We start from the raw sequence: 57,671 nt of genomic DNA, 5'->3' as shown, positions 1-57,671 counted from the left end.
TTGAGTTTTTAGTAAATCTACTAAACTATGAGTCATGGATCCCTCCGCTTTATTTTTATCTATTGAGAACAGCTCAGCTTAACCCTTAGTATTTCTAACGGCTTTAAATAGAAAAGGATCTCCTCTCTTTCTACTTAAGTTTCTCAAATATTGCCGCAAAATTATCTGTAATAGCTTCAAAGGTTACCAAGGTCTCTTCTCGTGTTTTATTATTTTTGACAGCAGCTTGTCCAGTTTCGATTTCATTGTCCCCGAGAGTGATGACAAGTTTGGCTTTAAAAGTATCAGCCGACTTAAATTGAGCTTTAATCTTGCGGTCAAGATAATCTCGTTCAGCTGAGAACCCCTGAGCGCGGATAGCCTGAACAAGTTCTAAGGCTTTGCTATTGGCACCAACACCAAGTACTGCAATGTAAACATCCAGACCTTCTTCGACAGGAAGTTCGACACCTTGTTTATCAAGAACTAGAAGCAAGCGCTCCAGCCCAAGACCAAAACCAAAGCCCGGTGTTTCTGGCCCGCCAAAATAGTCAACCAAGCCATCGTAGCGCCCACCTGCACAGATTGTCAGCTCTGACTTATTGACTTTAGTAATAAATTCAAAAATCGTGTGATTATAATAATCCAGACCACGTACCATATTAGTGTCAATCACATAAGGGATTTTGAGTTCCTCAAGCATACTGCGTACGGTATCAAAATGCACTTGAGATTCTTCATCTAGATAATCCAGAATGGATGGTGCATTTTCAACCGCAATTTTATCCTCTTTTTCTTTGGAGTCAAGAACGCGTAAAGGATTTTCTTCTAAGCGGCGCTGACTGTCCTTGGACAAGCTGTCACGCAAGGGCGTCAGATAATCAATCAAAGCCTGACGATAAGCCGCACGGCTCGCCGTATTGCCGAGGCTATTAAGATGCAAAGTCACATCTTTAATGCCTAATTCAGCGAAAAGCTGATAAGCCATAGCAATCGTTTCAACATCTGTTGCTGGGTTTTTAGAACCAAAACACTCCACACCAATCTGATGAAACTCACGCAGACGCCCCGCTTGAGGACGCTCATAACGGAACATAGAACCCATGTAATACATCTTGACAGGCTTTTGTACTTCTGGTGCAAAAAGCTTGTTTTCCACATAGGAACGTACGACAGGAGCTGTTCCTTCTGGCCGCAATGTAATATGCCGATCTCCCTTGTCATGGAAATCGTACATTTCCTTGGTCACAATATCTGTCGTATCTCCAACTGAGCGACTAATTACCTCATAGTGTTCAAACATCGGCGTACGTATCTCACCGTAGTTGTATTTTTTAAAGGTCTCACGCGCTAAACCTTCTACATACTGCCATTTGCTGCTATCTATTGGCAGAATATCCTGCGTTCCTTTTGGCTTTTGTAACCTCATGTCAAAATCTCTTTCTAAGCTGGTTTTCGCTATCTATTCTACCATAAAATAGGGCACAAATCAGTCATTATTTAAAAAAGAAACAAAGGAAAACACCGTTGTCCATGACGAATATCGGATTGTTTCTGTGTGACATCCAAATAAGCTATAAGCATTCTAAAAGTGGCTCAAAGCCTTTTAGAGCTTCCAACCGCTTCTTTTATCTCAAAATTTAAAGTTTTTTGTCAAGTAACTTTACTTTACAAAAAAGATGTGGTATTCTATTAAAGTTGATTTAAAATCAAGTATATCATTAACTTATCGGAGGAAAGAAAAAATGGCAGTACCTGCACGTCATACGTCAAAAGCGAAAAAAAATAAACGCCGTACACATTACAAATTGACAGCTCCAACTGTGAAATTTGACGAAACTACTGGAGATTACTCACGTTCTCACCGTGTATCCCTTAAGGGCTACTACAAAGGACGTAAAATCGCCAAAGCTAATGCTGCGGAATAATAGAAGGGAGATACCATGCGCGTAAATATTACACTTGAACACAAAGAATCTGGTGAACGCTTGTACCTTACTTCAAAAAACAAACGCAACACTCCAGATCGTCTTCAACTCAAAAAATACTCACCAAAATTGCGTAAACACGTGATTTTCACTGAAGTGAAATAATTGAACATAAGAAAAGCCTATGAAATCAATATTTCAAAGGCTTTTTTCTTTTGATTTTAGCAAAATAACTGGATTTTTACTGCTTAAAATCAAACTAGTCCCATTTAATATTTAAAACCCTTAACATCAGAACTTATAGATATTGTTATGTTTTTCGAAAATTATATCTTCTTCACTGAAATTAAAGTAATTGCGATAAAAAAACCACCTGAACAATGAATTTCGGGTGGTTTTAATAACTAAAGAGAGCGCGGGATAATAAGGACAAGAGCTGTATCAGCACGGATCACATCATGGTATATGGTAAAACGGCCAGGGATTTTAATCCAGAAAGTTGTGTATTTTTCAACTTTATTTTCATTTTGAAATCATTCACACTTATTGAGTTTATGTTTTTGAGTAGTATAAATTAATTTCATTGCTCCCCCTTTATGTACCTTGATTTAGATTAGTGAGTAAAATTTCTATATAACAATAACAAATCGTTATTGTTAATATTTTTGATTTACCATCAATTCATGTAAAATTGAAATAATCAATACATTTTTTCCCACTGCGTAATGGACGCTGGCAGAACCGCTTTATAATGATTATAGAACTCAAGTAATTCACTTGACTTGATGATAGTGATATTATTCAAATCCTCTGAATTTACTATAGTTGGTGCGTATAGAAACACTTCGTATCCATCCTGTATAAATTCAAGAAATTGTATCGCATCTAGTGGAGCAGCTTTCTTCCCCTTGACTTGAACAATTGCTTTCCTAAGTTTGTTTGAGCCTCGAGAAAGGAACTCGCATTCTACCTTTATGGTTGTAGATTTACGAGCAATGGAATTTGATAGAACATAGTAATTATATTTGATTTGGATATAAGCTATCACTAATTCCTCTAAATCAAAATCAGGTAGATTATCCAGTAAATTCCCCTGTAATTGTGAAATTTCATAATAATTTACCTTGGATAGCTCATTATAGATAGCCTTAGAATACTCGACAATCACTGACCATCGAATTCTTTGTGCAGTACCCGCATTAGCTCTATTGAAAGCCGCTTTAATCTGTCCAGGAACTTGTGTCCCTACCTTAAAAGCCTCTACCGGTAGTAGCGCTCCGTAGTCTAAACGACGATTACATCTCATAAGCACAGAGCCTTTTACCCTACAAATCCAATAACTCCCATCTAAATCCCGTGTCAAAAATAAATCGTCAACAGCAGTATCTTTGAAAATATTCAGAACAGGATTCACCCTTTTAGACTCTTGGCGAATACGGTCATAATATTCGGAAAAAGTCAGCAATTCTTTTTCTCCATAAATACGGCTCCAACCAATCGCAAGATATTGCCTATCTGATTTCAAACAGAAGTCAATCAATTCATTACGAAATTCTGTTGCGGTTTTCAAATTAATTCTTGATACATATTCCATATTCTCTCTCACTGGCTCCATTTCTATAATTTCAGTTTATTTATTCTTCAAGACAGCTGTCGAATTCGGAATCGTTTCCGCAAGCATTTCAGCAGCTGTTTTTATCATAAAACGCTCCTAAAAGTATTTTTAAACTCCTCTGCGCTTCATTTTTGGACATTTCTTTCTGTTCCAGAAAAATCCTATTTAGCACTAGAAAAATGGTATTACTATAGTGTTGACTAATCATATCCAGAGGCAACTGTTCTTCCTGAAAGTGCAGAGAGGTTATAAACAGCCGTTGGACTCGCCGTTCTTAAGGTAAAGGCGGTTCTCTAAGGGCTGAGACTTACCAGTGTCAACAATCTGACGAGCCTTAAGCTCAGATTCCTCTCTTATGGTTAGTAGGCCAAACTATCTTTTACCCAATTTTGGTCTTTTAAATCCAAGGCAAAATGAAATCGGCTTCTTCCGTAGGAATCATAATTTTCTCTATCAATTGCCTCACAAGCAACTCTCAAGTTTTCATTATCTATTTTAGTCATATAAATCATTGTATAGCCTTTAGGAGAGTCAATCTGATAAACTTGTTTACTTTCGAAATTATAAATTTCTAATTTTGAAACACTACCACGATCTTTAGACTGACGATAGATGCTAAAAATTAATTTATTTCTAGGGCTAGATACTATATATTTACAAATTGAAACTCAAGTTTATGCAATCTATCATAGTCCCATACCTGCCTCCAAGTCTTGTCTTCCTAGCAATTTCCCATCTACACTGTAAAGAAAAAATTTTTTGAAATAAAATTTTCTCCACAGCTGACTATTACAATATTTCCGTTTTCTTCATATTTCGCATGAAGAATTTTTGATAACTTTATCTCTACAGTTTGATTTTTATATTCCCAACTAATTATATTATCATTATAAGTCATTTGTATATTATCTTCACTCCCTCCTTAACACGTTATTATACTACACGTTCTAATTCAGGTTTCCAGTTAGTTTTAACTGCTAAATCATTATATACATACTCTTTATCCGTGATTGTCCCAATATCTGTACCAAATCCTCCTGACTAATCATTCGGCTGAAAATCCTCTGGTGACATTGCCATTTCAAATGTATCACCTAGTTTTAAGGTAACCTTTTTAGGTGTACAAGCTTTCGGCCACGAACTTTGGTCTCTGACTAATTCAATATAATCATCCACGTTTTGAGTTGGATTAGCCGCAGAAAGTTCCTCAAAGGTCTTAGGAGAGGTAATCCCCTTATTCATAATTCTAAGTCTAGCTTCTGGATTAATACCTGCCTCCGCAAACTTATTTTATCATTTCCCTTTTTTGTTGCAAAAAAAAGAGAACTGTTGAGTTCTCTTTCGCGTTTAAAATGCTTAGACAACAATGTCTCACCCAGACTTCTTAAACATCAGATTCTTCTAAAATTTGAGTGAAACGATGGGTAAAAAGAGCTGTCATTCCCCAAATATTTTCCTGTCCCAAATTATAAAAAGGAATATAACGCTTAGTATAGCCAAAGTTATAATTTCTGCCCTCTCTCACGCGTTCAAATGGAAAAGAGGCATTCTCTTCCAACAGACTTCTTAAAATATGATACTGAGGCGGATTAGACATAATATCCTTAAGCGGGATGGTAAAGAGTCTAGCTACTTCCTCATTAGGAGAAAGGCTGCGCCAATCATTCACAGTTAACTGACCCACAAAACAATGAATAGTTCTCTCAGGTCTAACAATATAATCAATCTCTCCTAACACTGTAATCTGATCAGAAGTCAGATTCAGTTCCTCACAAGCTTCCCTGACAGCTGCCTCTTGGAAGCTTTCTCCTTGTTCAAGACGTCCTCCAGGAAAAGAGACTTCCCCCGGCTGAGAAATATCTTCACTCCTTATTTGATAAAGGATCTCCCACTCTTTGCTATCTGCACTGCGAATTAAGGGTAGCAAAACTGCGTAACGATGCTTTTCTCCAAGTGGTTTTGGAGTATATGCTGCTAACCGTTTTTCCATATCCATGAATTCTCTCCTTTAGGAATTATCTTACCATATTCTTAAGGTTTTTCTAAGCTATTTGATTAATTATAAAACTTTTAAAAAGAGGAATGGAACAGCTACACTCATCGTATATCGATTAATAGAGGGAGCCTAAGATATGACAAAAAATGAGGACCTAAAAGCTCTGGAAAAAGAGCTGCGCCGACTGCTTAAAAAGATTATCAAGAAGCTATGGGTTATTTTATTGAGTGCTTTGACGAAGTCAATTCAGAAAAAGAAGAGGCTATTATGGACGAGCTGGGAAGTCCACTGGAAGCTGCTACCGATATTATCAAATATTTTTCAGGCAAAGACAGCTCACAAATCAATTAGGAATAGCCCAAAAGAAGGCTGTCCTTTAGATTGTTTTGGTTATCCTCCAATCTGGCCAAGAAAATCCCAAGCTTCACATCAAAACAAGGGCACACAAATCACGTAAGCCACAGTTCCCCAAAGTCCACTGCTAAAAAGAAAAGATGAGATTTTATTATTATAGTTGTCAATAAAACGGGAGCTCCTACCATATCCCACATCCAAACAATACCAAAAATAATAGATATAACTAAATTTTTAATATGCCCTGCCACTAAGTTAGCTAAAAAAGTAGAGCAATAAATGCCAGATACTGGATGCTATACCACCATTTCATTATTCTTTCCATTGTAAAACTTCTTTTCTAACAGAAAAACTTCTGTCTTATTTACAGCTTTAGTCTACTCAAAAAGAGGACAAAATAAAAACAGGACTCTCATTATATTGCTTTAAATCAGACTTTGTGAGCCCTCTCCTAAATTATTAAACAATCATTTGTAAATATATATTTACAACATTGTCAACATTGTTGACAATGTTATCCAAGCAGCCACAGGCTAAGTAAAGCTAAAATAGCTAGACCCCCTTGCGTTATAATGATTTTTTTATCTGCTGTTAGGGCACCATAGAGTGCTGCTAATATAACATTTAATAAAAACAGTGCCACAATCTCTGAATTATGAGATATAAAAAGTCCATACAAGAGAAAAACAGCAATCAAGCCATTGTAAATTCCTTGATTTTTAAAGAGTTTACTAACAGAAACACGCTGTAATTCTTCTTGGGACATCTTAAAAACACGCCCTGTAGCTACTGAATCCGTCCTGAAAGTTTCTAAATACATGATATAAATATGTTCAAAAGCAACTAAAGTTGACAAAATAATTGTCGTTATTGACATAAGATCCTCTTTTCTATATTTTTTGTTTCTCAAATCTATTATATTTTATCTGATTTTTTGAGAAGATTTGAAAGTTAGTGTATTTCTATTACCTTGACAAGACTTGACAGATATTGCTGCTAAAGACTGTTATAAGCACAGATAAATAGTGACAAAGTGCAATTCAACTTATCTTTGACCAGCTTTTTTAGACTGTCAACTTTCTGTAAAGTAATCATGATAGCTTTTCAGCTAACTGACAGAGACTAACTTAGTATAGACTGATTTAAGTATAAAATCAATTTTTCTGCTCCGTTATTTTCAAAGTAGCTAAACTAAAAATCCTGAAATGATAAAAGCTACACATAAATTTTTAACTCTTATTACTTCTATAAAATATCTGTATTGTTAGCACAGATAGAAACTTCTGAAAGAAAAAAATAAAAACCAGCTAAACAGCTGGCTAAATAAATACTGTAGATTAAAGCATTTTGTTGTAAAATTCAACGACGAGTGCTTCATTAATCTCTGGGTTGATTTCATCGCGTTCTGGGAAACGTGTCAATGAACCTTCAAGTTTTTCAGCATCAAAAGATACAAAAGCTGGACGACCAAGAGTTGCTTCCACAGCTTCAAGGATTGCAGGAACTTTGATTGATTTCTCACGAACTGAAATAACTTGACCAACCTCAACACGGTAAGACGGAATATCCACACGCTTGCCATCAACAAGAATATGACCATGGTTTACAAATTGGCGAGCTTGACGGCGAGTAGTTGCAAGTCCTAGGCGGTATACAACATTGTCAAGACGGCGTTCAAGAAGAAGCATGAAGTTGTAACCAACTGTTCCTTCTTTAATCTTAGTAGCCTGCACGAATAAATTACGGAATTGTTTTTCACCTAAACCGTATGAGAAACGCAATTTTTGTTTTTCAGCTAATTGCAAACCGTATTCAGATAATTTGCTGCGGTTATTTGGTCCGTGTTGACCTGGAACATAATTACGACGAGCTAACTCTTTACCTGTACCTGTAAGTGATAAGCCAAGACGGCGTGATTGTTTCCATGATGGTCCTGTATAACGTGACATAAAATGTCCTCCTATAAAAATAATTTTGTAGGAAATAACGTCTTAAAGAAACCTAATTCGTGCAGATGCCTTTCGCCTAAACAGCAAAGGTTACTTGTTTTTCGAGGTACCTGTTGACGAGCTTTATTTTCTTCTGCTGTTATTTCACACGAGGAACATTATAACAAAAAGAACCCGCAGATGCAAGTCCTTTTGCTGATTTTAATCCATCCGTACAGCTAACTCATTGCCAACTGGATTCTTAAACTGAAAACGCTGACCGACAGGAAGGCAAAAATCTCCTGAATAATAACTTCACTGGCTTCTTTTGCCTTTTCCAGCGCCTCGTCAATACATCCATATAAATTGACAACCAAAGGAACAGAGTAACAGAATTGGTCTCCAAACCGTTTGACAGCCCGCTGCCGTCCGTATTCAGATAGCTTTCACTCCAAGTCTGATAAGTCCGGCTAAATACTTCTCGTAAAAATCCTAATTAACCTTCAGCGCCTCACGGTTAGCTGCAGAAAATTCGATGTAATCGATATGAGTAGGACTTTTTTCATAAATGCACCTGCCTCAGCTTTTTATTTATTTTCAAGTTCAGCCTGTTCCTCCAAACTCAGGTAACGAATCAAAGTCTTCTCTGTCAAAATGTCTGAGTAAGTGTAAGATTCGACATAAGTGTTATTAATGGCACCTGCTTGATTTGAAAAATCACTGTATTCCACAATAAAAAGCGATGGGTAAACCTCAATCAAACGGCCGATTTTATTTTTTTCACGTTTCCGGCCATTTTCCAATGTCAGTTCAACCAATTGTCCTTCATGGTCCTTAATAGCTTCTTTAATGGTTTTCATTTTTGCAACATCTGCAAATGCGTCACTCATGTGAGCCTCCTTAATTATTATTTATTATAAAAATTTTTGTTAAGATTCTTCAAACTGTGCAATAGACGAAAATTTATTGTACTCTTTCTGGAATAGCAACTTGACTGTCCCACGTGCTCCCGCACGATTTTTTTCTAAGATAACTTCAATAGTATTATCTTCAATAACATTTTCCGACATCTCACCTTCCTTGCGATAATAATCATCACGATAAAGGAAAGCGACAATATCAGCATCTTGCTCAATTGACCCAGATTCTCTAATATCCGAAAGAACTGGCCGTTTATCCTGTCGCTGCTCAACACCGCGGGAAAGTTGGCTTAGGGCAATAACAGGCACCTTGAGCTCTTTAGCTAAAATTTTTAGCTGACGAGAAATATCCGAAACTTCTTGTTGACGATTTTCCGGACGAGTTCCAGTAATCAATTGTAAATAGTCAATAACAATTAATCCCAAACCTCCCTCAATTTCTTGAGAAAGTTTACGGGCTCGCGCTCGAATTTCTGTAATCTTGATACCAGGAGTATCATCAATATATATGGGTGCTTCTGCCAGAGCACCCTGAGCAATCATGACATTATTCCAGTCTTGTTCTGTCAATTGCCCTGTACGCAAAGCATGAGAATCAATCATTCCCTCGGCTGCCAACATACGGTCAACTAAACTTTCGGCTCCCATTTCTAGGGAGAAAACAGCGACCGCTTGATTCTGCTTGGTACCAACATTTTGAGCGATATTCAAAACAAAGGCTGTTTTACCAACAGCAGGCCGAGCCGCTAAAATAATCAGTTGATCTGGATGTAAACCTGTTGTAATTTTATCTAAATCACGAAAACCTGTTGGAAGTCCCGTAACATCAGATGTTTGCTGCGATCTGGCTTCTAAAGTTTCAAAATTAGCATCCAAAACTTCTGAAATTTTTCGAAAACCGCTGCGATTACTGTGCTCGGAGACATCAACCAGAGCTTTTTCAGCTCCAGCAATAATATCTTCAGAATCTGTCGCCCCTTCATACGCCTGGTTGACAGTCTCTGTCAACCTAGAAATAATACGGCGTAACATCGCTTTCTCAGCTACAATTTTAGCGTAATATTCCGCATTAGCAGATGTAGGGACACTATTGACCAATTCGGCAATATAGGAAATACCTCCTATGTTTTGCAAATCATTTTGAGCATCCAGAATTGTTCTAACTGTTGTTGCATCAATAGCATCGTTTCGATCAGCCAAAGTAATCATCGCCTTAAAGATAATACGGTGTGAATACTTATAGAAATCATCTGGATCAATGTATTCTCGAACCTCAATAAGTTTGTCAGGATTAATGAACACAGCTCCTAAAACTGATTGCTCAGCAACTAAGTCTTGTGGCTGTACACGTAATTCCTGGGCTTCTACCACCCTTGTCACCTCCTTTACAGGATTGTCAACTTGCTATTCTTCAGCATTCTTGATATTAAGTTTAATTTGCCCATCTATTTCTTTGTGAAGTTTAACGGAAACTTCAATTAAACCAATGGCACGGATGGGTTTATCCAAATGGATATAGCGTTTATCCACCTTGAGGCCATACTGCTTTTGAAGTTCCTCTGCAATTTTCTTTGCTGTAATAGAACCAAAGGTACGTCCATCAGGGCCAACTTTTTCCATAAAGACTACACGTGTCTCTTCCTTATCCAGTTGAACTTTAAGCGCTTTAGCTTCTCCTAAGAGTTCTTCAGCATGCTTTTCTTCAGATTTTTGTTTACCTCTCAATTCACCAACAGCTTGTTTCGTTGCCTCCTTGGCTAATTTCTTTTTAATTAAGAAATTTTGTGCATAACCTGAAGGGACTTCCTTAATTTCTCCTTTTTTACCTTTGCCTTTAACATCTTCTAAAAAAATAACTCTCATAATTTTTCCTCCTCAGGGGTGATTTCTTCTTTGATTTTAGCAATAAGTTCTTCTTGAGCTTGTAAAACATGGTAATCCTTGAATTGACAGGCAGCCAAATTAAAGTGTCCTCCACCGCCAAGATCCTCCATGATCCGTTGCACATTAATTTTGCTATGACTGCGCGCTGAGATACTAACACTATCTTCTGAAGTTCTAGCTACCACAAAGGCAGCTTCAATTCCCATCATATCCAGCATAGTATCTGCCGCCTTAGAGATGATAATGTTACTATAAATGTTAGTATCTTCACCAGCAGCTACAATAATATTATCAGTGACACGTTTACCATTAAGAATAATTTGGTTAATTTTTCGGTATTCCTCAAAATCAGTAGCTGAAATACTCTGAATTTCATTGCTATCACTTCCTAGACTTCGTAGATAGGACGCAACATCAAAGGTTCTGCTAGTCACCCGTGTTGAAAAATTCTTAGTGTCCAGCATGATACCAGCCATAATAACTGAGGCTTGAACTTTACTAAGACGTTCCTTAGCCCCTTGAAATTGGAGCAGTTCCGTGACCAATTCACAAGCAGAGCTGGCTCCGCTTTCAACAAAACTCAGCACTGCATTATCAGGAAAATCATCATCTCTGCGATGATGGTCTACAACAATGACCTCACTAAAGAGATTATAAAATTCTTTTGACAAGGTGAGTTCCGTCTTAGAATGATCCACCATAATCAATAACGAATCATTCGCAACTAAGTTTTTAGCCTCAGACAGAGTGAGAAGAGAGGTATTTTCATCTTCTTGAAGACGTCTCACTGCACGCGCAATGTCTGTATTCATATCAGTATCATCATAAACCGCGAAACTATCAGTAACTATTTGACGAGCAAAATGAGACATTCCAACCGTAGCACCAAGGGCATCCATATCCAAATTACGATGACCCACAACAAATACCTGTTCTACAGTTTTGAGTTTATCGGAAATTGCTGTCATCATTGCCCGTGTACGAGTTCGAGAACGTTTAACCGTCGAAACAGAACCTCCGCCAAAATAGAGAAGTTCTTTATGGTCATCATTTTCTTTAACAACCGCTTGATCCCCTCCGCGTACCAAAGCAATATTTAAATTCTGAAGAGCTACCTGACCAATTTGATTATGTTTTAAAGTTCCAAAAGATACACCTATACTAAGTGTTAAAGGAAGATTCTGCTCCTGAGCTTGACTGCGGAATTTGTCTAAAACTGGAAATTTCTGATCCATAAATTCAGTCAAAACGCCGTAATTTGTGAAAAAATAGAAGCGATCCATATCAACACGGCTATAAAAAATGTTTTTGCTTTTGGCAAAATCAGATACAAAGCTGGCAACAAAACTATTGATTTGCGATACATCTGCATCAGGAAGATTGCCAGTTACATCATCATAGTTGTCTATTGATATGACTCCAATGACAGGTCGTGTCTTATTCGGATCTGTAGCCTCATCATGATCATAAACATTATCAATAAAATACAGTAACTGGTTATCAAAATCGACAAAAATCGAATATTTGTTGTCTGAAATAGTAATGACATTAGAGGGCGATCCGTCACGCTTTTCTTTGATAAATGCTGTAACAAAATCAGCTTTAAATTTCCCCTCTTCATCAGACAAAATTAACTCAGCATAGGGATTAAACCATTCTACCTGATCTGTTTCATCGTCAAAAGTAACCACTCCCACAGGCATCTTATCTAAAAGAGTTTTAAGGGAACCCTCTACCTCTTGATTCAAAAGCCCTAGTTGTTCCATTTCAGACAGTTCATAGGTTGTTTTTTGATAATATAGCAAAGCAATGACCAGTAACATGATTAGGAATAACGCGCCTAGCAAGGTTGATTCACTTTTAAAAACACGAATAAAAATCGCTATCAAACCAAAGAGAATCAAACCTATCATAACCAAGTGACTGGTTGCAAATCGAAATCTTTTCATGATAAACCTCTTAATCAGACCATTATACCACAAAACACCTTTGTTTCCTAGACTTGTTTATACCTTTTAGTCCTTACGAACCGCTTTACTATGACCCTCTAGATAAACCATCAAAATGGAAATATCAGCTGGATTCACACCAGAAATACGACTAGCCTGACCAATTGTTTCAGGATTGATTTTCTTGAATTTCTGACGAGCTTCTGTCGCAATACTGTCAATAGCATCCCAATCAATGTTCTTAGGAATGCGTTTTTCTTCCATACGCTTCATCTTGTCAACCTGATCAAGAGCTTTGTTAATATAACCTTCATACTTAATTTCAGTTTCTAAAAGCTCAATTGTTTTGTCATCTAGATCTTCAGCAGCTGGACCGATAAAGCTTGTTGCAATAGCATAATTAATTTCTGGTCGACGCATAAATTCTTTTGCTGTCAAGGCATCTGTCAACGGCTTAAAACCGAGTTCTGTAATGCGTTTATTCGTTTTTTCGATGGGTTTTAATTTCACACTTGACAAACGTGTCAATTCATTGTCAAACTGATTTTTACGAATTTGAAAACGCTGATAGCGTTCATCATCAACCAAACCAACTTGACGCCCCATTTCTGTCAAGCGCATATCTGCATTATCATGACGTAAAATCAAGCGATACTCTGCACGAGATGTCAACAAACGGTACGGCTCAAGTGTTCCTTTGGTCACCAAATCATCAATCATAACGCCAATATAAGCATCACTGCGTTTTAAAATAAGTTCTGGTTTTCCTTGAACCTTGAGCGCTGCATTGATTCCAGCAACCAACCCTTGACCAGCTGCTTCTTCATATCCAGATGTCCCATTGGTCTGACCCGCTGTGAAAAGTCCTGAAATCTTTTTAGTTTCCAGCGTTGCACGCAATTGATGAGGTAGAACAATATCATATTCAATGGCATAACCTGTCCGCATCATCTCAGCTTTTTCAAGTCCTTTGATCGAATGAATTAAGTCTTTCTGAACATCTTCAGGTAAGCTTGTTGACAATCCTTGAATGTATACCTCTTCTGTTTCCCGTCCTTCTGGTTCCAGAAAAAGCTGATGACGTTCTTTATCGGCAAAACGGACAATCTTGTCTTCAATAGACGGACAGTATCTCGGTCCAACCCCCTTGACAATACCTGAAAACATCGGCGCACGGTAAAGATTTTGGTTGATAATATCATGGCTGGTTTGATTGGTATAAGTTAGCCAGCAAGGAATTTGATCTTTGAGATAGTCTTCATCCTTGGACATAAATGAGAAATGATTTGGTTTATCATCACCTGGTTGAATGTCCGTTTCATCATAATTGATTGACGCTGCCTTGACACGTGGAGGTGTTCCTGTTTTAAAACGACCGATTTCGAGACCCAATTTTTTCAAATTATCAGCTAACCCAATTGAAGCTAGACTATTATTTGGACCTGACGAATATTTGAGTTCGCCAAGGATAATCTCCCCGCGCAAAGCTGTACCAGTTGTCACAATAACAGCCTTGGCAAAAAATTTCTGGTTTGTTGCTGTTCTAACACCAACAACCTTACCATCTTCCACCAAGATTTCATCAACCATGGATTGACGAAGTGTCAGATTTTCCTGCTGTTCAACAGTATGCTTCATGGTACGCGCATAAAGCGCCTTATCAGCTTGAGCCCGAAGCGCCCGAACCGCAGGGCCTTTACCAGTATTCAGCATTTTCATTTGGATATAAGTCTTGTCAATGTTCTTGCCCATCTCGCCGCCAAGAGCATCAATCTCACGGACAACAATTCCTTTTGCAGATCCGCCAATTGATGGGTTACAAGGCATAAAAGCCAACATTTCGAGGTTAATAGTGGCCAATAAAGTCTTACAGCCCATGCGGCTGGCAGCCAGACTAGCTTCAACCCCAGCATGTCCAGCCCCAATGACAATAACGTCATAATTTTCAGTAAATTCGTGTGTCATGATTATCTCCATACATAAAAATAGCCAAAACTCTCGAAAATTGCAGACTAAAAAGACCTGCAATCCCATGAGCTTTGACCATCATGATTATTGTTACGATTATTTTATCAAATTGAGTTTCTTTGTCAATCAACTTTTTTGTGGTTAACGATGCAGTAAAGTTTGAACACTGTTGATAAGCATCTGAACACCAATGGTAAATAAAATTAGCCTCATCATCTTGGTAACAATTCCCATCAAATTTTTACCTAAAAATTTGGAAATAGGATCAGCACTTCGTAATAATAAATACGTAATCAAATACAGCAAAGTAAAAGTTGTCATCTGCTGTTTTTGAAAGCTACCATGTGCGAGACTTGAAGCCGTTGCTATTGTCCCAGAACCTGCAAGGAGAGGCATAGCTAATGGAGAAATAGCGACAGCCATTCCTTTAGAGCTAAGAGAATGATTGCCATTAATCATATGGTAACCAATGATAACAACCAATATATCTCCTGCTACCCTAAAAGATTCAATTGTAATTCTAAAAAGTTGAAAAATAAACTTTTTAAGGCAATCTTTCATGAAATTGTCTGACTGTCATCTGCTACCAAAGCCATGTAAGCCGGCAGATTGGAAATAGGTTTCATAATAGCAAAGAAAGCCATAAAAGCAAAAATAAAATATGGCAGGATCTTTCCCCCTTATCTTATTATTCCAACATCAAATATACTGACAAGGCTCACCGTTCCTATAAGCCATATCAATAATACCTCCGCCAAGACATTCGTCACCAACATAGAAAACAACAGCTTGACCTGGTGTGATCGCACGCTGCGGTTCCGCAAAAATAACCTCCGCTTTGTCACCTTTTACCTTGACAACAACTTGACTGTCTGCTTGACGATAACGAAACTTAGCTGTGCATTCCAATGTGAATTCTTCAGGCATATCACGAGTAAAGTGGATGACGGAAGCGTCAAGTGATGTTGACAACAATGCTTCATGATAAAAACCCTGACCAACGTAAAGGATGTTTTGGGATAAATCTTTCCCAACAACAAACCAAGGCTGGTTGTCTCCACCGTGTTGACCGCCGATACCAAGACCGCCGCGCTGACCAATCGTGTAGTACATGAGGCCAGCATGTTCTCCCATATCACGACCATCAACAGTCATCATACGACCTTTTTGAGCTGGTAAATAGTTACTTAAAAATTCTTTAAAGTTCTTTTCACCAATGAAGCAAATTCCTGTAGAATCCTTTTTCTTAGCTGTTGCTAATCCAGCTTTTTCTGCAATTTCACGAACTTGCGGTTTTTGTAAATGACCAAGCGGAAACAGTGTTTTTTGCAACTGTTCCTGTGATAATTGACTTAGAAAATAGGTCTGATCTTTATTATTATCTGCACCGCGTAACATATGAACAATGCCCTCTGCATCACGAGAGACCTGTGCATAGTGACCAGTAGCTACATAGTCAGCCCCTAAAGTCAGAGCATAGTCAAGAAAAGCTTTAAATTTAATTTCCTTGTTGCACATGACATCTGGATTTGGTGTGCGTCCTGCACGGTATTCTGCTAAGAAATACTCAAAGACACGATCCCAGTACTCTTTTTCAAAGTTGACAGAGTAGTAAGGAATGCCAATCTGATCTGCTACCGCAGCAACATCTTTATAATCCTCAGTCGCGGTACAAACGCCGAATTCATCTGTATCATCCCAGTTTTTCATGAAAACACCAATCACATCATAGCCCTGCTCTTTTAATAGCAGAGCAGTAACCGATGAATCAACGCCTCCACTCATACCGACAACAACACGTGTTTTTGAATTATCTGTCATTGATAATCCTCCCATCAAATAAGATACAAAAGACCTAAAAGCAGTTGAATTATTCAAATTCTAGACTTTCGGCCTCTGCTCAATTAATTTTGTAAACTTGGGCTTGAAGGACCCAGTTAGCCCAAAATCGATTTGAAGGTCGACTTGGATGCGTTATAATAACGCAAAGCATATTATAACACGAACAAAAAAAGCACGCTACATAGCAGGCTTCTTTTGTCTTATATAAGTGTAAACACTGTATAAACATACTGTAAACCACAGTAAAATCGTTATTCCAATAATAAAATCTGTCCACTTTGGCTGTTTAAATTTAACGATCAGACTATTTTTACCTTTTTGCGAGCTGACTGTCGGCGTTCCTATAGCGGATAAGGCATACATATTATCAGTTAGCACTTTCCCATTTAATATCAATTCAGTATCAGCATACTTAACAATTGATGCTTCTATTTTTTCTTCCTTATCGGATATCCATGTGAGAACTAGAGAATCTCCCTTGACAGCTTTTGTAAACTTAGAATCATTATTAACAACATGCTTATAGTAAAGATTGTAAGTATCTTGATGTTCTGTACCACTGTAAATAGGAATATAATCCGGTGTTGTTTTTATAATATCAGACAAGAAGATAGACAAATCAGTATCATGTAAACTTTTCTGTAAACTTGAGTAGTTTGTTTTAATGTAAACATGGAGTTTGGGTTTTAAAACATACTCTTTATCAACAGCTTCTTTAGCTTTCTGAGTAGTCATTTCTATATTTTGCACAAGCCCAGCAAAAACGAATAAACAGAGAACTATAGAAATCGTCTTTCTCCATTTGACGAATCGATTAAAGGTCAAACCAGTAATAACTAGAAGTAAAATTGTGGAAGGAACAAAGAAACGAAATGGAAATTGGATGAGCTGCGCTAATTTATTTCCATTATTAACTAGATATTGCCAAGGAAAAAAGCTTGTTGAAAGCAATATGAAAAATAAATAAATAAGGTGTAATACTCGTTTCCAGTTAGCCAATTTACGCCAACGAACAAACAAGTAAATAACTTGTAAAGCTAATAGAGGTACAAGTGATATTGGTGTGTAAAGCCAATATTTAGATGTCCCATCTATTCCATTTCTTCCCATCGTTTCATTTATAAAAGGATCAAGAAGGTGATTTTGACTATTAAGATAAAGTATAATAGTCCAAATGTTTGACGTTAAGAGCAAAAAAAGCACGGCTGCTAAAATGCCTTTATAAATTACTGTCAACTTCTGATCTGTTTTTATAAAGCCATAAAGAAAGAAAGGAATATACATAATCACTAGAATAAGCGAACTAAGAACATGAACTTGAAAAATCAAAGCAACCGATACTGCTAATCGAACTGGCTCAATTTTTTTATAGAAGGTAAATCGAATCGCTGGAATAAAACAAAATGGCAAAAAAGCTGCTCCCCAGCTAGAGAAGCCTTGACGCATAGTCCAATATTGAATGGAAAAGGTTGTCACGTAGAGTAAAGCAATTGGTAAAGCAATATTGGTTTTAAGTTTACATTGCTTTAAAAGAGCATACATGGAAGATGCTCCTAAAATATGTAAAATAATACGTGATAGAATCTGATAACGATACCAAGTTCCGCTCACCAATACTAAAATTCCTTGTATATAAGCAAAAAAAGGACCGTAAAGAGCATTGACAATTCGTCCTGATTGCTGAAAGCCATAAAGAGAAATAAAATAAGAAATATTTCCTTCCTTAATCTGCATTGCAGCATCGTAGAAGCGATTATAGTGGAAAATGGAATCTGAACCAATTATTACTTGCCCAGAAATAATCTGTGGAGCAACTAATAAAACAGCAAAACTAACAATGGCTAGAGCTACTCCGTATTTTTGCCCTAGTAATTTTAATTGTGTCATTATATCTCCTTTTAGTTTCCATTATAACAAAAATAAGAGAAAGCACCCTACTACTAAAGCTAATTTATTATAATAATCACTAAAGCAGTATTATTAAAAAGAAAAATTTCATAAAATTCTATTTTCTTGATTCAATGAATATAGTTAATTCCTGACAAAGATTGTTAAAAATTAATATAATCAGTGGAATCTTCGGATCCAAAGAAAAACTTTCCAAAAACAAATTTCTTTAATGACATCAAAAAAGGCTGAGAACTCTCAGCCTTTTTGTTTTAATATCCCCAAGCTGACATCCCTTGAGCATTGTAAGCATTGATTGCTGACTGAATCTGTTCATCAACTGTTGCTGTAGAACCCCATCCTGGCATAGTTTGGAAAAGACCTGTCGCTCCTGATGCATTAGCAGCAGTGTAATCACCATTTGATTCACGAGCAATAATATATTCCCAAGTAGATTGAGAAACGCCCGTAGCAGCTGCCATTTGTGCCGCAGCATAAGATCCTGTAGCTCCAGCAGTATTTCCATTAGTCAAGGTAGCATTGCTTGTTGTGGCATAATTATTAGCGTAAGAATTGTTGGTACTGTATGCAGCTGTTGAGGTACTTTCTGCATATACTTCCGTTGAAGTTGAAAGATCCTCTGAAGATGTCGAATTTTCTACAGCTTCCGTTGATTGAACCGAAGAAGATTCAATTGTTACAGATGGAGCTGTTGAACTTGACACTTCTGTTAAATCAGTTGACACTTTAGCGGTTGTAGTACTGCTTGATTGTTTTGAGGTTGTTAACGAATCTGAAAAAACATTTGTCAAACCTTTATTAATAATAGTTGAAATAATAACAGCTACAAGTAAAACTAAGCTAGTTCCAATTATTGCTGGGAGTCTTAACGTTTTTTTTGCGACTTGTTTGACACGACGTGCTTTGTATCTTTTTTTAAACATAAAACCTCTCTTAAATAATTCTATTATTTTTCTCATCATACCTTATATATATTACTAATTATCATAGTTTATGTATCAAATATTACAAAAAAATTTCGTTTTACTAAAAAAACACTCAAAAAGAGTGTTTTTCCAAATTAATCTGATTAATACCAACCATTAGCATTCCAAAATGCAAGGGCTGCTGACCATGATCCATAGCGACTTGTTACATAATTATCTGCTGTTTTTTCTTGATTTTCAATTGAAGTATCACCACCAAGATATGATAGTGTTAATTGGTAACGTCCATAATATTGACCATTTGAAGCTGTATAACTGCCACCTGATTCATGTTGAGCAATCTGTTCCTTCGCTGCTGCATCCTCTGCACTAAGTGAAGAGGAGTAGCTAGCAGTGGTTGTTTCAGCAGTTTCTGCAGATACAGAGGTAGCTGCCGTTGAAGAGGCACTTGTGTCTTGAGCTGTCTCATTTTCAGAAGTCACTTCTTCTGTTTCTGTAGCAGATTGTTCAACAGATGCATCTTCTGATACAGTTTCTTCAGCAGAGGTAGCTGCTGTTTCCTGAGCAACGTTTTCCTCTGTTGTTGATGTCACAGAGCTGTCTGCATCTGTTTCTGTGGTTGACTCAGCTGTGACCGCTTCAGTTTCTGTTGTCACTGTCTCCTCAACAGCAACTGAAGAATCAGTAGCCGTTTCCTGATTAGATGTTTCAGCAGTTTCTTCAGTTATATTTATACTTTGTCCTGCAAGAATTAAATTCGCATCGGTAATACGATTTTCAGCAACAAGAGCATCTACTGTTGTATTATGAGCAGAGGCAATTGCTGAAAGTGTATCTCCTTCTGCAACAGTATAAGTTTCTGCATTAACAACAGTTGCACCAAGAGTTGCAACAGCTGTTAACCCAAAAAGACCCACTTTAGCTATTTTAATTTTACTTTCAAGAACATTACTCATGTGTGTAATAACACTCCCTTTTTATTTTAAACTTGCTGCTATTATACCTTTCCAATATAACGTAGGGTTGTTAGATATGTTAAAAACATTACAGAAGCATTATAGTTAAACGAAAAAACCGCTATTTACGCGGTTCTTAGATTTTTTATGAGTTTCAGAGACTCTTTTATACCATTTATACTATCTTTATATCGCTATAGGCTTGCGCCTATTATTTATTAATTTTTCAGGAAATATAGAATTCCTCCTAGTATTACCATAGTTAAGAGGCCTAAAGTATCTATCAATTTCCAAGACAACTGTCGGTATTTAGTTCGACCATCTCCGCCCTGATAACCACGCGCCTCCATGGCAATAGCTAGTGCATCAGCTCTTTTAAAACTTGATGCAAAAAGAGGAATTAAGATAGGAATAATCGACCTAACTTTCTGTACAAGATTACCTTCGCCAAAATCAACGCCACGTGCTTTCTGTGCATTCATAATTCTTGTAGTATCGTCCATCAATGTCGGAACAAAGCGTAAAGATAAAGACAGCATAAGTCCAATTTCATGAGCTGGAACCTTAAAAATCACCAAGGGTCTAAGAAGGGATTCCACTGCATCAGCTAAACTTAAGGGTGTTGTTGTTAAGGTCAATAAAGTGGAAAAACTGATAATTAAAATAAAGCGCAGAAAAATCATAACTGCTTGCATCAAACCGATATTTGTGATTTTAATAATTCCCCAAGACCATAGAATATTTCCATTTGTATTGAAAAAAATTTGGAAAAAAGTTGAAAACAAGATAATCCAAATCATAGGCCTGATACCATCTAGAAAAAAACTTAATTTAATTTGACTAAGAATAACTATCAAAAAAGTGAAAGAACTAATGATTAGGTAAGTTAACCAATTATTAGCCCAAAATATGATAACAATATAAAAGAACATTGCCAACAACTTGGCTCTAGGGTCCATTCTATGGATCAAAGAATTTCCTGTGATGTAACGCCCGATGATTAACTTATCCATGAGCCAAATCCTCCACCAGTTCCTCTATTGTGATAGGAAGATTATCAAAATGATAGCCTTTTTTTTGTAAATCTAAGGCAAACTCTGTGACTTTAGGGATTCCAAGTTGTTTATCTTTTAAAAAATCAACTTGCTGAAAAATCTCCTTCGGTTGTCCTGACAAGATTAATCTTCCCTTTTCCAACACATTAACATAGGTTGCATAATTGGCGACATCATCCATGAGGTGAGTTACCAAAACAATGGTCATTCCATCAGTATGCAATTGTTTGAAAAGAGTCATAAGTTCTTTTCGTCCCTGAGGATCTAGTCCTGCTGTTGGTTCATCAAGAACTAGAATATTGGGCTCCATAGCAAGAATCCCCGCTATAGCTACTCGGCGCATCTGACCTCCTGATAAGTCAAAAGGATTTTTATGATATATCTCTTCAGACAAACCAACTAAAGTTAATTTTTCACGCGCACGTTCTTCTGCTTTTTCTTTAGATAAACCAAAATTTTGAGGACCAAAAGCGACATCAGTCAATACTGTTTCAGCAAAAAGTTGACTTTCTGGAAATTGAAAAACTAAACCAACCTTCTGTCGAATTGGTTTAATATCTTTATTTTTAGAATCTGGCGTTATACTAACATCATCTACTAAAACAGTGCCTTGAGTGGGAAGGTTTAAACCATTTAGTAATTGCATAATTGTTGATTTGCCACTTCCTGTATGACCAATAAAAGCCGTATAACTTCTATCTTCTATCAAAGCATTAACACCAAAAAGGGCACGTCCTTCAAAAGGAGTTCCTGCTTGATAAGTATAACTTACGTTTTGGAGAGTGATACCCATAATATTTCTGCTAAGTCCTTTTCTGTAAGATAACTACTAGTCTCAATAAGTCCTTTTTGCGACAAAGCTTGTGCTAATTGTGACGAAAAGGGAACGTCCAATCCAAGTTCTGTCAGCTCTTGGCCGCGGTTAAAGAGTTCTTTAGGTGTTGAAATAGATTCAATTTTTCCCTTCTTTAAGACCATTACACGGTCGCTTAACACAACTTCATCTAAATCATGAGTAATAGATAAAACAGTCATATCAAATTCTTGACGAATCTTTTTAATTGAATCAATAAGTTCCAGTCGTCCCTTTGGATCAAGCATACTAGTAGCTTCGTCCAAAATCAAAATAGAAGGGCGCATAGCAACTACACCCGCAATAGCGACACGTTGTTTTTGTCCTCCTGACAAACGTGCAGGCTCTTTTGTTTTAAAAGCTGACATTCCAACTAAATCTAAAGCCTCTGCGACACGCTTTTTCATTTCAGCTAAAGGAACTCCTTTATTTTCAAGACCAAAGGCAACATCGTCCTCAACAGTTGCTCCTACAAATTGGTTATCGGGATTTTGAAAGACCATTCCGACTTTATGACGGATATCCCACACATTATCTTCTGTCAAAGTCTCGCCATCAATACTAATAACCCCTGATTCTGCAGCTAATAAACCGTCAATAAGGCGAGCAGTAGTCGATTTCCCTGAACCGTTATGCCCAACAATTGACAGCCATTCTCCACGTTTCACGTGAAACGTTAAATTTTTTAAAGTATAATCTTCTTGTTCTTCAGTGTACTTAAAATTAATATTTTTTACATCAATCATAACTTTACCATTTTACTTAAAAGTATCTTTAAACAAGAATCCAGCACCTTTGAAATAATCGTAACCAGAATAAAGAGTAAAGAAAAGAGAAATATAAAGCATAACAAGTCCAAATGTTTGCACATGACAAAGCAATAGAATCACAGCAAACATTTGAGTAGCTGTTTTGATTTTACCAGGCATGGCAGCCGCTAAGACTTCTCCCCCTGTTTCCACCAATAAAAGACGAAGCCCCGTTACAGCAAGTTCTCGGCAGATGATAACAGCTGAAACCCAAGCTGGAGCCATGTCCAATCCAACCAACATAATAAAAGCTGACATTACTAGCATTTTATCAGCCAAAGGATCAGCAAATTTCCCAAAGTTGGTAACGACATGCCATTTCCGCGCCAAATAGCCATCCAAATAATCAGTCAAACTTGCAACCGCAAAAATAACAGCTGATACAATATGCCAAATTAGGTTGTTTGAAATTGAAGAGGTCAGCAAAAAAATGGGAATCAGGATGATACGAATTATCGTTAAGAGATTTGGAAGATTTTCTTTTTTAGTCATAATATTCTCATTTCTATTGGATATTGAGGGTAATATAGCAGAGTTCTTCTGCATTAAGATCTGATAAATCAATATTTTCCCCATCAATACTTAGACTTACTCCTTTTGTTTGTTCAAGAGAAATCAAAGAACTTGTCGCATCTTTGTTAAGAGTTGCAGTATAAGATTTAGTACCATCCTCTGAAAGAAGCTGTCCAGAAGATAAATCTGAATTGGTTACTGAAACCCATGAACTGTTAACATCTGTTAAACCAACATTAATCGTAACTTCATCTTCTGCATTACTTAAGTCTACAGTCATAGCATTTCCATCCACTATTGTGGAGATGGAGGATTTTTTGTCCTTTTGAGTTGTTGAAGAAGTACTTGGACTTATTTTTTCTGTTTCTGAATTATGGGCAATAAGAGAATAAGATTGACTCGTTTTACTGGAGATGCTTGCAGAAAAACGATCAAAAATGACATAACCAACAAAAAGAACAATTAAAATAGCAATTAAACTAAGTGCCATTAATGGAAGGTAAGCCGATCTGCGTTTTTCTTCACGTTTATGATTGGAAAAACGAGATAATGGGCGATTATCCTCTTTTGCTTTTTGCTCTTCTCTTTCTCTATCTTCCGCTCTTTGCTTTTTTATAAGTTCTTCTCTTTCGGAATGTTCTTTTAAGAGAATACTCCCATCCAAACCAACAACCTTCGCATAATCTTTTACAGCCTTCTCACGTAATTCCTTAGGTAAAATCTTTACTTGATCCATCTCTAAAGCCAAAAGGTATTGAACCTCTATTTTGCTTAAAGCCTCCACATCATAAAGACTCAATTGTTTGGCAACACGTGCCTCTCTTAAACGGTCACCAATAGTTTTTTCTTTCATTGTATCCTTTCTATATAAACTTTTTTATCGTGCTTCTATTATAGCAGATTTCCTTGTTTATTTTGGAAAAACTGTAAAATCTGTTGTTTTCATATTTTCCTGATAATTTTGGGCAAAATTAATAACATCTTCAATTTGAATAGACATAAGTTCTGCACCTAAATCCAGATAATTAGTGTCATCTGCTAAAAACTCCAAAAATTGACTTCCCAGATGCTGAATATCATCAAAACTACGCACAAAATCCCCATAAAGAGCATTTTTTTGTAATTGCAGTGCCTTATCTGTAAAAATTTTATCCTTATCTGAGGTCCTGATTACTTGTCGAATAATGCTAGACATACGAATAGGCTCTGCAGTATCCATAGTTATCACAGCAAAAGCAAAACGTTCTGATACTTCAAGTTCAATAGCAAAAGAATCATCAATATCACCCTCTTCATACCATGCTTGATAATAGGGCGATGTCCAGCCAAATAAAAGATTGAAGTACAGTCTCATCAGCAGCTTTTCACGTAAGAGTGTCCCAGAGTAGCGGCTTGATTTAAATCCAACTGCTAACTTCGGTAAAGTAACATCCATATGAAGGTTATTAGAAGGTAGCACCTCTGAAACATCAAACAATTTATCTTCTCTGATTAACTTTTTATTGTCAACACCTGTAAATTTTCTTTGTATTTTTTTGACAGAATTGTAAACATCTTCTACATTAAAATCTCCAATTAAAACCAATCGACAATTTGAAGGAGTATAGAAATACTGGAAATTTTTTGTTAGATTTTCAAGGTCAATTCTTTCAAGTGATTCTTTACTACCAGCAATATCTTCTGCTAAAGCAGTGTTAGGATAAAGGTTCTGTAAACATCCTAAATACACACGATAATCTGCATCATCTTGATACATATCAATTTCATGACCAATAATATGCTTTTCTCGCTCTATAGATTCAGGATTTATTGTCAATCTTTGTGTAAACTTGCTTAACAACTCCAACGCTTCTTCAAAACAATTTAAAGTTGAAAAATAGTAATTAGTGCAATCAAAAGTTGTATAGGCATTAACATCTGCACCAATATTTACAAAATCTAAAGTGATATCACTGCCTTGCTCATCTTCAAAAAGTTTATGTTCCAGAAAATGAGCTACTCCAGCTGGAGAAGCTGTCAAATTATTAGCAAGATAAAATTGATTATCAACAGAACCAAATTTTACTGATAAAAAAGCTGCCTTTTCTTTAAAATTAGGTTTGTTAATAATGTAAAGAGAAAGACCATTATCTAATTTAGACTTATATAGAGATTCCTTTATGTTTTTATAGTAAACTCTTTGTAAACCAGACATAACTATTCTCCTTCCAAAAAGAATATAGATTGCAACTTAATATTATTAGCAATCTTACAAATATCTTCCTTCGTAACAGAGTTGATTTTAGTTAGCCAATTATCTAAATCTAAACAGCGCTCGCCAAAAATACGGTGATTGTAAGCTTGTTCGATAAGAGTTCGTGGACTATCCTCTGCCAAAAGAGCATTAGTTTGTAAAATCTTTTTTGTTTGCTTAATAAGAGCACTAGAAAAACGTCCCATTTTTATATAATTTAGTTCTTTAGTTATTTGTTTCATAACTTTATCTCGATTACTTTTGTCAATTCCAGCGTAAACTTCAAGTAAACCTGTGAAGATATCAAACTGACTGCCAACGGCATAAGCTAAACCAGATTCCTCACGAATTTCTGTAAAAAGACGGGAATGTGCAAAGCCTCCAAAAAAACCATTAAAAACAATTAAGGAAAAATATTCGTTCTCACCATACTTGCAAGGTATATGGTAAGCTAATTGGAGAATTGACTGATTACTCTTACGCTGCTCTATAAGCTCTTTACTAATATTAGTATAATTTTGATGGTATTCAAAATTCAAGTTAGTTTGTCTTGCCTCTAAAGGAAATTGATGAAGTTGCTGAAGAACCTTGTACTCATCAACTTCTCCTAAAATAAAAATATCAATTTGATCTTGCGTCAACATTGATTGAAATTCTTGATAGGCTGTATAAGAATTTTCTTTTTCTACTAACTCTGCATTACTGTATTTTGATATCTGTAAACTAGGGTTGACAAAATAAAGTTCTTTGCTTTTTAAATCGCTATAATAATATGTATCCTCTTTATCTGACTTTAAATAAGTAAGCAAATTCTTTTTTTCGTTTTCAAATACTTTTGTTTGGTATTGAGCTACTCTTGATAGAGGCTTGTAAAGACAATCTTTTAAGAAGTCTATGATAGATTCAAATATTTCTTGCCCTTCTGGTAATAAACTATCTTTTAAATATGTCAACTTTACGTCAACTTGATGTGTCAATCCTTTAGTTGACACTCTGGTTGACAGTTCTGCTCCATAAAGTTTTGCTAATCCTTCTTTGAAAAGTTGAACAGTTGGATAAGTTTTATTGGCAGTGGCCAACATCTGAGATACTAAAACACGTCTGGCTAAATTCTTTGGATCTAAAGCACCTGTCATACGGAAGATAATTTGATTTGTTTTATATTTATCTGTAGGAATAAAATGTGCGTATACACCTTCTGTAATTTTCATGCTTGCCCTCTCAAAAGTTTATGCTTTCAATTATACCATTTTTATGCTATCTTATCTCAAGAGAAAGTCGAGGTTAGAATGGATTATAAATTATTTGATGACTATATAACATTGCAATCTCTCTTAAAAAACTTACGGATTATTTCGAGCGGAGGAGCCAGTAAAAGATTTCTTGCAGAAAATATCGTTTTGTTTAACGGAGAAGATGAAAAACGTCGTGGTAAAAAATTACGAATAGGAGATATAATATCTATACCAGAAAAAAATCTAACAATCAGCATCCTTGCACCAACTAAACAAGAAATCGCTGAATATCAAGAAGTACAAGCAGAAAAAGAACGAGTTGCTAAAATTGTTAAAAAGATGAATCACGATATTAAAAAAAATCAGGCTTCTTCTAAAACTAAAAATCGTAAAGAAAAACGGAAGGCAAAGCAAAATCCAATCCGCTTTCCAGGTACTTAGTTCATGTGGTTAAAATCACTTCATATTAAAAATTTTCGTAACTACCAAGATGCTGAAGTGGAGTTTTCTCCTAATCTTAATATTTTTCTAGGAGCTAATGCACAAGGAAAAACTAACATTTTAGAAGCCATTTATTTTTTAGCTTTAACTCGCAGCCATAGAACTCGCTTTGATAAGGAATTAATTAACTTTCACGAAAAATCATTAAGTTTATCTGGACAGCTGCAGAAATCAAGCGGACAGGTACCGCTTGAGCTAATTTTATCCAGTAAAGGACGGATTACTAAGGTTAATCATCTCAAACAAGCAAAACTCTCTGGCTATATTGGAACTATGACTGTCGTGCTTTTTGCTCCCGAAGATTTACAGCTTGTTAAAGGAGCTCCCTCCTTAAGACGTAAGTTTATTGATATAGATTTAGGACAAATTAAACCAATTTATCTATCTGATTTGTCTAACTATAACCATATCCTTAAGCAACGTAACAGCTATCTCAAATTAACGGATAAAATTGATACCGATTTTCTTTCGGTATTAGATGAACAGCTAGCCAATTTTGGAAGTCGAGTAATTGAACACCGTTTTACTTTTATCAAGGATTTAGAACAAGAGGCCACCAAACACCACCAAATTATTTCTAATCAAGCTGAAGAACTCACTGTTAGCTACCAATCTTCCTTTGATTTTAGTGATAAAAACAATATTTATCAATCTTTTTTAAAGGCACTGTCAAGTAATCGTCAACGTGATATTCTAAAAAAGAATACTAGCATTGGACCGCACCGCGATGATTTGTCTTTTAATATAAATGGTATTGATGCTAATTTTGGAAGCCAAGGGCAACAGCGCAGTCTTATTCTCTCTTTAAAAATGGCTGAGATTGAACTTATTAAGACCGTCACAGGAGATTACCCTATTCTTCTTCTTGACGATGTTATGAGTGAACTTGACAATCATCGTCAACTTAAATTACTTGAAAATATTAGCGATAATATTCAAACATTTTTAACAACAACTAGTTTAGATCATCTTAATTCTTTACCTTCACAGCTTAAAAACTTTTTAATTCGTGAAGGAACAATCAAAGAAAACAAAAAGGATTAAACAATCCTTTTTGTTTTCTTATTTTACAGATTACAGAGACTTAACAACCCCTAAAAAGATGGCACCTATCATAAAACATATAATTCCTACTCCCAACCATTTCAACTCGTTTCTTGACTTTTTTTCTCCAAGAAAGAAAATTCCACCTAAAACAGAAATGACCACACCTAATTGAGAAAAAGAAAAAGCAATAGCTAATCCTGCTTGTGTAGCAGCCAATAACATAAATATATTCCCCAATCCCCAGAGCAAGCCGACTAAGGCATTTTTTAAGACAATACCGTCCAAAGAAACTTGAAATCTCATAAAGATTAGAGCGCCAAGGGTCATTCCAATTGACATAGGTAAAATAACTGCTAAAGAATCAAAGTGAAAAATATTGTTAAAAAGTACAGTATAACTTATATAACCAAAAGTTGATAAAACAATTGCACGCAATCCTTTAGAATAATCGCTCAACTGTCCCTTTGAAACCTCTTTTTGTTCTTGTCTTCCTGCAAAGAAAATACCTGTAACCAAGAAAATCAACGCTATAAAACCAAAAAAATATTGTAATGGCAGTCGCCATTCTTTAAAAATAAGTACACCGATAAAAGAGCCTAAAATAAGTTGACTTCCACTGGATATAGGATTCGCAACAGAAACGCCCATATACTGCATCGCTCTAAATTGAAAATTCTGTCCAACAGACCAAAGTAGGCCACCTAAAATTCCAACAACCCATAACAGTGCTGTCAATTTAGGGTTGACAACTATGTAAACACAAATTGAGAAAGCTATTGCTCCGATCGTAAGTCCAAAAGTCTGTTGATTAGGAGTTCCCCCTATTTTATTACTGATAAATCCTATACTTCCCCAAGCAAGCATAGGAATTAAAGCAAATAATATACCTAACATTTTATTTTTTACAACATAGTCAATTAGAAGTCAATTTAATTGTCTAATTTGTAAACCTTTCTAAATCAAAAAAACTCACCACTCAGTGTGATGAATCTTATTATACCATGATACTAATGAGCTGAATAGTTAGGAGCTTCATTTGTAATTTGAACATCGTGAGGATGACTTTCGATAAGTCCTGCACCTGACATTTCAATAAACTGAGCATTGTTATGCAGTTCTTGTAAATTAGCAGCACCAACATAACCCATTCCAGAACGAATACCGCCAATCATTTGGAAAACAATATCTGCAGCTGCACCTTTGTAAGCTACACGCCCTTCAATTCCCTCTGGAACCAATTTATTAGCCTCATTAACAGAACCTTGAAAATAGCGATCGCTAGAACCCTTCTTCATAGCTGCAATAGATCCCATTCCGCGATAGGTTTTAAATTTACGGCCTTGGAAAATTTCCGTTTCACCTGGTGCTTCATCTGTCCCAGCAAACATAGAGCCTAACATAACGGCATTTCCACCAGCAGCAAGAGCTTTCACAATATCACCCGAATATTTAATACCGCCATCTGCAATGATTGTCTTACCATATTCACGCGCAACTGCAGCTGCATCATAAATGGCTGTTACTTGAGGAACCCCAACACCTGCAACAACACGTGTAGTACAGATTGAACCAGGTCCAATACCAACTTTAACAACATCAACACCTGCATCATAAAGTGCACGTGCTCCTTCAGCTGTAGCAATATTGCCAGCAATCAAAGTTTTATCAGGAAAATGGCTACGAATTTCTGAAATTTTACGAAGAACCCCCGCTGAATGACCATGAGCTGTATCAATGACAATGGCATCAGCTCCTGCTTCAAAAAGTGCCTCTGCACGTTCAAAAGTATCAGATGTAACACCAACAGCCGCAGCTACAAGTAAACGACCAAATTCGTCTTTAGCAGAATTAGGAAACTCAATAACCTTTTCAATATCTTTAATGGTAATAAGTCCAGACAAACAGCCATTTTCATCCACTAAAGGTAATTTTTCAATACGATTTTCATGAAGAATACGCTCAGCTGTCTCAAGATCTGTTCCTACTGGTGCTGTAACTAATTTTTTTGAGGTCATATGATCTGCAATTAGTGTACTATAATCTGAAATGAAACGCATGTCACGGTTTGTGATGATACCAACTAATTTACGATTTTCAAGAGTCTCAACAATTGGAACACCAGAAATTCGATATGTTGCCATCAATTCTTCCGCTTCAGAAACTTTATGTTCTGGAGTCAGAAAAAATGGATCAATAATAACGCCATTTTCAGAACGCTTTACCTTACGGACTTCCTCGGCTTGCTGCTGAATTGACATATTTTTATGAACGACACCAAGGCCTCCAGCACGTGCAATAGCAATAGCCATTTTACTATCTGTTACAGTGTCCATCGCCGCAGTGATAATCGGGATATTCAATGTCAAATTTTTGGCCAGTTTTGTTTGCATATTAACATCGTTCGGCAGAACGTGGCTTTCAGCAGGAATGAGTAACACATCATCAAAAGTATAGCCTTTTTTCAAAAATTTTGTATCCCAATTTGACATCAATTTATCCTCTGTTTCTCTATATTTAGGTTATAAAAACCCAGTGTAGTTTTAGAATTGATAATATCATATCACGCTAAATTCATTTGTCAACCAGTTCTGTCTTCTTTTCTTATAAAAATAACAAAAGAAATAACCCCATAAGATGGAGCTATTTCAGGAGATTATGAAAAAGAAAAGTTTTAGGATAAATGTATTATATCCATGCTTCCTAAAATAAACCTTAAGTTTTTGATATTAAAAGTAATTTATTCCCATAGCTGATTTAACTTCTGAGAGTGTTTGTCCTGCGACAGCACGTGCATGCTCGCTTCCTTTTTCCAACATGCGGAAAACTTCACCCATATCTTTAGCATATTCTAGGCGACGTTCGCGAATTGGAGAGAGTTCTCTTTCAAGAATTTCTAAGAGATAGCGCTTGGTCTTAACATCACCAAGTCCACCACGCTGATAATTTTCCTTCATAGCAGCAATCTCAGCTTGATCTTCTTCTTGTCCAAAAATATCAAGATAATGGAAGACCATATTTCCTTCAATTTGTCCCGGATCTTCCACACGGATATGATTAGGGTCAGTATACATACTCATGACTTTTTTGCGCACAGTATCTGCGTCATCTGAAAGAAAAATACCATTGCCAAGTGATTTAGACATTTTAGCATTGCCATCAAGACCTGGAAGACGCCCAGCTGCTTCATTTTCAGGATAGATACCCTCAGGTTCAACTAAACAGTTTGTTTTATAGGTATGATTAAAGCTACGCACAATTTCACGCGTTTGCTCAATCATAGGCTTCTGATCGGTTCCGACAGGCACTAAATTTGCCTTAAAAGCTGTAATATCAGCTGCTTGAGAAATTGGATAAACCAAAAATCCTGCTGGAATAGATTCTCCAAAATTCTTTTGAGCAATCTCAGTTTTGACCGTTGGATTGCGTTCTAAGCGTGCCAATGACACTAAATTCATGTAATACAGAGTCAGCTCAGCCAGTTCTGGGATTTGACTCTGGATAAAAATAGTCGTTTTACTTGGATCAAGCCCAACTGATAAATAATCTAAGGCAACATTTCCAATTGATTCTTTAATAATTTCTGATTCTTTGGCATGGTCAGTAAGAGCCTGCTGATCTGCCAAGAAAACAAACATGTCATACTTATTTTCATTTTGCAAGGCTACACGATTTTTAAGACTACCAACGTAGTGCCCTAAGTGTAATTTACCTGTTGGTCGGTCTCCTGTTAAAATAATAGGTTTCGGCATTTATTTTTCCTTTCCTTATCAATAAAAAAATCCTCACACAAATACATGTGTGAGGGCGTTGATCAACTATACGCGGTGCCACCTCAATTAACAGTGTCTTTTATAAGTTTACACCACTGTTATCTCTATCTTCTTCTCTTTAAGAAGTTGCACGGTAAGGGGTGCCAACCTGAAGACTACATGCTTTCTTCATAATTATAATAAATCAGTCCATTCCTAATAATTCCTTATTGACTCGCAGCAGCCGTCAACTTTCTGTAAAGTTCCATATTAGTACTCCTCTGATAGCATTTATTTTATGTTTTTTTAACTTTTCTGTCAAGCTTTTTCAAAAAGGTTTCACGTGAAACAGCTCTGCTGTTAGTCAGGTAAAAGTTGAAAAAAGTATCTCTTTCTAGTAAAATGAAAAAGTATATTATAAATATAATGAGGTAATAAATGCTTACAGTTTCTGACGTGTCACTGCGTTTTAGTGACCGTAAACTTTTTGATGAAGTTAACATTAAATTTACGGCAGGCAACACTTATGGGCTTATCGGAGCTAATGGTGCCGGAAAATCAACTTTTCTTAAGATTTTAGCAGGAGATATTGAACCTACAACTGGCCACATCTCACTGGGTCCTAATGAACGTCTTTCTGTTCTTCGGCAAAATCATTTTGATTATGAAGAAGAACGTGTCATTGATGTTGTTATCATGGGAAATGAACACCTTTATAAAATTATGAAGGAAAAAGATGCTATTTATATGAAAGAAGATTTTTCTGATGAAGATGGTGTTCGAGCAGCAGAATTAGAAGGTTTATTTGCTGAACTTGGTGGCTGGGAGGCCGAGAGTGAAGCTGCACAATTACTCCAAAATTTAAATATCTCAGAAGACCTTCATTATCAAAATATGAGTGAGCTTGCAAATGGAGACAAAGTTAAGGTTCTCCTTGCCAAAGCTCTCTTTGGCAAACCAGATGTCCTTCTTCTTGATGAGCCAACCAATGGTCTTGATATTCAATCAATTACATGGTTAGAAGATTTCTTGATTGATTTTGAAAATACCGTTATTGTTGTCTCTCATGACCGCCATTTTCTCAATAAAGTTTGTACACACATGGCTGATCTGGATTTTGGAAAAATCAAACTTTATGTTGGTAACTATGATTTTTGGAAAGAATCTTCTGAATTAGCTGCACGTTTACAAGCTGATCGTAATGCTAAGGCTGAAGAAAAAATAAAAGAGCTTCAGGAATTTGTTGCTCGCTTCTCTGCCAACGCTTCAAAATCAAAACAAGCTACCTCCCGTAAGAAAATGCTTGATAAAATTGAACTTGAAGAAATAGTTCCATCAAGCCGTAAATATCCATTTATAAACTTTAAAGCAGATCGCGAAATAGGAAATGACCTTTTGACGGTCGAAAATCTTTCTGTTACCGTTGATGGTGAGAAGATTTTGGATAATATTAGTTTTATTCTACGGCCAGGCGATAAAACGGCCTTCATTGGACAAAATGATATTCAAACAACTGCTCTTATTCGAGCTCTTATGGATGATATTGACTATGAAGGGACTGTCAAGTGGGGAGTGACAACTAGCCGCTCTTATCTTCCAAAAGATAATGCTAAAGAATTTGCTGCTGGAGAATCTATTCTCGAATGGCTCCGTCAATTTGCTGAAAAAGGGGAAGACGATGACACATTTCTTCGTGGTTTCCTAGGACGTATGCTCTTTTCTGGCGATGAAGTTAATAAGTCTGTTAACGTTCTGTCAGGAGGAGAAAAAGTGCGCGTGATGCTTTCTAAACTCATGCTTTTAAAATCAAATGTTCTTATCCTTGATGATCCAACCAACCACTTAGATTTAGAGTCTATTTCTAGTTTAAATGATGGTATTAAGGACTTCAAAGAATCTGTTATCTTTGCTAGCCATGACCATGAGTTTATTAACACGATTGCCAACCATATCGTTGTTATTTCAAAAAATGGAGTCATTGACCGCATTGATGAAACTTATGATGAATTTCTTGAAAATGAAGAAGTTCAAACAAAAGTAACTCAACTTTGGGCTGATTAATTTTATAGAAAGTACAGGTTGGGTTTCCCAGCCTGTCTTAGTTTATGACTTATGAAAGAAAAAATATTAACTTATAAGACCTCTTTTTGCTATTATCTAGCGGCTTTTGCTCTGCCAGTAGTGATTATGGCAATTATTCTTGCAACACAAAATATCTATCCTAACAGTGAACGGACTATTCTTGCTAGTGATGGTTTCCATCAATACGTGATTTTTGCTACTAATTTACGTAATATTCTTCATGGTGATGACAGTATTTTTTATGCTTTTACCAGTGGTTTGGGAATTAACTTTTATGCACTTATTAGTTATTACCTAGGTTCCTTCTTATCTCCGCTTTATTATTTCTTTAATTTGGAGCAAATGGCGGATGCTGTTTATTATATTAGCTTAGCTAAATTTGGACTTATCGGATTGTCGGCTTATTTTAGTTTTACACGTCTTTTTAAAACAGTATCCAGACCACTAATTTTAACGCTGTCAACCAGTTTTGCTCTCATGAGTTTTACAACCAGCCAGTTAGAAATTAATACTTGGTTGGATGTTTACATCTTAGTTCCACTAATTATTTTGGGATTTCACTATCTTTTTGAGGGAAAAGGGCGCTGGATTTATTACTTAAGTTTAACTTTTCTCTTTATCCAAAATTATTATTTTGGATATATGATGTCTCTATTTTTATTTCTTTATTTCCTAGTTAATTTGGTGACAGCATCTTCTATCAAAACTGCTTTATTGAAAGGTTTAGATTTTGCTTTTTCTTCCATTTTAGCTGCAATAAGCAGTGCTGTCATGCTGTTGCCAACTATTCTTGATTTAACAACACATGGCGAAGAGTTTACAGAAGTGTCAACTTGGTTTACAGAGGCAACCAATGCTTTTGATATCTTTGCTAAAAATATGGTCGGAGTTTACGATACTACAAAATTTGGTGCTATTCCTATGATTTATGTAGGATTGTTTCCTTTAATTTTAGCTATTCTCTTTTTTACAATAAAGGAAATCAAATGGCAAGTTAAAACAGGATATTTACTTCTCTTATTCTTATTGGTGTTAAGTTTTTATATACAGCCATTAGATTTAGCGTGGCAGGGAATGCATGCTCCAAACATGTTTTTACACCGTTATTCTTGGCTATTTTCGCTCTTAATTGTATTATTAGCGGGTCAGTCTTTGCCTTATATAAAGCAGATTAGCTTAAGACAGCTACTTGTTCCTTTTGGTATCTTAGTTATAGGATTTAGCTTAACTTTTGTTTATCGAGAATATTATAGCTATCTCACAGATATTTCTTTTATTCTTAGTTTTTCCTTTTTATTGGCTTATGCCATTTTATTAGTTAGTTTTAGTAAAAAACAAATTCCTAAATCTCTATTTCTTGGTTTTACTTTCTTTTTCTGTTTATTTGAAATTGGTCTCAATACTTACTATGTTGTCAACTCTCTTGGAGCAGAATGGGTTTTTCCTACCCGAGAAGGATACACGCGCAACATGAAGTCTATTGAAAATTTAGTTGCTGAGACTAAAAAGGATAACTCCGATTTTTACCGTACAGAGCGTCTTGAAGCTCAAACTGGAAATGATAGCATGAAGTATAACTACAATGGAATCTCGCAATTTTCATCTATTCGAAATACTGCTTCCAGTTCGACTTTAGACAAATTAGGCTTTAAATCTGATGGGACAAATCTTAATCTTCGTTATCAAAATAATACTCTGCTGATGGACAGTCTTTTTGCTGTAAAATATAATTTGTCAACCTACGATCCAGATAAATATGATTTTATTTACACTGGTCAGGAAGATACTATGAGTTTATACACTAATAGTAATGTATCTCAATTAGCTGTTTTGACAAATGGTGTTTACAAAGATGTTGACTTTACTGTAAATACGCTTGACAACCAAACAGCTCTTATCAATAATTTAACTGGTCTTAATTTAGATTATTTCAATCGTCTCAACGCTTCGCTTTCTGATCAAAATACAACTGTACTTGACAATCAAATTACTGCTAAAGCAGCATCTGGCAGCAATTCTGCCAGTACAACATTCACAGTACAGGTTCCTGCCCACACTCAACTTTATGTCAGCGTTCCAAATATTAATTTTGGAAATAGTACATCAAAAGCTGTTACAACAACTGTTAATGGCATTTCTAAGTCTCATTCAACAGACAATACATTTAGTTTCTTTGATATTGGCTACTTTGAAAACGAAGAAACCGTTGATATAACTTTCTCTTTTCCTGCAAATGAATCGGTAACCTTCGATACTCCTAACTTCTATGCTCTCAATACTGATAATTATCAAACAGCTATAGATACCTTAAATGCTAAAAAGGTAAATGTAACAACAAAACATAATAGTGTTATAGCTAGTTATTCTAGTGATTCAGATAGTTCTCTCTTTTTCACTTTACCATACGATCAAGGTTGGACTGCAAAGGTAAATGGAAAATCTGTTTCTATTGATAAAGCTCAAGATGGTTTCATGAAAGTTGATGTTCCTGCTGGAGACGGTCAAGTTGTTCTTAACTTTGTACCAAATGGCTTCAAAGAAGGGGCAATTTTATCAGGCATTGGTATTTTCATCTTTAACGTTTATACTATAATAATATCCTACATTACTAAATATCGAAAAAAATAACCTTTAGTAATAATTCAAAGGCGGTGAACTAGTTCATCGTTTTTTATAATGGATAAAAATAAAAAAACTCAAGTCATTATCAACTTGAGAAATGTCTTATCACTCCGCCAGTAGGACTCGAACCTACGACATCATGATTAACAGTCATGCGCTACTACCAACTGAGCTATGGCGGATAAAGGAAAAACTGTCAAGCAGTTTTTATTATAGTCCGTACGGGATTCGAACCCGTGTTACCGCCGTGAAAAGGCGGTGTCTTAACCCCTTGACCAACGGACCAAAAGAGTTGTTACTTTTACAACACTTTTATTATTATAACGATAGAATTGCTATTTGTAAATAGCTTTAGTAAAAAAATAGTATTAATTTTTTTATTGACTTAATTTTTGGTATTTAGTTAGGTTGACAGTATAGCTTTAATTTTGGTAAACTATTTAAGTCTTGGTCTCATAGCTCAGCTGGATAGAGCATTCGCCTTCTAAGCGAACGGTCGCAGGTTCGAATCCTGCTGGGATCAAAAAAGCTCTTTAGTATTTAAACTAAAGAGCTTTTTCTTCTTTGCTCACAAGATAAATAAGAGCAAACATAGGAAGTAGTAAAAAATAAAGACTATTTTCAATTAAGTAGTGACACATAATTGTTGCTAACAAAACACCAATCATAAAAGCAATAATGGCAGCAATAATATACAAGGCTTGCTTTTTTATTTGCTCATTTTTTTCAACATTCCCTTTAAGTAAAAGATAGGAAGCATTTTTTATATTACCTGTCATCATAGTATTTGTATAGGCATATCCTCTGACTCTTTTAAAGGTTGATAATTGAATCGAAGCAAAAAAAGCTAATCCTGCAATGGTAAAAATAGATGGGAGAAGAGGACTAAAAATAGCTATTATAAGTAATAGAACAAATAAAGCATAAGTACTTAGTTTGTGCCATCTAAAATTTTTTAAGATTACCCATTTTCTAAAGAAATAGTAGAAAGACTGTCCTAAAATAAAGAAAATAATTGGAATTAAAAAACTGAATGCTTCCTTAAAGTGACCATCTGCAAACTTAATCATCATATAGAGTAGATTACCAGTCTGCATACTAGCAAATCGCCCTCCCTGTGTGATAAAGGTATAGGCATCAATAAAACCACTAATAAATGTTAAAAGTATAGCCACTCTTAAACCTTCAAAATTTCGATAATCCTTTGTCATATGTTCTCCTTTGTTTCACGTGAAACTTATATATATTTACTGATCTTACGAATAGATAAACGATTCATTTGTTCTTTATGTGTTTCAATAAAATTAAAGATTCTTATGAGCCTGTAACTAAAAGAGTTAAAATAACATAAAAGTGAAATTGATTTTTTTGGTATTTAGCCAATTTTGCAGTATTTTCTGAATCAGAGTGTTGTTTAAAAAGGTTGATAACTTCTGAATCATTCATTTTTTCCCTATTTATGATAAGGGCTGCCTTGTTGAATCATAAAAGCGCGGTAAATTTGTTCAGTCAAAACTAAACGCATGAGTTGGTGAGGCAAAGTTAAAAGACCAAAACTTATCAATAAATTTGCCCGTTTTTTGACTTCAGGTGCTAATCCTAAACTTCCCCCAATAATAAAAGTAATGTCTGAATAACCTTTTACAGTTACCTCTTCCAAAGTTTTAGCAAATTCTTTTGAGGATAATTGCTTTCCTTCAATAGCTAGTACAATAACGTAATCACGGGTACTAATTTTGGGAAGAATACGACTGGCTTCTTTTTTTAAAATATTTTGATTCTCAGCTTGGCTGGCATTATCTGGTGTCTTTTCATCTCTTAATTCCACCATTTCAAATTTAGCAAAATGTCCCAGACGTTTAGTATACTCCATGATCCCATCTTTAAGATATTTTTCTTTTAATTTTCCAACGGTAATCAGTTTAATTTTCATAAAGTCATTATAGCATATTAAAATCGTACACAGGTTGTCCACAAGTCTATAGTTATTTTCTTTATTAAAAAAACTTATTATCTAGGTAAAAATAAAAAACTTATCCACATTTATCCACAGGTTGTTGATAATTCTATTTTTTCAATCTTTATGCTATAATTAAGCTTGCATTATTATAGTAGTTTCACTACTAAGGAGGACTTATCTTGAAAAACATTAACTTTAGCAAGTGGAAAAAATGGCTTGCCCCAGTTATTATACTTATTGTTGGAATTATCGGTGGGCTTTTGGGAGCTTTTATTTTACTAAAATCTAGTGGAGTGAATTTCAAAAGTAACTCATCAACCTCTCCGCAAGTAACCACTTCTAAAAATGTCTATAATAACTCTTCAGATACTACAAAGGCAGTAAAAACTGTTCAGGATGCTGTTGTTTCTATTATCAACTATCAAAATTCTTCATCATCTGATTCACTCAGCGATTTTTATGGTGGAGCTTTTGGCGGAGATGATAACAGTTCATCATCAAGTGATTCTGATAAGGATGATTTAGATCCGGCAGGTTCAGGATCTGGCGTTATTTACAAAAAAGATGGGGATACTGCTTATGTGGTGACCAATAATCATGTGATAGATGGCGCTAAACGTATTGAAGTCATGCTTGCCAATGGTACAAAGGTTGTTGGAGAACTTGTTGGTGCAGACACCTATTCTGATTTAGCTGTTGTAAAAATTTCATCTAAAGATGTCTCAACAGTTGCTGAATTTGCTGATTCTGACAAATTAACGGTTGGTGAAACTGCTATTGCTATTGGTAGTCCTTTAGGAGTCGAATATGCTAACTCTGTAACTGAAGGTATCGTTTCAAGTCTGAGCCGTACTGTTACCATGAAAAATGAAGACGGAGAAACTATTTCCACAAACGCTATTCAGACAGATGCCGCTATTAATCCTGGTAACTCAGGCGGAGCCCTTGTAAATATTGAAGGTCAGGTTATTGGTATTAATTCAAGTAAAATTACTCTTTCTGGAGTTGAAGGTATGGGATTTGCCATTCCTTCAAATGATGTTATTAAAATTATTAGCCAATTAGTAGAAGACGGAAAGGTAACACGCCCTGCAATGGGAATTTCCATGGCTAATCTCAGTGAATTATCGACTAGTGCCATTTCAGAATTGGGCATTCCTGAAGATATCACAGCAGGAGTTGTTGTTACTGAGGTTCAGTCTGGAATGCCAGCTGATGGCAAATTGAAACAGTATGATGTCATCACTGCTATTGATGGTGAAGAGGTAACTTCAACAACTGATTTCCAAACCCTTCTTTACAATCATGAAGTTGGAGATTCTATTGAAATCACTTTCTATCGCGGAAAAGATAAGAAAACAGTTACTATCGAACTAACTAAATCAGAAGATGATTTATCAAAATAATAGCTAAACATTATGAAAGAAGAGCTTGAGACTCATTTTGTCCCAAGCTCTTTTACTGAAAGGAAATTTATGACTGAACGTTTGCAAATTATTCCAATAGAAGAAATCTATCCCAATCCTTACCAACCTCGAACTGAATTTTCAGAGCAAGAGTTGAAAGAATTAAGTCAGTCAATTCGTGAAAATGGTCTGATTCAGCCAATTATTGTTCGTAAGTCAGAGATTATTGGATATGAATTAATTGCTGGTGAACGGCGTTTACGGGCTTGTAAACGTTTAGGATTAAAAGATATTTCCGCAGTTATTAAAGACATTTCAGATAAAGATAGCAAAAAACAGGCTATTATTGAAAATCTTCAACGTTCTAATCTTAATCCTATTGAAGAAGCTAAAGCTTATGAAAAACTCATTCAGCAAGAAGGGTACAGTCATGAAGAACTTGCTTTTATTATAGGAAAATCTAGACCATATATATCTAATGTTCTAAGACTGCTGCAGCTTCCTTCCAATATACAAGATAGTCTCGAAAACTCAGTAATTTCTCAAGGCCATGCGCGTGCACTCTTAAGTATTACAAATCCAAAAAAACAACTATCTGTTTTTGAAAAAGTGATTACTGAAAATTGGTCTGTGCGTCAATTAGAAAATTTTTTACGTGAGCAGCCACCTACTCAAAATAAAAACAAAAAAGATATTTTTGTTGAAGACCAAGAAAAAAAGCTGGAAAAACTTTTGGGATTGCCTGTTACTATTCGATATAAAAAAAATCATACTGGAAGTCTTCAGATCTATTTCTCAAACGAAGAAGATTTCAACAGAATTATCAACAAACTTGAATAAACTGTGAATATCAATTAACTTATTTTCAATGATATACACACCTAAAACAAAGAAAGAAAGCTATAATAGCAGCTTTCTTTTTCTTTTTACACATCCTGTGGATAACTCTTTTTAACAATGTGGATTTTATAACTTAAACCTGTGGAAAACTTCAATTAATTATGCTAAAATGCTATAAGATAATCAAATGTAAGGAGAGAAAATGGCAGAAAACGAGCAGATTTTTTGGAACAGAGTTTTAGAGCTTGCTCAAAGTCAATTAACGCAAGCGACTTTTGATTTTTTTGTTTTAGATGCTAAACTCATTCAAGTTGAAAATCAAGTAGCTACTATTCTGATTGATCAGTTGAAAGAACTGTTCTGGGAAAAGAATTTACAGGATGTTATTTTAACTGCTGGTTTTGAGATTTATAATAGTCAAATTTCCGTTCATTATATTTTTGAAGAACCTCAAGAAAAAGCAGCTAAGCAAACATTATATTCTGGTCAAGGAGAATCTAGTTCTGGACAGCAGACTCAAATTTTACCGACTCTTAATTCAGACATTAACCATAAATATACCTTTGAAAATTTCATTCAAGGAGATGAGAATCGCTGGGCTGTAGCTGCTTCTATTGCGGTGGCAAATTCACCAGGAACTACCTATAATCCTCTTTTTATTTATGGAGGTCCCGGTCTTGGAAAAACACATTTGCTTAATGCTATTGGTAATACGGTTCTTGCCGATAATCCGAGATCTCGAATAAAATACATCACAGCTGAAAATTTTATCAACGAGTTTGTAGAACATATTCGTCTTGACAAAATGGATGAACTTAAGTTAAAATACCGCTATTTAGATGTTCTTCTAATTGATGATATTCAATCTTTAGCAAAAAAATCAACTAAAACAACTCAAGAAGAATTTTTCAATACTTTCAATGCCTTGCACGGCAGCAATAAACAAATTGTCTTAACCAGTGACCGAAACCCTGATCAGCTCAATGAATTAGAAGAGCGTCTAGTTACTCGTTTTAAATGGGGATTAACAGTCAACATCACTCCGCCTGATTTTGAAACTAGAGTGGCCATTTTAAACAGTAAAATTATGGATTACGATTATTATTTTCCTCAAGAGACAATTGAGTATCTAGCTGGACAGTTTGATTCCAATGTTCGTGATTTAGAAGGTGCCCTTAAGGATATCAGTCTTGTAGCTAATATCCGTCAGTTGACTAAGATTACAGTTGAGGTCGCAGCAGAGGCTATTCGTGCTAGAAAACAGGACAGCCCAGCAATCACAGTCATCCCAATTGATGAAATTCAAGAAAAAGTTGGTAAGTTTTACGGCGTTACAGTCAAAGAAATAAAAGCAACCAAACGCAATCAAAATATCGTTTTAGCACGTCAAGTAGCTATGTATCTTGCTCGTGAAATGACCGATAATTCTCTTCCAAAAATAGGTAAAGAATTTGGCGGTCGCGATCATTCTACAGTTCTACATGCTTATAATAAAATCAAAAATATGATTGCTCAGGATGATAGTCTGCGTATTGAAATTGATACTATAAAAAATAAGATCAGATAGTCCTTTGTGGATAAGTTCTTAACTATTGCTGTCAATATCCACAGTTTATACACAAGTTAAGAAGCTTTATAATACAATCTAAAATAGGTTTATCCACATTATTCACAAGACCTACTACTACTACTAAATAATAATACTAGAATAAAGGAGTCCCATGATACAATTTACAATAAACAAGGCTTATTTTATTCAAGCCTTAAATACTACCCGTCGAGCAATTGCTTCAAAAAATGCTATTCCTATTTTGTCTACAATAAAAATCGAAGTTACTAGTGAAGGTATTACTCTAACTGGCTCAAATGGACAAATATCTATTGAAAATACTATTTCTGTTTCAGAAGAAAACGCAGGACTTGTTATCAATCAATCAGGCAGTATTCTTTTAGAAGCTAATTTTTTTATAAATGTTATTTCAAGTTTGCCAGATATTAATGTAAATTTTGAAGAGATAGAACAGCATCAAGTTCTTTTGACAAGTGGAAAATCTGAAATTACTCTAAAAGGAAAAGATGTTGAACAATATCCTCGTATTCAGGAGGTTGATAGTTTAACTCCTCTTGTTATGGAAACAAATGTTTTAAAAACGCTCATTTCAGAAACATCATTTGCAGCAAGTACTCAGGAGAGTCGTCCTATTTTAACCGGTGTTCATTTTGTTTTATCTAACCATAATGAGTTAAAAGCAGTAGCTACTGATTCTCATCGTATGAGTCAGCGTCAGTTAGTTCTTGAACATTCAGCTGATAATTTTGATGTTGTTATTCCAAGTCGCTCACTTAAAGAGGTATCTGCCGTCTTTAATGATGATATTGAAAATGTAGAGATTTTCTTCTCGGTAAATCAAATTTTATTTAGAAGTGAATATATTTCTTTTTATACGCGCCTGTTAGAAGGAAATTATCCTGATACAGATCGTCTTTTAACTAACCAGTTTGAAACGGAAGCCGTTTTTAACACTGCTGATCTTCGTCATGCTATGGAACGAGCACATCTTATTTCAAACGCTAGTCAAAATGGTACCGTCAAATTGGAATTTATAAACGGTAATGTCAGTGCTCATGTAAATTCACCTGAGGTGGGGAAAGTTAATGAAGATTTAGACACTCAGGAAATTTCAGGAAAAGACTTAACTATTAGCTTTAATCCAACTTACTTAATTGAAGCTTTGAAAGCTTTAAAGAGTGAAACTGTTCGCGTGCGATTCATTTCTCCTGTTAGACCTTTTACTTTAACACCTGGTGATGAAAGTGAGAATTTTATTCAGTTAATCACCCCAGTTCGTACAAATTAATCGTAAAATAAGGTTAGATTAAGAATTTTTTAAGTAAAAATAGCTATACTATAACCATCCTAAAACTTTTCTTTTTCATAATCTCCTGAAAGAGCTCAGCAATTGCTGGGTTCTTTCTTTTGTTTTTAAGTCACCAGCAGTGACTTATTTTTATGATATAATCAATTTTATAAACTATAAACCATTTTTAGAAGGAAAAATAATGTACGAATTAGGATCTTTAGTTGAAATGAAAAAACCGCATGCCTGCATGATTAAATCAACTGGCAAAAAAGCCAACTGCTGGGAAGTCGTGCGTGTCGGTGCAGACATTAAAATTAGATGTACCAACTGCGACCATGTGGTCATGATGAGCCGTTATGATTTTGAACGAAAACTCAAGAAAATCTTGTAAAATCAGGTCTGCAACCAGCAGTTGCTCTAAAAAGTGCTAGTCAGTCATTTCTTGAAAGGTTATAATAAGCTTAAAAAAGAAAGGTGGATGATTGATATGACAAACTTTGCAAAACAATTAAAGAAACTCAGAACAGAGAGAAACCTTTCACAAGAAGTCCTAGCTCAAGAACTTTATATTTCCCGCCAGGCTATCTCAAAGTGGGAGCAGGGAACAGCCACATCAGACCTAGATAAATTGGAAAATATGAAAAACGAGATGGACTTGCAATTTTAATTGATCTGTTTTCAAAGTATTGGTATATTTTGTTATTCTTTATCCTTGGTTAGTTGCCTTTCTATTTTGAGGCAAATAAGTGACAAGCTTTTTTTGATATTTTTTGCTATAATAACTACGATTGAATAATTTTATGGAGACTAAAATTTATGGCTTTAACAGCAGGTATTGTTGGTTTGCCCAATGTTGGGAAATCAACTCTTTTTAATGCAATTACAAAGGCAGGTGCAGAAGCTGCTAACTATCCTTTTGCAACTATTGATCCCAATGTTGGAATGGTAGAAGTTCCAGATGAACGTTTACAGAAGTTGACAGAGATGATTATACCTAAAAAAACTGTGCCAACAACGTTTGAGTTTACAGATATTGCTGGTATTGTAAAAGGGGCTTCTAAGGGTGAAGGTCTTGGAAATAAGTTTTTGGCCAATATCCGTGAAGTAGATGCTATCGTCCATGTTGTGCGTGCTTTTGATGATGAAAATGTCATGCGGGAGCAAGGACGTGAAGATGCTTTTGTTGATCCAATAGCCGATATTGAAACCATTAATTTAGAATTAATTTTGGCGGATCTAGATTCAGTTAACAAACGCTATGCGCGTGTGGAAAAAATCGCTCGTACACAAAAAGATAAGGATTCGGTTGCTGAGTTTAACGTTCTTCAAAAAATCAAACCTGTTCTTGAAGATGGTAAATCAGCTCGTACCATTGAATTTACTAATGATGAGCAAAAAATTGTCAAGCAGCTTTTTCTTTTAACGACTAAGCCAGTCCTTTACGTGGCCAATGTTGATGAGGAGAAAGTGGCTGATCCAGATAGTATTGATTATGTTCAGCAGATTCGTGATTTTGCAGCAACTGAAAATGCTGAAGTTGTTGTGATTTCAGCGCGTGCAGAAGAAGAAATTTCTGAGCTTGACGATGAAGATAAAGGAGAATTTCTTGAAGCCATTGGTTTAACTGAATCAGGTGTGGATAAATTGACACGTGCAGCTTATCATTTGTTGGGTCTTGGAACTTACTTTACAGCTGGTGAAAAAGAGGTGCGTGCTTGGACCTTTAAACGTGGCATCAAAGCACCACAGGCAGCAGGAATTATTCATTCGGATTTTGAAAAAGGCTTTATTCGTGCAGTAACCATGTCTTATGATGATCTTATCAAATATGGCTCTGAAAAAGCTGTCAAAGAAGCAGGTCGTTTGCGTGAAGAAGGAAAAGAATATGTTGTCCAAGATGGAGACATTATGGAATTCCGATTTAATGTTTAAGAGGATATAAATAGCAAAAGGTTGGAAAATTTTTCCAACCCTTTTAGTCTTTTGAAAGGTAAAAAATGGTAAAAATGATTGTTGGTCTGGGAAATCCTGGATCAAAATATAGTAAAACAAAGCATAATGTTGGTTTTATGGCTATTGATAAATTAGCTGAAGATATGGGGTTAAGTTTTTCTGAAGATAAAAATTTTAAGGCTGAAATTACTTCAACATTTCTCAATAATGAAAAAATTTATTTGGTTAAGCCAACGACTTTTATGAATAATTCTGGGATTGCAGTAAGAGCTTTGATGACTTATTATAATATTTCTACTTGTGATATTATCGTGATTTATGATGATTTGGATATGGCAGTTGGAAAAATTCGCTTTCGACAAAAAGGTTCAGCTGGAGGTCATAATGGTATAAAATCCATTATTAACCATCTTGGAACGCAAGAATTTGACCGTATCAAAATTGGCATTGGCCGTCCAAAACATGGTATGACGGTAATCAATCATGTCTTGGGTAAATTTGATCCTGATGATGGTATAACGATTGAAAATGCCTTGTATAAGGTTAATAAAGCACTCTATCATTACCTTGAAACTCGTGATTTTGAAGATACTATGAGGCGTTATAATGGTTAAATCAACACTTCTTTCACTTTTTAGTCACAATAGCCAATTGAATGAGTGGAAAGATAAAGTTACTCTTTTGGGGCGTCAGCTGGTTATGGGATTTTCATCTGCTAGTAAAGCTGCTGTCATGGCTTTAGCTTTATCTGAAGAAAACAATAAAATTGTTATTGTGACCTCAACACAAAATGAAGCAGATATTCTAGCAAGTGATCTATCTTCTCTTGTAGGAGAGGATAAAGTTTATCAGTTTTTTGCAGATGATGTAGCGGCGGCAGAATTTATTTTTGCTAGTCTGGATAAGGCGCAGTCGCGTTTGGAAGCTTTAAATTTTTTGCTTGATGAAACAGCATCGGGTTTTTTAGTGACCAGTCTTGTTGGGACGAAAATTCAACTGCCCAGTCCATCTGTCTACAGACAGTCACTTTTGGAAATTGAAGTAGGATCTGAGTACGACTTTGACGGAATTATAAAATCTCTAGTTAATATGGGTTATCAAGGTGTTAATCAGGTGCTGTCACCTGGTGAATTTAGCCGTCGCGGTGATATTTTAGATATTTATGAATTAACAGAGGATAAACCCTACCGTCTGGAATTTTTTGGTGATGAAATTGATGGTATTAGAACCTTTGACACAGAAAGTCAAAAATCTTTGGAAATACTGGAAAAAATAGTTCTTTCACCGGCCGATGATATTATCTTGACTGAAGAAAATTTTACGCGTGCGATAGATAGCTTAGAAAAAGCAGTGGCTAAGATAAATGGTGCCCATCAGTCTTATTTAGAGGAGATTTTGTCAGTCACGCGCGAAGGCTATCGTCACAAAGATATCCGTAAATTTTTGTCTATTTTTTACGATCAGTCTCATTCTATTTTTGATTATCTGCCAAAAGGAACACCTCTTTTTGTGGATGATTTTCAAAAAATTATGGACCGTCATGGACGTTTTGAATTGGAAGCGGCTAGCCTTTTGAGTGATGATTTGCAACAGGAAAAATCGCTGAGCAATTTATCTTATTTTGCAGATTCTTATCAAAAGTTACGTCATTATCAGCCAGCAACTTTCTTTTCAAATTTTCAAAAAGGTCTGGGAAACCTTAAATTTGATAAGCTTTACAATTTCACTCAGTATCCTATGCAGGAGTTTTTCAATCAATTTCCGCTCCTGATTGATGAAATTAATCGTTACAGTAAACAGAAATCAACAGTCATCTTACAAGCTAGTTCGCAAAAATCTTTGCATTCTCTTAAAGAAACTTTGCAGGAATATGAACTTGACATCGCCTTGACAGCTGAAGATAGCCTGATGGCAGGACAAGTTCAATTAATCATAGGAAATCTGTCTTCTGGATTTTATTTTGCAGATGAAAAGATTGTTTTTATTACTGAGCATGAAATTTTTCATAAGAAGGTAAAGCGCCGTATTCGTGCCAGTCATATTTCTAATGCTGAACGTCTCAAAGATTATAATGAGCTGGAAAATGGAGATTATGTCGTTCATCAGACGCATGGTATTGGGCGATTTATGGGAATAGAAACCATTGAAATAAAAGGTGTTCACCGTGATTATCTTACCATTCAATATAAAGATGCCGCCACTATCTCCTTACCAGTAGAACAGATTGAAAGTCTGTCTAAATATGTGTCAGCAGATGGCAAAGAACCAAAAATCAATAAATTGAACGATGGCCGCTTCCAAAGGGCTAAACAAAAAGTAACTAGACAGGTCGAAGATATCGCAGACGATCTGATTGAATTATATGCTAAACGCAGCCAATTAAAGGGGTTCGCATTTTCACAAGATGATGATAGCCAGCGTGAATTCGATAATGATTTTGCTTATGCTGAAACAGCAGATCAGCTGCGCTCTATCAAGGAAGTTAAAACTGATATGGAATCCGATCATCCCATGGATCGCCTTTTGGTTGGAGATGTCGGATTTGGTAAAACTGAAGTTGCTATGCGGGCAGCTTTTAAAGCAGTTAATGATGGCAAACAGGTTGCTGTTTTGGTACCGACAACTGTACTTGCCCATCAGCATTTTTTGACTTTTAAAGAACGTTTTGAAAATCAGGCAGTGACGGTAGAAGAACTTAGTCGATTTAAAGGTAAAAAAGAACAAACTCAGATTATAGAGGGTTTAAGTAAAGGCCACATTGATATTATTATCGGAACCCATCGCCTTTTGTCTAATGATATTCACTTTTCAGATTTGGGCTTAATTGTCATTGATGAAGAGCAGCGCTTTGGTGTTAAACATAAGGAAAGACTTAAAGAGCTTAAAAATAGAGTTGATGTACTGACTTTAACAGCAACACCGATTCCTAGGACACTCCATATGTCTATGATGGGAATCCGTGATTTATCAATTATTGAAACACCACCAACTAATCGTTATCCAGTTCAGACTTATGTTACTGAGACTAATTCAAGTCTTATTCGCGATGCTGTTTTACGAGAAATGGATCGCGGAGGCCAAATTTTTTATGTTTACAATAGGGTAGAAACTATTGAACAGAAAGTAGCAGAACTTCGTGAATTAATACCTGAAGCAGCCATTGGTTTTGTTCATGGTCAAATGAGTGAAGTTCTCTTAGAAAATACGCTGTTGGATTTTATTAATGGTGTCTATGATATTCTTGTGACAACAACTATCATCGAAACTGGGGTAGATATTTCAAATGTCAATACGCTTTTTATTGAGAATGCTGATCATATGGGGCTTGCAACTCTCTATCAGCTTCGTGGGCGCGTAGGGCGCAGTAACCGTATTGCTTATGCTTATCTTATGTACCGCCCTGATAAGGTTCTAACTGAGGTATCAGAAAAAAGGTTGGAAGCTATCAAAGGATTTACTGAGTTAGGTTCAGGTTTCAAAATTGCCATGCGTGATCTTTCTATCAGAGGAGCTGGTAATATTTTGGGGGCATCGCAAAGCGGATTTATTGATTCTGTTGGCTTTGAAATGTATTCACAGCTTCTTGAAGAGGCGATTGCTAAAAAACAGGGCAAATCAAATGCACGTCGTAAAGGCAATGCAGAAATCAATTTACAAATTGATGCTTATCTTCCTGGTGATTATATTGGCGATGAGCGCCAAAAAATTGAGATTTATAAGCGTATTCGTGAAATAGAGTCTTATACTGATTATGAAGCACTGCAGGATGAATTAATAGATCGCTTTGGAGAATATCCAGATCAAGTTGCTTACCTCTTGGAAATCGGTTTAGTCAAAGCTTACATGGATATTGCTTTTGTAGAATTTGTTGAAAGAAAAAATAATCAATTAATTATTCGTTTTGAAAAAATTACGCAAAGTCTCTTTTTAACTCAGGATTATTTTGAAGCTTTGTCAAAAACAAATCTTAAAGCTCGAATCAGTGAACATCAAGGAAAAATAGAAATCATCTTTGATAGTCGTGCAAAAAAAGACTATGAATTGTTAGAAGAATTAGTCAAATTTGGACAAGGCTTTGCAGAGATTAAAGAGCGTAAACAAAAGAAAGAATAATTTTTGAGACATTTATATAACCAGACTCCTTTAGATACCAAGCCTGACAAAAGGTTTTGACAGAGGAAATACTAGTTTGTCAAAGCCTTTATGTGGTAAACTGTTGATAAAAGCATAAACTAAAATTATCAAGGAGGTCGAAATGGAGCTGCATAATCGTTTAGTTAAATTGAGAAAGGAAAAAAATCTGTCTCAGGAAGAATTGGCCGAGAAACTTTATGTTTCACGCCAAACAATTTCCAATTGGGAAAGGGGCAAGACTTATCCAGACATCAATTCGATTTTGCTGATAGCAACCTTTTTCGATGTTACCTTAGATAATTTAATCAAAGGGGATGTTGATTATATGAAACATCACGTCAACAAGTCACAGTTTAAGAAATGGCTCATTATTGGGGGGATTTCTTGGTTTCTCTTTTCAGTAGCTGTACCGACTAGGTACCTGTTAGAAATAGAACAATCAGCGGCACTATTATCTTTTTTATCTTTACCTATAATTTATTCAGCATTTCAGATTTTCTATATCATGAAAAATCAGGAATTGAAAAACTATGCTGATATTCTCAACTTTATCAATCCTGAAAAGCAGGTGAAGCCTAGCCTGTCCAGAGAACTCTGGTTTACCATTGGTTTGCTAGTTGCTATCTGGGGGATTTTCTTTATCGGCACTGTTGTTTCAGCTTTGCTTTTTTGGTAAGTAAGAGAGTCTCTTTAGGCTCTTTTTTATTTTGATATTAAATTTTGAGCTCTGCTATTTTTCAAAAAAAATGATAAAATAGAAGGGATTGCGAGGTAAAATATGAGACTTGATAAATATTTAAAAGTGTCCCGTATCATTAAGCGCCGTCCTGTTGCAAAGGAAGTTGCAGATAAGGGACGAATTAAAGTAAATGGTGTTTTAGCAAAGTCATCAACTGATTTGAAAATTAATGACCAAGTGGAAATACGTTTTGGAAATAAGCTGCTGACTATTCGTGTGATAGAAATGAAAGACAGCACTAAAAAAGAAGACGCAGCTAAAATGTATGAAATTATCAATGAAACAAGGATAGAAGAAAATGTCCAAGAAGAAGCCTAATGTTGTTCAGCTTAATAATGCTTATATTGACAATGCCAATCATGAACAGCGTCTTGCCCGTGCAGAACATCAGCAGCGTAATCGTTTCATGGGATGGATTCTAGTTGGAGTTGTCTTGCTTTTTATTTTGCCGACCTATAATTTGGTAGGAACCTATATTTCTGTAAAAGAACAAGAAGCAGAAGTTACTGCTCTCAAAAAAAGCTATGCCGACTTGAAAGCTGAGACAAATGGTAAACAGAATCTGGCTAAAAAATTGAAAAATGACGATTATGTTGAAAAATATGCTCGAGCCAAGTATTACTATTCCTTAGATGGGGAAACAATTTACCCCGCACCCAACTTATTACCTTAATGAATAATTTAATAAAAAATATTGAAACTTTTTTAGCCTATTCTGATGACAAATTGGAAGAATTGGCAGCTAAAAATCAAGCCTTAAAAACTGAACAGTTAAATAAAGCAGAGGAGGAACAAGAGATAAAATGAAAAAAGTCATTGTACTTATCTGTTTTATCGTCTCATTGAGCCCTCTGACGATTGTTTCAACTGAGAAAGATTTAGTTTTAACACCGGATCAGACCAATAAATTAACATCAAATACAATTGCAAAATCAGAAACATTTGCTGAAATTCCTAAAAATCCTGTCACATCAAAAGAAGTTTTAACTTATAAGGATGCTAATCTAACAAAAGCGTTTAAAGTTATCGCAGCTGATACAAGTTTAAAAATTAGCAAAATTAGTCTAAACAGTGAAGGTGAAAAAGTCTTTAAATTATCTAATGGCAGCTATTTAGCAGCTGATCGCAGTTTTATTTATGATGATCAGATTTATGATCAATCGCAGACCGAGGCAGCTTTCTGGACAGCTCCAGATCTAACAGTTTATAAATCACCTTACGTTAAAGGAACACAGAAATCATCATCAAAATTAACAGCCTATAAAAAAGTAAAAGCTACTAAGGTAGCAACAACTCATGAAGGAACTTATTATTATGTAGATGGGCAAGGATGGATTAATCAAGATTATTTGGAAACAGCAGACAATCGCATGAAAGCTGTGCAGACACTTCTTGATGAAAAATATAACTCTGCCAATCTATCTGTTTATGTTAAACAAATAGATACAGGCAAAACGGCTGGCATCAATGAGGACAAAGAAATGTATGCTGCCAGTATTGCTAAATTAGGAGTTCTTTATTATACTCAACAGCAAATTTTAGATGGTAATTTGAATTTGTCAGACGAAGTCAAATATACTGCTGATGTTCATAATTTTAAAGGAGCCTATAATCCTGATGGTACAGGTATAATTAGCAAGGATGCTGATAATAAATCGTATAGCATTGAAAATTTACTAAAGGCTGTTTCTCAGCATTCTGATAATGTGGCAACAAATATTTTGGGTTACTACGCCGCTGATCAATACGATAAAAATTTCCAAACGACTGTTGATACGGCAGCTGACAGTGAATGGGATATGGATTCTAAGCAGCTTTCTGCAAAAACAGCTGGTACTCTTATGGAGGCCATCTATCATCAGGATGGAGATATTATTGATTATTTATCAGATACTGATTATGATGATGCCCGTATTTCTAAAAATATCAATGTTCAAGTAGCTCATAAAATTGGAGATGCTTATGATTATAAGCATGACGTAGCCATTATTTATACGGATTCTCCGTTTATTCTTTCAATTTTCACAGACAAAGAAAGTTATGACAAGATTACATCAATTGCTGATGACATCTATGAGATATTAAAGTAAATGACAGAAAATCTTTTAAAACGAATTACTAATCAAGGCTATTTTTTAAAGCATAGCAACATTCTAATAGCTGTATCAGGTGGAGCAGACTCTATGAGTTTGTTGCACTTTTTCTATACTTATAAAGAACATCTTAATGTAAATATTGCTATTGCTCATGTTAATCACAAACAGCGTCCAGAGTCAGACGAGGAAGAAAAGTACCTTTCTAGTTGGGCGCAAGAGCATAATGTTCCATTTTATTCATCAAGTTTTACAGGATCTTTTTCAGAAAAATCAGCGCGTGATTTTCGTTATAATTTTTTTAAAGAGGTCATGAAAAATAATGGCTATACAGCCTTAGTTACCGCACATCATGCTGACGATCAGGCAGAGACTGTTTTTATGAAACTTCTTAGAGGCAGCCGGCTTCGTCATCTTGCAGGAATGAAAATAGTTGTTCCTTTTGCTAATGGACAGCTTATTCGGCCTTTTTTAACTTTAAAAAAATCTGAACTTCCGCAAGTCTTTCATTTTGAAGACAGCAGCAATGGTTCTCGAAAATATCTTCGCAATCGTATCCGATTAGATTACTTGCCAATTTTAGAAAATGAAAATCCTCAGCTGCGCCAGTATTTAATTAGGCTAGGAAAAGAAAGTCATCAATTATTAGAAGCTCTTTCAGATTTGACTGCTGATATTGAATTAACAAATTTAGCTGTTTTTCAAAAGCAAACAAGATCAGTTCAGATTTATCTTTTGCAAAATTATTTAGCTGGATTTGCGGACTTGAATTTAGGACAGTCGCAATTTGATGATTTACTGATAATGCTGCAAAATTCAAAATATTATAAAACTTCGTTGAAATCAGGATATTTTCTTTATAAAGATGATAAAAAATTTAAGATCAGTCAGAAAAAACCGAACTTAAATACAGAGTTGAAAAAATGTCAGATACTGTTGGGACAAAATGCCGAATTTTCTGGATACCATTTTACTTTTTCACATGAAGTTAGTTCTGAAAAAAATATTGTAATTGATGCGGATAACCCCTTAATTCTTCGTCATCGCCAAGCAGGAGATAAAATTGATTTTGGCACGCATCATAAAAAAATACGCCGTTTATTTATTGATGAAAAAATCTCACAAGAGGAACGCTCAAAAGCAATTATTGGTCAGCAAGGGGATGCTATTATTTTTATTCTCGTTAGAGATAAACTTTATTTGAAAAAAAAGCCTGAAAATGCTATACTGAAAGGCGTTGTCAACATTATTAAGTTACCCTAATTAATCCCTATTTTGAAAAATAAGAGTTAAAACCTGACGATTTTTCAAAAAATGGTATAATAACAAACATATTGACTTTGAGAAAGGGAATTAATGCTGGAAAAAGACATTAAAAAAGTCCTCTATTCCCAAGAGGAAATTGTTGCAAAAACTAAAGAATTAGGACAGCAGCTAACAAAAGATTATGATAAAAAAAATCCATTATTAGTCGGTGTTCTGAAAGGTGCTGTTCCATTTATGGCGGAACTAATCAAGCATATCGATACTCATGTTGAGATTGATTTTATGGTTGTTTCCAGCTATGGAAATGGTACGGTCAGCAGCGGAGAAGTAAAAATCCTCAAAGATGTTGATACCAATGTTGAAGGGCGTGATATTATTTTTGTAGAGGATATCATTGATACAGGACGCACTTTACTTTATCTCCGTGATATGTTTAAATATCGCAAAGCTAACTCTGTCAAGATTGTAACTCTTTTTGACAAACCAGAAGGACGTGTTGTTGATATTGATGCTGATTATGTTTGTTATGATGTCCCTAATGAATTTATTGTTGGTTTCGGTTTAGATTATGCCGAACGTTATCGTAACTTACCTTATGTTGGTGTCCTAAAAGAAGAAATTTATACTAATTAACAAAGGTTTACTATTGCATGAATAATAATAAAAATAATGGTTTTTTAAGAAATGCTTTCATTTACATTTTGGTTATTATCGCAGCTGTAACTGCATTTCAATATTTTTTTAACGGAAGCAGCAGCCAAACTCAGGAACTTTCTTACACAAAACTTATTAAACAAATAGAAGATGGTAAGGTAAAATCAATTACCTATCAGCCAAGTAGCAGCATTCTTGAGGTTACTGGTAAATATAAAGAACCTGAAAAGGTTAAGGCAGATCCTAATTTAACCTTTCTAAGCGGTTCTTCGACTACCGTTACAAGTTTTACCTCTGTCGTTTTAGCAGACTCTACAACTACAGCAGCTATCCAAACAGCTGCTAAGGATGCTAATATTGAAATAAAAGTACGCCCAGAAAGTTCAACTGGTACTTGGTTAACTTACGCTATCAGCTATATTCCAATGATAGCAATTTTCGTCTTTTTGATAATGATGATGAATCAAGGCGGCGGTGGACGCAATGCTATGAGTTTTGGCAGAAATCGTGCCAAATCACAGTCAAAAGACGATATTAAAGTCCGTTTCACCGATGTTGCTGGCGCTGAAGAAGAAAAACAAGAATTAGTTGAAGTTGTTGACTTTCTAAAAAATCCTAAAAAATATAAAGCATTGGGTGCTCGTATACCCAAAGGGGTTTTGCTAGAAGGGCCTCCGGGAACTGGTAAAACTCTTCTTGCAAAAGCTGTTGCTGGTGAAGCGGGAGTTCCTTTCTTTAGTATTTCAGGTTCAGATTTTGTAGAAATGTTCGTCGGTGTTGGTGCCAGTCGAGTTCGCAGTCTCTTTGAAGATGCTAAAAAAGCAGAGCGCGCCATTATTTTTATTGATGAAATTGATGCTGTTGGCCGCCGACGTGGCGCAGGTATGGGCGGCGGAAACGATGAACGTGAACAAACCCTTAATCAGTTACTGATTGAAATGGATGGTTTTGAAGGTAATGAAAACATTATCGTTATTGCAGCAACCAACCGCAGTGATGTATTGGATCCTGCCCTTTTGCGTCCAGGACGATTTGACCGTAAAGTATTAGTCGGACAGCCGGATGTTAAAGGTCGTGAAGCTATTCTTAAAGTTCATGCTAAAAACAAGCCGCTAGCAGCTGATGTCAATCTTAAAGTTGTTGCTCAACAGACACCAGGATTTGTTGGTGCTGATTTAGAAAATGTTCTTAATGAGGCTGCTCTAGTTGCTGCCCGTCGCAGTAAAACTAAAATTGATGCTAGTGATATTGATGAAGCAGAAGATCGTGTTATTGCCGGTCCATCTAAAAAGGATAAGCAGGTCTCTGCTCATGAACGAAAAGTTGTCGCTTACCATGAAGCTGGACATACTATCGTAGGCCTTAAATTATCAAGTGCAAGAGATGTTCATAAGGTTACAATTGTTCCGCGTGGACGCGCAGGCGGTTACATGATTTCTCTTCCGAAAGAAGATCAAATGCTTCTATCGAAAGATGAACTAAAAGAACAATTAGCAGGCCTCATGGGAGGACGTGTAGCTGAAGAGATTGTTTTCAACGTTCAAACTTCAGGAGCTTCTAATGATTTTGAACAGGCGACACAGCTAGCTCGAGCTATGGTGACAGAATATGGTATGAGTGAAAAACTGGGTCCTGTCCAATATGAAGGTAATCATGCCATGAATCCAGGACAGCTATCTCCTGAAAAAACCTATTCTGCACAGACTGCACAGCTTATTGATGAAGAAATTCGCATGCTTCTTGTTGAGGCACATGATAAAGCAGCACAGATTATTAATGAAAATCGTCCTACTCATAAACTTATTGCGGAAGCTCTTCTCAAATATGAAACACTTGATGCAGCGCAAATCAAATCTATTTATGAAACAGGTAATATGCCATCAGATACAGATAGTGAAGAGAGTGATCACGCCTTATCTTATGATGAAGTCAAAGAGCGCATGGAAGAAACAAAAGATTAAGAAGAAGCTAGAAAAGCTTCTTTTTATTTTTCCATGGGAAGGCATATTTAGTGACAAATTTCAAGTTGAAGTTAGCCACTTTGTAAAAACTCTCTGGGAGATTTGTAACCAAGTAGTTTCTTGGGATAGTTGTTCATCCAATTTTCAATGAATGCGACCAAAGAGCTGGTCGCATTTTGAGTCCCCTTTGGTAACCAGCGTCGAATCAAGCGATTATGGTTCTCGTTTGTACCACGTTCCCAAGAAGCATAAGGATGGGTATAATAAATATGATCAGGCTCAGATAAGCGGGCAAATTCTGTGCTATTATCCGCCGTAATAGAATGAATTTGGTAGTCTTTCAGAATCATGCTCAAGGCCTGGTTAACCGACTCAGCTGACTTGTCAGGAATGAGGCGAATCATTTGCTAGCAACTCTTTCTATCGGTTAGGGTCAGCAGGCACTCGTTTTTAGCTCGTGTCTGAATTACCGTATCAATCTCAAAATGTCCCATTTCCAGTCGCTGATTGATCATCTCTGGCCGTTCTTCAATAGACTTTCCAGCAGGCTTAAAGTCAGGACTGGCTTGTTTCTTCTTGGTTTTCGCTTTTCTAGGATAGAGCAGTGCCTCTTGTCCAACTCCTAGATGGCCTTGATGAATCCAGTAATAGATAGTGGCTACTGGGATGTTTACCTTCCCAGACTTGACCATCATCTCAGAGTCTTTCTAATTGTTGTTGTGGTGATTACAATTATATCTCTCTGAGATGTTTTTTAATACCCTTAAGTGGCTAACTTCATTTTAGAACTTTTATTTGCTTATGTTAGTTGCGATAATTTTAAAAAAGGGAAGAAAAGTAGTTGACAAAGGGAATAAGGTTTGCTAGAATATAGGAGTTGTCTTCAGAGGAAGGCAGAGCCCTTTGAGAACTGAATAAGAAACCAAGTGCAGGGTTTGTTATGAGAATAATA

At 35.7% G+C, this 57,671-nt stretch carries 53 protein-coding genes, 3 tRNA genes, 3 pseudogenes and 1 other annotated feature (1 of these 60 running past the window's edge); of the genes and pseudogenes, 25 read left to right on the top strand and 34 right to left on the bottom strand.

Annotation, left to right across the window (positions count from 1 at the left end):
* Both ACVRZ8_RS07370 and hisS read right to left on the bottom strand, forming a co-directional pair.
* Nucleotides 1–36, bottom strand: partial view of a hypothetical protein gene (locus ACVRZ8_RS07370; RefSeq protein ID WP_447448673.1) — the start only. The gene continues 384 nt to the left of window position 1, outside the view; the window shows 36 of its 420 coding nt (coding positions 1–36); its start codon is at nucleotides 34–36; the stop codon falls past the left edge of the window.
* Between the two features lie 94 nt (nucleotides 37–130).
* Nucleotides 131–1,408, bottom strand: coding sequence for a histidine--tRNA ligase (gene hisS / locus ACVRZ8_RS07365; RefSeq protein ID WP_447448672.1), 1,278 nt, complete (start codon nucleotides 1,406–1,408; stop codon nucleotides 131–133).
* Between the two features lie 316 nt (nucleotides 1,409–1,724).
* Between hisS and rpmF the strand changes: the two genes are divergently transcribed.
* Both rpmF and rpmG read left to right on the top strand, forming a co-directional pair.
* Complete coding sequence (gene rpmF, locus ACVRZ8_RS07360) at nucleotides 1,725–1,907, top strand: 50S ribosomal protein L32 (protein WP_447448671.1); 183 nt, start codon at nucleotides 1,725–1,727, stop codon at nucleotides 1,905–1,907.
* 15 nt (nucleotides 1,908–1,922) lie between these two features.
* Nucleotides 1,923–2,072, top strand: coding sequence for a 50S ribosomal protein L33 (rpmG, locus tag ACVRZ8_RS07355; RefSeq protein ID WP_002262412.1), 150 nt, complete (start codon nucleotides 1,923–1,925; stop codon nucleotides 2,070–2,072).
* A 535-nt stretch (nucleotides 2,073–2,607) separates the two neighbouring features.
* On the opposite strand, the gene ACVRZ8_RS07350 is transcribed toward rpmG, so the two are convergent.
* The 5 genes from ACVRZ8_RS07350 to ACVRZ8_RS07330 form a co-directional block, all read right to left on the bottom strand.
* Nucleotides 2,608–3,501, bottom strand: a complete 894-nt coding sequence (locus tag ACVRZ8_RS07350) for a ribonuclease D (protein ID WP_447448670.1) — start codon at nucleotides 3,499–3,501, stop codon at nucleotides 2,608–2,610.
* Nucleotides 3,502–3,881: 380 nt separating this feature from the next.
* A complete protein-coding gene (locus ACVRZ8_RS07345) occupies nucleotides 3,882–4,025 on the bottom strand; it encodes a hypothetical protein (protein WP_447448669.1) in 144 nt (47 codons plus the stop codon).
* Nucleotides 4,026–4,258: 233 nt separating this feature from the next.
* Nucleotides 4,259–4,420: a hypothetical protein gene (locus tag ACVRZ8_RS07340; RefSeq protein WP_447448668.1), complete on the bottom strand. Its 162-nt coding sequence runs from the start codon at nucleotides 4,418–4,420 to the stop codon at nucleotides 4,259–4,261.
* 143 nt (nucleotides 4,421–4,563) lie between these two features.
* Nucleotides 4,564–4,764, bottom strand: a complete 201-nt coding sequence (locus ACVRZ8_RS07335; protein ID WP_447448667.1) for a hypothetical protein — start codon at nucleotides 4,762–4,764, stop codon at nucleotides 4,564–4,566.
* Between the two features lie 142 nt (nucleotides 4,765–4,906).
* Nucleotides 4,907–5,518 carry an NUDIX hydrolase gene (locus ACVRZ8_RS07330; protein WP_447448666.1) on the bottom strand — a complete coding sequence of 204 codons (612 nt, stop codon included), beginning with the start codon at nucleotides 5,516–5,518 and terminating at the stop codon, nucleotides 4,907–4,909.
* 210 nt (nucleotides 5,519–5,728) lie between these two features.
* Here ACVRZ8_RS07330 and ACVRZ8_RS07325 point away from each other — a divergent pair, with 210 nt between their 5' ends.
* Nucleotides 5,729–5,869, top strand: a complete 141-nt coding sequence (locus tag ACVRZ8_RS07325) for a hypothetical protein (protein ID WP_447448665.1) — start codon at nucleotides 5,729–5,731, stop codon at nucleotides 5,867–5,869.
* A gap of 517 nt (nucleotides 5,870–6,386) precedes the next feature.
* Here ACVRZ8_RS07325 and ACVRZ8_RS07320 read toward each other — a convergent pair.
* The 19 genes and pseudogenes from ACVRZ8_RS07320 to yfmF all read right to left on the bottom strand — a co-directional run bounded on the left by ACVRZ8_RS07320 (nucleotide 6,387) and on the right by yfmF (nucleotide 26,827).
* Nucleotides 6,387–6,749, bottom strand: a complete 363-nt coding sequence (locus ACVRZ8_RS07320; RefSeq protein ID WP_447448664.1) for a DUF1304 domain-containing protein — start codon at nucleotides 6,747–6,749, stop codon at nucleotides 6,387–6,389.
* Between the two features lie 460 nt (nucleotides 6,750–7,209).
* A complete protein-coding gene (gene rpsD, locus ACVRZ8_RS07315; protein ID WP_447448663.1) occupies nucleotides 7,210–7,821 on the bottom strand; it encodes a 30S ribosomal protein S4 in 612 nt (203 codons plus the stop codon).
* 566 nt (nucleotides 7,822–8,387) lie between these two features.
* Nucleotides 8,388–8,690: a Veg family protein gene (locus ACVRZ8_RS07310; protein ID WP_447448662.1), complete on the bottom strand. Its 303-nt coding sequence runs from the start codon at nucleotides 8,688–8,690 to the stop codon at nucleotides 8,388–8,390.
* A 39-nt stretch (nucleotides 8,691–8,729) separates the two neighbouring features.
* Nucleotides 8,730–10,091, bottom strand: a complete 1,362-nt coding sequence (dnaB, locus tag ACVRZ8_RS07305) for a replicative DNA helicase (protein WP_447448661.1) — start codon at nucleotides 10,089–10,091, stop codon at nucleotides 8,730–8,732.
* A 33-nt stretch (nucleotides 10,092–10,124) separates the two neighbouring features.
* Nucleotides 10,125–10,583 (bottom strand): 50S ribosomal protein L9, encoded by a 459-nt coding sequence (gene rplI / locus ACVRZ8_RS07300; RefSeq protein WP_447448660.1) that lies wholly within the window; start codon nucleotides 10,581–10,583, stop codon nucleotides 10,125–10,127.
* Entirely contained in the window at nucleotides 10,580–12,553 is a 1,974-nt protein-coding gene (locus tag ACVRZ8_RS07295; RefSeq protein ID WP_447448659.1) for a GGDEF domain-containing protein, read from the bottom strand. Before ACVRZ8_RS07295 ends, rplI begins: the two co-directional genes overlap by 4 nt.
* Before the next feature lie 66 nt (nucleotides 12,554–12,619).
* On the bottom strand, nucleotides 12,620–14,518 hold the full coding sequence (mnmG, locus tag ACVRZ8_RS07290; RefSeq protein WP_447448658.1) for a tRNA uridine-5-carboxymethylaminomethyl(34) synthesis enzyme MnmG: 1,899 nt from the start codon (nucleotides 14,516–14,518) through the stop codon (nucleotides 12,620–12,622).
* A 144-nt stretch (nucleotides 14,519–14,662) separates the two neighbouring features.
* A pseudogene (locus ACVRZ8_RS07285) lies at nucleotides 14,663–15,165 on the bottom strand (MarC family protein).
* 55 nt (nucleotides 15,166–15,220) lie between these two features.
* On the bottom strand, nucleotides 15,221–16,342 hold the full coding sequence (mnmA, locus tag ACVRZ8_RS07280; protein WP_447448657.1) for a tRNA 2-thiouridine(34) synthase MnmA: 1,122 nt from the start codon (nucleotides 16,340–16,342) through the stop codon (nucleotides 15,221–15,223).
* 198 nt (nucleotides 16,343–16,540) lie between these two features.
* Complete coding sequence (locus tag ACVRZ8_RS07275; RefSeq protein WP_447448656.1) at nucleotides 16,541–18,250, bottom strand: putative glycosyltransferase family protein; 1,710 nt, start codon at nucleotides 18,248–18,250, stop codon at nucleotides 16,541–16,543.
* A gap of 272 nt (nucleotides 18,251–18,522) precedes the next feature.
* On the bottom strand, nucleotides 18,523–19,194 hold the full coding sequence (locus ACVRZ8_RS07270; RefSeq protein WP_447448655.1) for a transglycosylase SLT domain-containing protein: 672 nt from the start codon (nucleotides 19,192–19,194) through the stop codon (nucleotides 18,523–18,525).
* A gap of 146 nt (nucleotides 19,195–19,340) precedes the next feature.
* Nucleotides 19,341–20,153: an aggregation-promoting factor gene (gene apf / locus ACVRZ8_RS07265; protein ID WP_447448654.1), complete on the bottom strand. Its 813-nt coding sequence runs from the start codon at nucleotides 20,151–20,153 to the stop codon at nucleotides 19,341–19,343.
* Between the two features lie 218 nt (nucleotides 20,154–20,371).
* A complete protein-coding gene (locus ACVRZ8_RS07260) occupies nucleotides 20,372–21,166 on the bottom strand; it encodes an energy-coupling factor transporter transmembrane component T family protein (RefSeq protein WP_447448653.1) in 795 nt (264 codons plus the stop codon).
* Nucleotides 21,159–22,001, bottom strand: a complete 843-nt coding sequence (locus ACVRZ8_RS07255; RefSeq protein ID WP_447448652.1) for an energy-coupling factor transporter ATPase — start codon at nucleotides 21,999–22,001, stop codon at nucleotides 21,159–21,161. The genes ACVRZ8_RS07260 and ACVRZ8_RS07255 overlap by 8 nt, the downstream gene beginning before the upstream one ends.
* On the bottom strand, nucleotides 21,977–22,807 hold the full coding sequence (locus tag ACVRZ8_RS07250; protein ID WP_447448651.1) for an energy-coupling factor ABC transporter ATP-binding protein: 831 nt from the start codon (nucleotides 22,805–22,807) through the stop codon (nucleotides 21,977–21,979). Before ACVRZ8_RS07250 ends, ACVRZ8_RS07255 begins: the two co-directional genes overlap by 25 nt.
* Before the next feature lie 12 nt (nucleotides 22,808–22,819).
* Entirely contained in the window at nucleotides 22,820–23,362 is a 543-nt protein-coding gene (gene pgsA / locus ACVRZ8_RS07245; RefSeq protein WP_447448650.1) for a CDP-diacylglycerol--glycerol-3-phosphate 3-phosphatidyltransferase, read from the bottom strand.
* 13 nt (nucleotides 23,363–23,375) lie between these two features.
* Nucleotides 23,376–24,236, bottom strand: a complete 861-nt coding sequence (locus ACVRZ8_RS07240; protein ID WP_447448649.1) for a helix-turn-helix domain-containing protein — start codon at nucleotides 24,234–24,236, stop codon at nucleotides 23,376–23,378.
* Between the two features lie 57 nt (nucleotides 24,237–24,293).
* The gene (yfmH, locus tag ACVRZ8_RS07235; protein WP_447448648.1) at nucleotides 24,294–25,577 is read right to left on the bottom strand and encodes an EF-P 5-aminopentanol modification-associated protein YfmH; all 1,284 of its coding nucleotides are present in this window, start codon (nucleotides 25,575–25,577) and stop codon (nucleotides 24,294–24,296) included.
* Between the two features lie 2 nt (nucleotides 25,578–25,579).
* Nucleotides 25,580–26,827 (bottom strand): EF-P 5-aminopentanol modification-associated protein YfmF, encoded by a 1,248-nt coding sequence (gene yfmF / locus ACVRZ8_RS07230; RefSeq protein ID WP_447448647.1) that lies wholly within the window; start codon nucleotides 26,825–26,827, stop codon nucleotides 25,580–25,582.
* Between the two features lie 78 nt (nucleotides 26,828–26,905).
* On the opposite strand from yfmF, the gene yaaA reads away from it, so the two are divergent.
* A complete protein-coding gene (gene yaaA / locus ACVRZ8_RS07225) occupies nucleotides 26,906–27,292 on the top strand; it encodes a S4 domain-containing protein YaaA (RefSeq protein ID WP_447448646.1) in 387 nt (128 codons plus the stop codon).
* Between the two features lie 3 nt (nucleotides 27,293–27,295).
* Nucleotides 27,296–28,396: a DNA replication/repair protein RecF gene (gene recF, locus ACVRZ8_RS07220; RefSeq protein WP_447448645.1), complete on the top strand. Its 1,101-nt coding sequence runs from the start codon at nucleotides 27,296–27,298 to the stop codon at nucleotides 28,394–28,396.
* Between the two features lie 30 nt (nucleotides 28,397–28,426).
* On the opposite strand, the gene ACVRZ8_RS07215 is transcribed toward recF, so the two are convergent.
* The 3 genes from ACVRZ8_RS07215 to trpS all read right to left on the bottom strand — a co-directional run bounded on the left by ACVRZ8_RS07215 (nucleotide 28,427) and on the right by trpS (nucleotide 32,148).
* The gene (locus ACVRZ8_RS07215; protein WP_447448644.1) at nucleotides 28,427–29,293 is read right to left on the bottom strand and encodes a GRP family sugar transporter; all 867 of its coding nucleotides are present in this window, start codon (nucleotides 29,291–29,293) and stop codon (nucleotides 28,427–28,429) included.
* Nucleotides 29,294–29,406: 113 nt separating this feature from the next.
* Nucleotides 29,407–30,888, bottom strand: a complete 1,482-nt coding sequence (gene guaB / locus ACVRZ8_RS07210) for an IMP dehydrogenase (protein ID WP_447448643.1) — start codon at nucleotides 30,886–30,888, stop codon at nucleotides 29,407–29,409.
* Between the two features lie 237 nt (nucleotides 30,889–31,125).
* Nucleotides 31,126–32,148, bottom strand: a complete 1,023-nt coding sequence (gene trpS, locus ACVRZ8_RS07205; RefSeq protein ID WP_447448642.1) for a tryptophan--tRNA ligase — start codon at nucleotides 32,146–32,148, stop codon at nucleotides 31,126–31,128.
* A gap of 48 nt (nucleotides 32,149–32,196) precedes the next feature.
* Nucleotides 32,197–32,445, bottom strand: a binding site (T-box leader).
* 141 nt (nucleotides 32,446–32,586) lie between these two features.
* Between trpS and ACVRZ8_RS07200 the strand changes: the two genes are divergently transcribed.
* Together ACVRZ8_RS07200 and ACVRZ8_RS07195 are read left to right on the top strand one after the other, a co-directional pair.
* A complete protein-coding gene (locus tag ACVRZ8_RS07200; protein WP_447448641.1) occupies nucleotides 32,587–34,209 on the top strand; it encodes an ATP-binding cassette domain-containing protein in 1,623 nt (540 codons plus the stop codon).
* A 51-nt stretch (nucleotides 34,210–34,260) separates the two neighbouring features.
* Nucleotides 34,261–36,858 carry a YfhO family protein gene (locus ACVRZ8_RS07195; protein ID WP_447448640.1) on the top strand — a complete coding sequence of 866 codons (2,598 nt, stop codon included), beginning with the start codon at nucleotides 34,261–34,263 and terminating at the stop codon, nucleotides 36,856–36,858.
* Between the two features lie 102 nt (nucleotides 36,859–36,960).
* Here ACVRZ8_RS07195 and ACVRZ8_RS07190 read toward each other — a convergent pair.
* Nucleotides 36,961–37,034: transfer RNA gene (locus ACVRZ8_RS07190), tRNA-Asn, on the bottom strand.
* A 31-nt stretch (nucleotides 37,035–37,065) separates the two neighbouring features.
* Nucleotides 37,066–37,137 (bottom strand) — tRNA-Glu (locus ACVRZ8_RS07185).
* Between the two features lie 164 nt (nucleotides 37,138–37,301).
* On the opposite strand from ACVRZ8_RS07185, the gene ACVRZ8_RS07180 reads away from it, so the two are divergent.
* A tRNA-Arg gene (locus ACVRZ8_RS07180) sits at nucleotides 37,302–37,375 on the top strand.
* Nucleotides 37,376–37,397: 22 nt separating this feature from the next.
* Here ACVRZ8_RS07180 and ACVRZ8_RS07175 read toward each other — a convergent pair.
* A complete protein-coding gene (locus tag ACVRZ8_RS07175) occupies nucleotides 37,398–38,063 on the bottom strand; it encodes a YoaK family protein (protein WP_447448639.1) in 666 nt (221 codons plus the stop codon).
* Between the two features lie 242 nt (nucleotides 38,064–38,305).
* Nucleotides 38,306–38,785 carry a 23S rRNA (pseudouridine(1915)-N(3))-methyltransferase RlmH gene (gene rlmH, locus ACVRZ8_RS07170; protein ID WP_447448638.1) on the bottom strand — a complete coding sequence of 160 codons (480 nt, stop codon included), beginning with the start codon at nucleotides 38,783–38,785 and terminating at the stop codon, nucleotides 38,306–38,308.
* Nucleotides 38,786–38,991: 206 nt separating this feature from the next.
* On the opposite strand from rlmH, the gene ACVRZ8_RS07165 reads away from it, so the two are divergent.
* From ACVRZ8_RS07165 to ftsH, 17 genes and pseudogenes are all read left to right on the top strand, one after another.
* Nucleotides 38,992–40,218 carry a S1C family serine protease gene (locus ACVRZ8_RS07165; protein WP_447448637.1) on the top strand — a complete coding sequence of 409 codons (1,227 nt, stop codon included), beginning with the start codon at nucleotides 38,992–38,994 and terminating at the stop codon, nucleotides 40,216–40,218.
* A gap of 69 nt (nucleotides 40,219–40,287) precedes the next feature.
* On the top strand, nucleotides 40,288–41,058 hold the full coding sequence (locus tag ACVRZ8_RS07160; RefSeq protein ID WP_447448674.1) for a ParB/RepB/Spo0J family partition protein: 771 nt from the start codon (nucleotides 40,288–40,290) through the stop codon (nucleotides 41,056–41,058).
* Between the two features lie 202 nt (nucleotides 41,059–41,260).
* On the top strand, nucleotides 41,261–42,625 hold the full coding sequence (dnaA, locus tag ACVRZ8_RS07155; protein WP_447448636.1) for a chromosomal replication initiator protein DnaA: 1,365 nt from the start codon (nucleotides 41,261–41,263) through the stop codon (nucleotides 42,623–42,625).
* Between the two features lie 154 nt (nucleotides 42,626–42,779).
* On the top strand, nucleotides 42,780–43,916 hold the full coding sequence (dnaN, locus tag ACVRZ8_RS07150; protein WP_447448635.1) for a DNA polymerase III subunit beta: 1,137 nt from the start codon (nucleotides 42,780–42,782) through the stop codon (nucleotides 43,914–43,916).
* Nucleotides 43,917–44,118: 202 nt separating this feature from the next.
* A complete protein-coding gene (locus ACVRZ8_RS07145) occupies nucleotides 44,119–44,310 on the top strand; it encodes a DUF951 domain-containing protein (protein ID WP_447448634.1) in 192 nt (63 codons plus the stop codon).
* A gap of 96 nt (nucleotides 44,311–44,406) precedes the next feature.
* Nucleotides 44,407–44,550 (top strand): annotated as a pseudogene (locus ACVRZ8_RS07140) (helix-turn-helix domain-containing protein); the annotation flags it as partial.
* Between the two features lie 185 nt (nucleotides 44,551–44,735).
* Nucleotides 44,736–45,851, top strand: a complete 1,116-nt coding sequence (gene ychF, locus ACVRZ8_RS07135) for a redox-regulated ATPase YchF (protein ID WP_447448633.1) — start codon at nucleotides 44,736–44,738, stop codon at nucleotides 45,849–45,851.
* Between the two features lie 65 nt (nucleotides 45,852–45,916).
* Complete coding sequence (gene pth / locus ACVRZ8_RS07130) at nucleotides 45,917–46,486, top strand: aminoacyl-tRNA hydrolase (RefSeq protein ID WP_447448632.1); 570 nt, start codon at nucleotides 45,917–45,919, stop codon at nucleotides 46,484–46,486.
* Nucleotides 46,479–49,985 (top strand): transcription-repair coupling factor, encoded by a 3,507-nt coding sequence (gene mfd / locus ACVRZ8_RS07125; protein ID WP_447448631.1) that lies wholly within the window; start codon nucleotides 46,479–46,481, stop codon nucleotides 49,983–49,985. The genes pth and mfd overlap by 8 nt, the downstream gene beginning before the upstream one ends.
* Nucleotides 49,986–50,127: 142 nt before the next feature.
* Nucleotides 50,128–50,682 (top strand): helix-turn-helix domain-containing protein, encoded by a 555-nt coding sequence (locus tag ACVRZ8_RS07120; protein ID WP_447448630.1) that lies wholly within the window; start codon nucleotides 50,128–50,130, stop codon nucleotides 50,680–50,682.
* Between the two features lie 102 nt (nucleotides 50,683–50,784).
* The gene (locus ACVRZ8_RS07115) at nucleotides 50,785–51,063 is read left to right on the top strand and encodes an RNA-binding S4 domain-containing protein (protein WP_447448629.1); all 279 of its coding nucleotides are present in this window, start codon (nucleotides 50,785–50,787) and stop codon (nucleotides 51,061–51,063) included.
* Nucleotides 51,044–51,418, top strand: coding sequence for an FtsB family cell division protein (locus ACVRZ8_RS07110; RefSeq protein WP_447448628.1), 375 nt, complete (start codon nucleotides 51,044–51,046; stop codon nucleotides 51,416–51,418). Before ACVRZ8_RS07115 ends, ACVRZ8_RS07110 begins: the two co-directional genes overlap by 20 nt.
* Entirely contained in the window at nucleotides 51,418–51,552 is a 135-nt protein-coding gene (locus ACVRZ8_RS07105; protein WP_447448627.1) for an SP_0009 family protein, read from the top strand. Before ACVRZ8_RS07110 ends, ACVRZ8_RS07105 begins: the two co-directional genes overlap by 1 nt.
* Nucleotides 51,549–52,835: a serine hydrolase gene (locus ACVRZ8_RS07100; RefSeq protein WP_447448626.1), complete on the top strand. Its 1,287-nt coding sequence runs from the start codon at nucleotides 51,549–51,551 to the stop codon at nucleotides 52,833–52,835. Before ACVRZ8_RS07105 ends, ACVRZ8_RS07100 begins: the two co-directional genes overlap by 4 nt.
* Nucleotides 52,836–54,101 carry a tRNA lysidine(34) synthetase TilS gene (gene tilS / locus ACVRZ8_RS07095; protein WP_447448625.1) on the top strand — a complete coding sequence of 422 codons (1,266 nt, stop codon included), beginning with the start codon at nucleotides 52,836–52,838 and terminating at the stop codon, nucleotides 54,099–54,101.
* A gap of 93 nt (nucleotides 54,102–54,194) precedes the next feature.
* A complete protein-coding gene (gene hpt, locus ACVRZ8_RS07090; protein WP_447448624.1) occupies nucleotides 54,195–54,737 on the top strand; it encodes a hypoxanthine phosphoribosyltransferase in 543 nt (180 codons plus the stop codon).
* A gap of 17 nt (nucleotides 54,738–54,754) precedes the next feature.
* A complete protein-coding gene (ftsH, locus tag ACVRZ8_RS07085) occupies nucleotides 54,755–56,719 on the top strand; it encodes an ATP-dependent zinc metalloprotease FtsH (RefSeq protein WP_447448623.1) in 1,965 nt (654 codons plus the stop codon).
* 71 nt (nucleotides 56,720–56,790) lie between these two features.
* On the opposite strand, the pseudogene ACVRZ8_RS07080 reads toward ftsH, so the two are convergent.
* Nucleotides 56,791–57,417 (bottom strand): annotated as a pseudogene (locus ACVRZ8_RS07080) (IS30 family transposase); the annotation flags it as partial.
* Between the last annotated feature and the right edge of the window lie 254 nt (nucleotides 57,418–57,671).

The sequence above is a fragment of the Streptococcus dentiloxodontae genome (assembly GCF_053206925.1).
The sequence above is the reverse complement of the archived record's forward strand: the minus strand, read 5'-3'. Positions and strand labels throughout refer to the sequence as shown.

Bases quoted from the DNA above. Each gene is read 5' to 3' on its own strand.
- hisS (WP_447448672.1), bottom strand. From the start codon at position 1,408: ATGAGGTTACAAAAGCCAAAAGGAACGCAGGATATTCTGCCAATAGAT.
- rpmF (WP_447448671.1), top strand. From the start codon at position 1,725: ATGGCAGTACCTGCACGTCATACGTCAAAAGCGAAAAAAAATAAACGC.
- rpmG (WP_002262412.1), top strand. From the start codon at position 1,923: ATGCGCGTAAATATTACACTTGAACACAAAGAATCTGGTGAACGCTTG.
- ACVRZ8_RS07350 (WP_447448670.1), bottom strand. From the start codon at position 3,501: ATGGAATATGTATCAAGAATTAATTTGAAAACCGCAACAGAATTTCGT.
- ACVRZ8_RS07345 (WP_447448669.1), bottom strand. From the start codon at position 4,025: ATGACTAAAATAGATAATGAAAACTTGAGAGTTGCTTGTGAGGCAATT.
- ACVRZ8_RS07340 (WP_447448668.1), bottom strand. From the start codon at position 4,420: ATGACTTATAATGATAATATAATTAGTTGGGAATATAAAAATCAAACT.
- ACVRZ8_RS07335 (WP_447448667.1), bottom strand. From the start codon at position 4,764: ATGAATAAGGGGATTACCTCTCCTAAGACCTTTGAGGAACTTTCTGCG.
- ACVRZ8_RS07330 (WP_447448666.1), bottom strand. From the start codon at position 5,518: ATGGATATGGAAAAACGGTTAGCAGCATATACTCCAAAACCACTTGGA.
- ACVRZ8_RS07325 (WP_447448665.1), top strand. From the start codon at position 5,729: ATGGGTTATTTTATTGAGTGCTTTGACGAAGTCAATTCAGAAAAAGAA.
- ACVRZ8_RS07320 (WP_447448664.1), bottom strand. From the start codon at position 6,749: ATGTCAATAACGACAATTATTTTGTCAACTTTAGTTGCTTTTGAACAT.
- rpsD (WP_447448663.1), bottom strand. From the start codon at position 7,821: ATGTCACGTTATACAGGACCATCATGGAAACAATCACGCCGTCTTGGC.
- ACVRZ8_RS07310 (WP_447448662.1), bottom strand. From the start codon at position 8,690: ATGAGTGACGCATTTGCAGATGTTGCAAAAATGAAAACCATTAAAGAA.
- rplI (WP_447448660.1), bottom strand. From the start codon at position 10,583: ATGAGAGTTATTTTTTTAGAAGATGTTAAAGGCAAAGGTAAAAAAGGA.
- ACVRZ8_RS07295 (WP_447448659.1), bottom strand. From the start codon at position 12,553: ATGAAAAGATTTCGATTTGCAACCAGTCACTTGGTTATGATAGGTTTG.
- mnmG (WP_447448658.1), bottom strand. From the start codon at position 14,518: ATGACACACGAATTTACTGAAAATTATGACGTTATTGTCATTGGGGCT.
- mnmA (WP_447448657.1), bottom strand. From the start codon at position 16,342: ATGACAGATAATTCAAAAACACGTGTTGTTGTCGGTATGAGTGGAGGC.
- ACVRZ8_RS07275 (WP_447448656.1), bottom strand. From the start codon at position 18,250: ATGACACAATTAAAATTACTAGGGCAAAAATACGGAGTAGCTCTAGCC.
- ACVRZ8_RS07270 (WP_447448655.1), bottom strand. From the start codon at position 19,194: ATGTTTAAAAAAAGATACAAAGCACGTCGTGTCAAACAAGTCGCAAAA.
- apf (WP_447448654.1), bottom strand. From the start codon at position 20,153: ATGAGTAATGTTCTTGAAAGTAAAATTAAAATAGCTAAAGTGGGTCTT.
- ACVRZ8_RS07260 (WP_447448653.1), bottom strand. From the start codon at position 21,166: ATGGATAAGTTAATCATCGGGCGTTACATCACAGGAAATTCTTTGATC.
- ACVRZ8_RS07255 (WP_447448652.1), bottom strand. From the start codon at position 22,001: ATGGGTATCACTCTCCAAAACGTAAGTTATACTTATCAAGCAGGAACT.
- ACVRZ8_RS07250 (WP_447448651.1), bottom strand. From the start codon at position 22,807: ATGATTGATGTAAAAAATATTAATTTTAAGTACACTGAAGAACAAGAA.
- pgsA (WP_447448650.1), bottom strand. From the start codon at position 23,362: ATGACTAAAAAAGAAAATCTTCCAAATCTCTTAACGATAATTCGTATC.
- ACVRZ8_RS07240 (WP_447448649.1), bottom strand. From the start codon at position 24,236: ATGAAAGAAAAAACTATTGGTGACCGTTTAAGAGAGGCACGTGTTGCC.
- yfmH (WP_447448648.1), bottom strand. From the start codon at position 25,577: ATGTCTGGTTTACAAAGAGTTTACTATAAAAACATAAAGGAATCTCTA.
- yfmF (WP_447448647.1), bottom strand. From the start codon at position 26,827: ATGAAAATTACAGAAGGTGTATACGCACATTTTATTCCTACAGATAAA.
- yaaA (WP_447448646.1), top strand. From the start codon at position 26,906: ATGGATTATAAATTATTTGATGACTATATAACATTGCAATCTCTCTTA.
- recF (WP_447448645.1), top strand. From the start codon at position 27,296: ATGTGGTTAAAATCACTTCATATTAAAAATTTTCGTAACTACCAAGAT.
- ACVRZ8_RS07215 (WP_447448644.1), bottom strand. From the start codon at position 29,293: ATGTTAGGTATATTATTTGCTTTAATTCCTATGCTTGCTTGGGGAAGT.
- guaB (WP_447448643.1), bottom strand. From the start codon at position 30,888: ATGTCAAATTGGGATACAAAATTTTTGAAAAAAGGCTATACTTTTGAT.
- trpS (WP_447448642.1), bottom strand. From the start codon at position 32,148: ATGCCGAAACCTATTATTTTAACAGGAGACCGACCAACAGGTAAATTA.
- ACVRZ8_RS07200 (WP_447448641.1), top strand. From the start codon at position 32,587: ATGCTTACAGTTTCTGACGTGTCACTGCGTTTTAGTGACCGTAAACTT.
- ACVRZ8_RS07195 (WP_447448640.1), top strand. From the start codon at position 34,261: ATGAAAGAAAAAATATTAACTTATAAGACCTCTTTTTGCTATTATCTA.
- ACVRZ8_RS07175 (WP_447448639.1), bottom strand. From the start codon at position 38,063: ATGACAAAGGATTATCGAAATTTTGAAGGTTTAAGAGTGGCTATACTT.
- rlmH (WP_447448638.1), bottom strand. From the start codon at position 38,785: ATGAAAATTAAACTGATTACCGTTGGAAAATTAAAAGAAAAATATCTT.
- ACVRZ8_RS07160 (WP_447448674.1), top strand. From the start codon at position 40,288: ATGACTGAACGTTTGCAAATTATTCCAATAGAAGAAATCTATCCCAAT.
- dnaA (WP_447448636.1), top strand. From the start codon at position 41,261: ATGGCAGAAAACGAGCAGATTTTTTGGAACAGAGTTTTAGAGCTTGCT.
- dnaN (WP_447448635.1), top strand. From the start codon at position 42,780: ATGATACAATTTACAATAAACAAGGCTTATTTTATTCAAGCCTTAAAT.
- ACVRZ8_RS07145 (WP_447448634.1), top strand. From the start codon at position 44,119: ATGTACGAATTAGGATCTTTAGTTGAAATGAAAAAACCGCATGCCTGC.
- ychF (WP_447448633.1), top strand. From the start codon at position 44,736: ATGGCTTTAACAGCAGGTATTGTTGGTTTGCCCAATGTTGGGAAATCA.
- pth (WP_447448632.1), top strand. From the start codon at position 45,917: ATGGTAAAAATGATTGTTGGTCTGGGAAATCCTGGATCAAAATATAGT.
- mfd (WP_447448631.1), top strand. From the start codon at position 46,479: ATGGTTAAATCAACACTTCTTTCACTTTTTAGTCACAATAGCCAATTG.
- ACVRZ8_RS07120 (WP_447448630.1), top strand. From the start codon at position 50,128: ATGGAGCTGCATAATCGTTTAGTTAAATTGAGAAAGGAAAAAAATCTG.
- ACVRZ8_RS07115 (WP_447448629.1), top strand. From the start codon at position 50,785: ATGAGACTTGATAAATATTTAAAAGTGTCCCGTATCATTAAGCGCCGT.
- ACVRZ8_RS07110 (WP_447448628.1), top strand. From the start codon at position 51,044: ATGTCCAAGAAGAAGCCTAATGTTGTTCAGCTTAATAATGCTTATATT.
- ACVRZ8_RS07105 (WP_447448627.1), top strand. From the start codon at position 51,418: ATGAATAATTTAATAAAAAATATTGAAACTTTTTTAGCCTATTCTGAT.
- ACVRZ8_RS07100 (WP_447448626.1), top strand. From the start codon at position 51,549: ATGAAAAAAGTCATTGTACTTATCTGTTTTATCGTCTCATTGAGCCCT.
- tilS (WP_447448625.1), top strand. From the start codon at position 52,836: ATGACAGAAAATCTTTTAAAACGAATTACTAATCAAGGCTATTTTTTA.
- hpt (WP_447448624.1), top strand. From the start codon at position 54,195: ATGCTGGAAAAAGACATTAAAAAAGTCCTCTATTCCCAAGAGGAAATT.
- ftsH (WP_447448623.1), top strand. From the start codon at position 54,755: ATGAATAATAATAAAAATAATGGTTTTTTAAGAAATGCTTTCATTTAC.